This window comes from Rhodanobacter soli, assembly GCF_040548735.1.
In the GTDB taxonomy this organism is placed as follows: domain Bacteria; phylum Pseudomonadota; class Gammaproteobacteria; order Xanthomonadales; family Rhodanobacteraceae; genus Rhodanobacter; species Rhodanobacter soli_A.
This window is the reverse complement of record NZ_JBEPSD010000002.1, coordinates 330,759-386,834: the sequence shown is the minus strand read 5'-3', so window position 1 is coordinate 386,834 and position 56,076 is coordinate 330,759. Positions and strand designations below refer to the sequence as shown.

Below are 56,076 nucleotides of genomic sequence, written 5' to 3'. Positions count from 1 at the left end.
GACAACCAGTCGGTGATCGCCACCGGTCACATGGACGGCGCCCGCTTCGTCGCCACCGAAGTGCTGGCCAAGCATGACGAGACCTACATGCCGAAGGAGCTGAAGGACGCCATGGCGAAGGCGCACGAAGGCAAGCAGGTTGAAGAAGCCGCTGCGGCGCAGGACAAGATGCCATGACCCCCGAACTCGGCCAGCTCGCGTTGATCCTTGCCATGCTGCTGGCGCTGGCGCAGAGCGTCTTGCCGCTGGTCGGCGCGTGGCGCGGCAATCGCGCGCTGATGGCGGTGGCGCGCCCGGCTGCGGCGGGTCAGGCGGTGTTCGTCGCCATGGCGTTCGGCATCCTGGCCTGGGCGTTCCTGCGTTTCGACTTCTCGGTGCAGTACGTGGCCGACAACTCGAACCTGGCGCTGCCGTGGTACTACCGCATCGCCGCGGTATGGGGCGCGCACGAGGGTTCGCTGCTGCTGTGGATCCTGATCCTCAACGTGTGGACGGTGGCGCTGGCCGCGTTCAGCCAGAAGCTGCCCGAGGTGTTCGCCTCGCGCGTGATCGCGGTGATGGGCCTGATCGCGGTGGGCTTCCTCGCCTTCATCATCTTCACCTCCAATCCGTTCGGGCGGCTGCTGCCGATGCCCGGCGACGGCGCGGATCTCAACCCGGTACTGCAGGACCCGGGCATGACCTTCCACCCGCCGATGCTGTACATGGGTTACGTCGGCTTCTCGGTGGCGTTCGCGTTCTCGATCGCCGCCCTGCTCGGCGGCGAGCTGGAGCAGGCGTGGGTACGCTGGGCGCGACCGTGGACGAACGTCGCCTGGGCCTTCCTCACCTGCGGCATCGTCGCCGGTAGCTGGTGGGCGTATGCCGAACTGGGCTGGGGTGGCTGGTGGTTCTGGGATCCGGTGGAGAACGCCAGTTTCATGCCGTGGCTGGTCGGCGTGGCGCTGATCCACGCGCAAGCGGTCACCGAGAAGCGCGGCTCGCTGCGCGCGTGGACGATCCTGCTGTCGATCTTCGCGTTCTCGCTGTCCCTGCTTGGCACCTTCCTGGTGCGTTCGGGTGTGCTCACCTCGGTACATGCGTTCGCCTCCGATCCGCGCCGCGGCGTATTCATTCTGGCCTTCCTCACCATCGTAGTCGGCGGCTCGCTGCTGCTGTACGCGCTGCGCGCACCGAAGGTGCTCGGCGGCAAGTCGTTCAAGGTCGTATCGCGCGAGACCGCGCTGCTGATCAGCAACCTGATGTTCGCGGTGGCCGCGGCGATGGTGCTGCTGGGCACGCTGTTCCCGCTGATCGGCGACGCGCTGAACCTGGGCCGGATCTCGGTCGGCCCGCCCTACTTCGGCTTCCTGTTCCCGCTGCTGATGCTGCCGGTGGTGCTGTTGCTGCCGTTCGGCCCGTTCCTGCGCTGGGGCAAGGGCGACGCGCCCGTGCTGAAGCAGTTACTGCTGCGTGCCGGCATCGCCGCGGCAGCCTGCGCGATCGTGGCGGCGTTCTTCGTCGACGGCCAGCCCAAGGCGATTGCCGGCGTAGCGGCGCTGGTCTGGCTCACCGTTGGCGTACTGCTGTACGCGCTCAAGCGCTGGCGTGAGATGCCGCGCGGCCGCCGTTACCCGGCCGAGATGGCCGGCATGCTGCTGGCGCACCTGGGCGTGGGCGTGTTCGTGGCCGGCGTGCTGTTGTCCGAGTCGCTCAGCGTGACCCGCGACGTGCGCATGGCGCCGGGCGAGACCCAGCACATCGGCAACTACGACTTCCGCTTCGACGGCGTGCACCACACGACGGGGCCGAACTGGACCGCCGACCAGGGCGTGGTCACGGTCACCCGCAACGGTAGCGAGACCACCGTGATGCACCCGCAGAAGCGCACCTACCCGCGCGGCCAGGTGCAGACGGAATCCGCGGTGGACGCCGGCGTCACCCGCGATCTCTACGTGGCGCTGGGCGAGCCGATGGACGCGAACAACATCGAGGGCGCCTGGGCGCTGCGGCTGTACTACAAGCCGTTCATCCGCTGGATCTGGGCCGGCGGCCTGCTGATGATGCTGGGCGGCCTGGTCTGCGCCACCGACAAGCGCTTCCGCATCAAGCGCAGCGCCAAGGCCGAAGCCGGCGCCGAAGCTGCCGACGGCCTGCAGATACAGGAAACGCGCGCATGAGTCGCCTGCTTCCGTTCATCGGTTTCATGCTGCTGGTGGGATTGTTCGGCTTCGGCATCTGGTGGAACACCCAGCATGACCCGAACGCGATCCCGTCGCCGCTGCTGGACAAGCCGGCGCCCACGTTCAACCTGCCCCAGCTGTACGAGCCGACCCGGATGGTCAGCAAGGCCGACCTGCTGGGCAAGCCTTACCTGCTCAACGTGTTTGCCAGCTGGTGCATCGAGTGCGGCGTGGAACACCCGGTGCTGACCGCCGAAGGCCCGACCCTGGGCGTGCAGCTGGTCGGCTACAACTACAAGGACGCGCCGGACGACGCCAAGGGCTGGCTGGCGAAACACGGCAACCCGTACGACCTGCTGATCGCCGACGAACCGGGCCACACCGCGATCGACTTCGGCGTGTACGGCGCGCCGGAAAGCTTCCTGATCGATGCGAAGGGCGTGATCCGCTACAAGCACATCGGCCCGCTGACACCCGAGGTGGTGGCGAAGGAACTCAAGCCGGCGATCGCGGCGATGCTGAAGGAGGCGCCGTGATGCGGCTGCTCCTGCAGATGCTGTTCGTGGCGTTGCTCACGTTTGCCGGCGTCGCGCACGCGCAGGCGATCGAGCCGATGCCGTTCAAGGACCACGCCCAGGAACTGCGCTTCCAGCACCTGACCCACCAGTTGCGCTGCCCGATGTGCCAGAACGAGACGCTGGCCGATTCCAACGCGCCGATTGCGCGCGACCTGCGCAACCAGATCTTCCAGATGATGCAGCAAGGCAGGAGCGACGAGGAGATCAAGCAGTACCTGGTCGCGCGCTATTCCAGGTTCGTGCTGTACGACCCGCCGCTGACGCCGGGTACCTGGCTGCTGTGGTTCGGCCCGCTGCTGATCCTGCTCGGCGGCGCCGGCGTGGTGCTGGTGGCGATCCGCAAACGCAGCCGCACCGGCAGTACCGCCACTGAAGCACCGACCGACAACGGGGACGACTGGTGAAGACCGCTTTTTTCATTGCCGCCGCCGCGATGGTCGCTGTGGCGCTGGCCGTGTTGTTGCTGCCGCTGGTGCGCCAGGGCCGCCAGTCTGGCCGGCCACGCGGCGTATTCGCCGTGACCCTGTTGATCGCGCTCGTGCTGCCGCTGGGCACCGGCGCGCTGTACCTGCTGGTGGGCACGCCGGCCGCGTTGAACGGGGTGACCGCCGCGGCCGCCGCGCCGATCAGCATGCAGCAGGCACTCGCCGAGTTGCGCACGCATCTGCAACAGCAACCGGACGATCTGCAGGGCTGGATGCTGCTGGCCCAGACTAGCAGCATGCTGCGCCAGCCAGCCGAGGCGCGCGATGCGTTCGATCAAGTGTTGAAGCTGGCCCCGAACAACGCCGAGGCGATGGTCGGCTGGGCCGAGAACGACTCGATGACGCGCAGCGACCATCGCATCGAAGGCCGCGCGCTGGAGCTGCTCAAGCGCGCCGTGCAGCTGCATCCGGACAGCCAGCGCGGCCTGTGGCTGCTCGGCATCGGCAACTTCCAGCGCGGCGAATACCGCGAGGCCGCCGCCACCTGGCGCCTGCTGCAGCCGCAGCTGGAGCCGGGCTCGAACGTGGCCAAGGCCGTCGCCGAACAGATCGCCGTGGCCGACGCCCGTGCCGGCGGCGCACCCGCCGCTGCGTCCAGCAGCGCCGCCACTGCCGCCCCGCAAGGCGCCACCCTGCAGGTGCAGGTAGCGCTGGCGCCGGCACTCAAGAACAAGCTCGCCCCCGGCGATACCTTGTTCGTCTACGCCCGTGCGGAGAACGGGCCGCCGATGCCGCTGGCCGTGGCCAAGCTCGATCCCGCCCAGTTGCCCACCACCGTCACGCTGAACGACGCGATGGCGATGACGCCGGCGTTCAAGTTGTCCTCGGTCGAGCGCGTCTTCGTCGGCGCGCGGATCAGCCACAGCGGCCAGCCGGTCGCCCAGCCCGGCGACCTGGAAGGCGATGCCGGCGTGGTCGCGGTGGACCGCAAGACGCCGGTGAAGATCAGCATCGACAAGGTGCATTGACCATGGGCGACGCGCGCCGCTATTTCGCCCTGCCCTCGCCGTTCCCGATGAAGCGCGGCGGCGAATTGCGCGGCGCGCACGTCGCCTATGAAACCTGGGGTACGTTGAACGCCGCCCGCGACAACGCCGTGCTGGTGCTCACCGGCCTGTCGCCCAGTGCGCACATGGCCTCCTGCGCGGAAGATCCCTCGCCCGGCTGGTGGGAAGGCATGGCCGGTCCCGGCAAGGCGATCGACACCACGCGCTGGTTCGTGATCTGTGTGAACTCACTGGGCAGCGACAAGGGCTCGACCTGTCCCGCCTCGATCGACCCGGCCAGCGGCGAGCCGTACCGGCTGGCGTTTCCCGAACTCGCGCTGGAAGACGTCGCCAACGCCGCGCACGGCGTCGCCAGCAGCCTCGGCATCAGCCAGCTGGCCTGCCTGATCGGCTGCTCGATGGGTGGCATGAGCGCGCTGGCCTACATGCTGCTGCACCCGGGCAGCGTACGCGCGCACATCAGCGTGGACACCGCGCCGCAAGCGCAGCCGTTCGCGATCGCGATCCGCTCGCTGCAGCGCGAGGCGATCCGGCTCGACCCGCACTGGAACGAAGGCCGCTACGACATCGACGCCGAAGAAGGCGGCAGCTACCCCGACATCGGCATGAGCATCGCGCGCAAGCTCGGCGTGATTACCTATCGCTCGGCGATGGAATGGAACGGCCGCTTCGCGCGGATCCGGCTCGATCCCGAGCAGCGCGAGGACGAGCCGTTCGGCCGCGAGTTCCAGGTCGAGTCCTACCTTGAAGGCCACGCCCAGCGTTTCGTGCGCCACTTCGACCCGAACAGCTACCTTTACCTGTCGCGCGCCAGCGACTGGTTCGACATCGCCGAATACGGCCATGGCAGCGTGCTGGAGGGGCTCAAGCGCATCCGCATCGAGCAGGCCATGGTGATCGGCGTGAGCACCGACATCCTGTTCCCGCTGCAGCAGCAGGAACAGATCGCCGAAGGCCTGCAAGCGGCCGGCGCCAAGGTGGAATTCGTGGCGCTGAATTCGCCGCAGGGCCACGACGCGTTCCTGGTCGACATCGACAACTACAGCCGCGCGATCGGCGGCTTCCTGAACAGGCTGGCGGCCGCATGAAGGCGGCGCTGCTAAGATAAGCCGCATCACGCATCACACCGAGATCATCATGCTTACCCTGGATTTCCCCGGCAGCCGCACCCTGATCGACGCGATCGACGCCGCCGTGGCCAAGCCGACCACCCACGAACTCACCGACAGCCTGCGCAACAGCCTGTGCAAGCTGATCCGCGAGAATGCGGTCACCCTGCCCGACTGCGTGTTCGAAGCGAACGCCGAACACTACGCCCGCCGCGAGCTGTACCGCAGCGAGGAGCACGGCTACTGCGTGGTGGCGATGACCTGGGGGCCGGGCCAAGGCACGCCGATCCACGACCACGACGGCATGTGGTGCGTCGAGGGCGTGTGGAACGGGGCGCTGGAGATCGTGCAGTACGAATTGCTGGAACACGACGCGCAGCGCTACTGCTTCCAGCCGGTGGGCTCGATCCAGGCCGGCGCCGGCTCGGCCGGCAGCCTGATCCCGCCGCACGAATACCACAGCATCCGCAACCCCAGCGACAGCGCGGTCACCGTCAGCCTGCACATCTATTCCGGCCCGATGACCCGCTGCTCGGTGTTCCAGCCGCTGCCGGAAGACCGCTGGTACGGCCGCGACGTGCGCCAGCTGGGTCTCGACCGCGTGCACTGAACCCGGCATAATCCCCTGCTCACACATGCCGGTGTGGCGGAATGGTAGACGCGGCGGACTCAAAATCCGCTTGTGGTGACACAGTGGAGGTTCGAGTCCTCTCACCGGTACCAATTGAGGGTTTCAGGCAACACCACCGAGACCCGTGAAACACCCGAAGCCCGCATAACAGCGGGCTTTTTCATGCCTGACGTGTCCCAACTAGTTCCATCCGGTAGCAGGGAATCCGTTGGTATCTGTTGGTATTTCCGTTGGTACCTGTGGCAGCATGGCGCCGCAGACAGGCCGCAGGCGCCCACCACGCCCACCACGCGCGCCTGGAGCAGCCGACAGATACCAACCAGAAGTACCAGCAGGAGCAGCACCGATGCTGACCGATACCGCCATCCGCAAGACCAAGCCCGCAACCCGCCCGCTGAAGCTCACTGACGGCGGCGGCATGTATCTGCTACTGAAGCCGGACGGCGCACGGTACTGGCGGATGAATTACAGGCACGGCGGAAAGCAGAAGACGTTGGCGCTTGGCGTGTATCCGACCGTGACCCTTGCCGATGCCCGCCAGCGCCGTGAGGATGCCCGCAGGCTACTGGCGAACGGCACCGATCCCGGCGAAGCACGCGCAGCCGCCAAGGTTGCGCAAGCCGTAGCTGCGGCGTTGACCTTGGACACCTTCGAGGCGGTCGCCCTCGCATGGCTGAAGAAGCGCGAAGCCAGCGGAGACACCGCTGCCACCACCATTGCCAAAGACCGCTGGCGGCTGGAAACGTACCTGTTCCCCACCATCGGCAGTCGCCCCATTTCCGAGGTCACCCCAAAGGAACTGCGGGAGGTTCTGCGCCCCATCGAAGACAGCGGCAAGGCAGAGACAGCCAGCCGGACAAAGATCACGGCCGGGCAAGTGTTCCGCTGGGCAGTGCTGGAGGGCAAGGCGGAGATTGATCCAACGGCGCCCCTTCGCGGTCTGTTCACCACGCCCACCCCGACTCATCGCGCGGCCTTGACTGATCCCGTACGGATCGGCGGGCTACTGCGGGCCATTGACGGATATACGGGACGGCTCACGACACTGACCGCGTTGAAGCTGGCTCCGCTGGTGTTTGTGCGGCCGGGTGAACTGCGCAAGGCCGAATGGTCGGAGTTCGATCTAGACGGCGCTATCTGGCGCATCCCTGCGCCCCGTATGAAGATGAAGGCTGCGCACCTTGTCCCGCTATCGACGCAGGCAGTCGAAGTGTTGCGCGATCTTCACCCGCTGACCGGTGACGGTACGCTGGTCTTCCCTGCCATCGGCAAGACCGGCCGACCGATGAGCGAGAACACCGTCAATCAAGCCCTGCGGCGCATGGGTTACGACAAGGCCGACATGACCGGCCACGGCTTCCGCAGCATGGCGGCAACGCGGCTCAACGAGATGGGCTGGAACGCTGACGCCATTGAACGACAGCTAGCGCACGCGGAATCGAACAAGGTGCGCGCAGCTTACACATACGCGGCGCAGTATCTGGATGAGCGCACCCGCATGATGCAGGCATGGGCTGATTATCTGGACGGTCTGCGTAGCGGCGCGAAGGTCGTGGCGTTCAAGCGGAAAGCGTGAGGGCCGTAGCCCTCCGCGTGTTTGCTGTCTGTCTGTTCTGATCTGTCGTTTTCGACAGTACGGGGCGGCGCGCACGTTCCACACCTGCCCGCGCTACCATCACCCGACAGAGGACATCACAAGGAGCAGTCGTGGGCTTATTCGGGGCAGTGAGCAGCACATGGAGCAAGGCGCAGGCAGCCTCCATCATTCAAGGGTTACTTGAGCAGCAGGTAACACACGGGATTGTCGAGCTTAGCCCGCTCGCTGTATCCAACCGTCTGGTGGCGAATGCCTGGGCGATCAATCCGGGCATGTTTGAAGGAAAAACAGGCCCCAAGCCGCACAAGGCCGCTGTTGCGGCTTTCGCCTTGGCCTTCGGCATCCTAGCGGAACGCCGCGAAGGCACCGAGCACATGCAAATCGCATACACCCTTGCGTTAGGCATAGTCATGGACGAGCTACGCAAGCATGCAGAGGCTTATCCATTCCACCACGTAGATTTCAAGCTCCTTGAAAAGGCTGCCGTAGTGTTGTCGGAAGAAGTGGAAATAAGAGAAGCCGCGCGCGGCCCTGAAGGTCTGTACGCCTGAATCATTGACAGACGGCGCACCAATCCGCGAAGCTACGCGCAGCTGTCGCACATTCGACAGCCGGGCGTGAGAACCCGAACAAGCAAGAGGCGCACAGCGCCGAATGGCGCTTTTTTCATGCCTGTTTTATGGCGGGCGTGTTGGGCAGCCTTCGGGCTGGCCGGTCTCCTTTTGCGCCGGTTTCTCACCCCGACACGTCCGCCGCCCACTAGACAGCGCGGCGGCCCCATCGAACCAAACAGGGCCACCCAACATGAGCAGCAACCTCACCGCTTCCGCTTCGCGCGCCGTCCCTGCCTTCGGCTTTGCCGATGGTGGCAGCGATACCACCCACCTGTTTCTAGTGAACCCCGCAGCCGCCCCGACCGCAGCTAACGACTTCGCCGCCAACACGCGTGCAGCGCTGAATAAGCTGCTAGATGACGCGATCTCTACAGACGGAATGGACAGCAACACGGCCCAGCTAGTCCAATACCTCATGGGCGCCATAGACGCAGCCACGGGCCACGCGGTCAGCGTCTAGGCACCCCGCAGGCGGGGAGGCCACCGTCTCCCCGCTGCCCCTTCGAGCCGCTACCATCCCCCGCAGGAACCCAAGGAAGCCCTAGCGATGACCACAGGCGACGACAAGGCCCGCGAGGAGTACGGGCGGCTGATGCGGGAGGTGCAGCTAGCGAACGTGCGGGAGACCCATCGGCTACTGACGAGCGCATGGCAACAGAAAGCGCCGGGCATAGCCGCAATGGCGCTGACCTTCCTGGCTGGCACCAGCGCGGTCCTGCTGCTGGTCGTTGCGGCTCGGCAACTGGCGCACTGACCGCCTCAGCACAAAGCGAACACCAGCGGCCCCATGCGGGCCGTTGTCGTTTCTGAAGGTGCCCGAGACGTTCCCCGAGGGCGACGACAGGCCCGTGAAGTGGCTGAAAGCGGCCGAGTAAAAGTAGGAACATAGGAGCAAGCAAGCTCACACCACCTCGCGCGCCAAGGCGGTCAACGCAGGCGCCCCATTGAAGCGCAGCGCAATGCTACGAGCGCGAGATAATGGCGTTGTTGACGGCCGCCAAAATGCGCGCGACGACAGCCCCATCCTGTGAACTGATCGCCCGAACCTCGCCGGATGAGCTGTGGAGGACGAGGTGGTGCATCGGCTTCTGTGATTTGGCGACCAAGATGCCGAGCACCAGCGCGAGTGCGCCCAAGCCGATGCCTACCGCCCAGCCGTTCAACAACGATACAAGCAGAACGAGGGCACCGAGAATCGCCCAGCCCACTCCAGTCGATTTGGCCGGCTCCACTACCGCTTTAACCGAAGTGACGCCGGCAATTGCGTAAGTTTGACCGTTCGAAACGAGCCGAGCATTCGTAACAAGCGTGTTGCCCTCAGAAAAGAACGTGCGCTCCGCGAGCGGCGCCAGTGGTGGCGGCATGACGTCTGACATATAACCCCCTGTGACAGTCCATTGTTTTGCTGGTCAAGCATACGACAACACGCAGCAAACGTCCGGTGCTGATGAGGCATAGACGCGCGCCTACAGACGGCGAAGCGGCTACGGACTCCACCACAGCCCCCTGAGCCTCCGAGGGGGTAAAAGTTGCAGCCTAGGAGGAAGGCCACGACTGTGCCGGCGCAGGTGCCGCGATGGGTAAAACCCGGAACCTAGGGGGAAGGAGGGGCACTCACTGATCCCGAACGAGACGGTAAAACCGGAAGCCTAGGAGAAGAAAGCCCACAGGCCGCGCAGCGGTAAAACCTGCAACCTAGAAGGAAGGGAAGAACCTTCACAGTACTTGCTGATCCCGAGCGAGACAGTAAAACGCACAACATGGGAGGAAGGCACAACGCCTAGCCTTCGCCGATGCAGCTGGGTAAAACAGGGAGCCTAGGGGGAAGACGCCACCCCATAGGCCCACAGGTGCCGTGGTGGGTAAAACCACGAACCTAGGGGGAGACGATTCCAGACAGAGAACCTAAAGACTCCTTAGGACTCCTCATGTCCTCTTTCGATCCCTTGTAAGCCTGCCGACACCCCACCGAACCCCGAGGAAGCCCCAGCGGCTCCCGCGGCGCTTTGCCGTGTCCGTCATCCGGGCATATCCACCACCACCGACCACAGAGACGGCGCAACCGTCGATAGCCTAGAGAGAGACAACCACATGATCGACTTCGATCCCGTACAGCTCGCCGCAGCCATTGCGCTGAGCGAGCCACTGAACATCCGCACCATCGCCTTTGACGTGCCAACCTTCGACCGCCTGAAGGACTTCCAACGGAAGCTGGAAACGCGACTCCGCAGGGACACCGGCAATGCCGAGGTGTTGAAGTACCTGATACACACGCACCCGGAAGTGAAGGCGCTAGGCAGTGACCGTTGACCAAGCACTCCAGCGGCTTCAGGCCGCCGAGGTGCAACAGCTGCCGCTTGCTTCGCTGAAAACAGACGATGCCCTTCAGCCCCGGATGGAACGTCTAGTGCCCTTTCGGGACCGTGCGCGCATCGAAGGCACCAGCACGAGGCACGCGGGCACCATGCGGCTTGTCCTTCAGGCAGCGCATACACAGCAGCTCGAACCCGTGCTAGTGGCCGACGTGGATGGCGGGCTGTTCGTGGTCGATGGGCACCACCGCCTGCGCGCTTACCAGCTGGCCGAGCGAGAGACCATTCCGGCCCGCGTGCTGCCCATGAAGCACCTGATGGCCGTGCTGGTTTCCAAGCTGGTCAACTGCGCAGACCGGGCAATGGAGATGCACCCGGAGCAGCAGCGGGATGCAGCATGGCAGTACCTGGCCGCAGTGACGAAGCGAGGAACCGCAGAGCTTCCCGCTGGTGAATCCTTGCGGTCGATAGCGGCCCGTTTTGGGATCGGGAAGGACACGGTTAGCGCCATGCTCCGCAAGTTGCCTGAAGTGAACCCGAAGGACTGGAGCAGCGCCGCCCATGATCCGGGTACTGGCTTTCCCCACTGGCGCTATGTGCGCGATGCCGGCGCAGGCTGGCAAGACATGGAACAGAAAATGACACCTGAGCAGCTGATACAACACGCAGCCGAGAAGGCAGCAAAGAAGATCGGCGCAGTGCTGGACAAGCTCACACCCGCAGCCGCAGCGCGGGCGCTGGAGATGCTGGCGAATGAGGCCAAGCTTGCCGCAACCAATGCGGACACGTTGGCCTTCCTCGCCGACATTGCCGAGCCGGATACCGGCGACTTCTGACCGTCCGTGCTGTCCTTGTCAGACAGCTGAAGAATGGCGCCAGATGGTCACCCATTGTCTGTTACCAAGCAATCTATCTAGACAGTGGCTGTCCTTGTCAGACACCCCGCAAACCCAGAGTAACCCCACCGGGCCACCATCGGCCCCTGTAGCGCCGCGCCTAGCGGCGTGGTTGTAGCCCGTAGCGGTCAATCTGCCGCAGCACGCCGGACACCCCACCACCACCACCACCCACAGATAGCCCACCCACTGCCCGCACTGCGGCCGGTGACGGACGGCTATGCCCTGAGAGACCGAGACTAATGAAGAAACAGAAGCAACAGACAGCACCCGAATACACCACCGACGCAGATGGTCAGCAACTCGCGCATGTTGCGCTGGCGAACACCGACCAGCGGGCCACCCTGTACGCCGATGATTACCGACGACTGATGGACGCGGGATTTTCCCAGCACTGGTCATTGAACGATAACGGCAACGGCAGCGCTTATGTGAAAGCGAACGGCCGGCGAGCAGATGGCCGGCAGACAAAACTGCGAATCGCGCGCCTGATCGCCGGAGCGGGCAAAGGCGAGCACGTACGATTTGCCGACAGCAATTCCCTGAACCTACGCACGGATAACCTACGGATTCAGCGTGCCCCCGCGCGGTACGGTTGCGGTGACCTTCTGCCTAACGCGGCTGCCGTGGATGCGGCACGCGAGCAACAGGAAGAGCAGGCACCAACTGCAACCACCCGCGCCTCTGTGCTGCCTTGGATTCGCCAGCGTATCCGCCGCCCCCATAACGGCGCCGCACGCCCGAGCGAGGCTCAGAAGGCACCCACGGTAGCTACAGAACCCCGACAGTCCTTCACGCCCCGCGTGGTGGACGTGGCAGTGCTGGGCCAGCGTGTGCGGCAACAGTTGGCCGCAAAGGGCGTGGAGGTGACCTCATGATTACCTTCAGTGCAGTACGGCCCGAAGCGATCCCCGAGCTGGCTGCGAGGTTGTCGCGGGAAGACCTCGTGGAGCTGGAGCGCCGCGGCTGGCAGTCAGCATCCGATGCGATCCGCGAGGCTGTAGCGGCTTCCGATGAAGCGTTCATGGCGGCATGGGATGGCGAGGTTCAAGCCGTGTTTGGCGTGGCTGAGTGGCGCGGAGAGAAGCCCGAAGGGATGCAGCGCGTGGGCATGCCCTGGCTGCTATGCGCAGCACCACCCCCGCGTATCCAGATGACGTTCATGCGGATGGCTGAAGAGGTAGTGGCCCGATGGTCGCGCACTTTTCCCGCCTTGGTTGCGTGCGTCGATGCCGAGCACGCACGGGCGCACCGCTGGCTAGTCAGCCTTGGGCTGAAACCTGTACTAGAGCAACAGCACAACGGCTTCCCGGTCGTCGGCTTCATGCGCTTCAACACCGGAGACCGCAACGATGTGTGAACCGGCGTCCATAACGATGGGAGTCATGGCAGTGCTTGCCGCGGGCGCATCCGTCTACCAAGCCAACCAGCAGAAGCACGCGCTGGAAGATCAAATGAAGGTTGCCCAGCAGCAGACCGACCAAGCGGCGATGGCACAGACCGATGATCGGATCAAAGCGGCCCGTGAGCAGCGAGCAGCAGCCCGCGCGGCCTCTGCGGAATCCGGCGCATCCGGCAATTCCACAGATGCGATCTTGAACGACATCATGATGCAGTCCGGTCGTGACGTTTCCCGCATCGAGAAGAACCGGGAGAACGGGCAGCTTGAAACGCAGCAGCAGGCGCGCAGCCGTACCGCTGAAATCAACGGGCAGCTTGTGACTGGTCTAGCGGGAGCGGCATCGCAGGGAGCGAGCGCGGGGAGTGCCATGTACACGTCGTACAAAAACTACATCCCGAAGATTCCCGACTCGGGCCAGCATGCGCCATCGCGGGTCACGCTGGATCGCCAGCAGTTCACCATCGGGAAGTAATGGGCACCGAGCAGCCAGCGGGAGTAGCGGAAATTTTCAGCACAAATTTCCGTCACCCCATCTAACAGTTCGGTCGAACGCGCTTCCCCCCGTGCCCCCGCGTCGAGGATCACGCGCCTGGGCGGCGTGACGTGAAGCAATACACGAAGCGCCGCCCTTCGATACCCATCGGCCCCAACGCGGGCACCACCGGCACCACTACACACCACAGGCACCGCAGCCAGTCCATCGGCTGCCTTGCCGTGCGTGAAGGAATGACAGCATGAACGTTGCAACACACAGCACCGCCGCACCCGGCTTGCTCCGCCTGCCTGCCGTGCTGGCGCTTGTCGGAGTCGGCAAGACCACGCTGTACCGGTGGGCGAGCAAGGGTATGTTCCCGCAGCCCCGCGCACTGACACCCACCCGTAGCACCGTGGCATGGTCAGCCGCCGAGGTACACGCATGGATCGCCAGCAAGCTGGCAGCGAATGATGGTACTTATGTTGGTACTTCACTAAACGATGCCGCGCAGGCCGCATAATTGCTAACCCATCGAGTCCTCTCACCGTACCAACGCAATGAAAACCCCGCCTTGCGCGGGGTTTTTCATGTCCCTCTACAATTCGCGCACCACGCGGAAGCCCACGCGGCCGCTGCGCAGGCTGCCGTCGGCGCCCTGGCGGTAGGCCGAGTCCACCTGGTCCGGCGAACTGCCCCACGAGCCGCCGCGCACCACGTGGGAACGGCAGCCAGGGTTGATCCAGGCGCTTCCGTCGTTTGGCGCGCGGACGTAGTTGTCGTGCCAGCAATCCTGCGCCCACTCGGACACGTTGCCGTTGATGTCGTACAGGCCGAACGGGTTGGCGGCGAAGCTCATCACCGGCGCCGGCCCCCAGTAGCCGTCGCGATAGTTGCGGAAGGCATGGCTCCAGCGCCGGCCGCTGTGCGAGCGGTCGCCGGAACCGGTCAGGTTCTCCACCGAACGGGTCGGCATGCCGTCGCCCCACCAGTACCGGGTGCTGGTCCCACCGCGCAGCGCATACTCAAATTCGGCCTCGCTGGGCAGCCGGTAGGTCTTGCCGGTGCGCTGGCCGAGCCAGTCGGCATACGCCTTGGCATCGTTCCAGGAAACGTTCACCACCGGCAGCTTGTCGTCAGCCTTGCGGCCGGCGTAGTCGTCCTGCCAGGTCGCGTCCGAATCGTCGCGCAGCGCGCCGCTGCGCTCGTCGTACACGCTGGCGCCGCCCAGCTTGATCGAGTCGGGCACGTAGCCGCTGGCGCGCACGAATTCGCGAAACTCGCCCACGGTCACCGCGGTACGCGCCATCGCAAAACCCTTGCTGATGGTGACCGTATGTTGCGGCGTCTCGGCATCGGCGTGGTCTTCCCCGTCGGCCGGTGCACCCATCTGGAAACTGCCGGTGGGAATCACCACCATCGCCGGGGCCTTGCCCGGCAGGTCGACGTAGCGATCGGTGAATACCTGGCCGGGCTTGTAGCTGGCGTACAGCCGCGCATTGGTCAGCTGTTCGTCGAACGCCGCCAGCGCCGCCAGACTCGGGTCGATCGCCCGCACCTGCGCCGCCAGCTTCGCTGCCAGCCCGACGTTGCCGGCATCCAGTGCCGAGTGCGCCTGTGCGAGCACACCGTTCGCACGCTGTTCGCGCATGTCGTCGACGCGCTTGTGCACATCGATCATCTGCTGCGAACCGGGGCGGATCGTCTGCGCCTCGGCCAGCTCCCGGTCCGCGCCGGAAAAATCGTTCTGCGCCACCGCCGCCAGCGCGCGGTCGAGCACCGCCCGCTGCACCTGGAAGATGCCCTGCTCGGCCACCGCATTCTGCGGGTCCAGCGTCTGCACCTCGCGGTACAGGTCCAGCGCACTGCCGCCCGCGGGCCGGTCGGCCCTGCCCTGCTGCAGCAGGCCGGCGGCCTTCGCCAGCATCGGCCGCACCTTCTCCAGGACCTTCAGGCTCGCTTCCAGCTGCGTCACTTCCGCTTCGGCATTCGGCAGCGCGCGCAGCGCGCCGAGCAGGTCCTGCGCCGCATCGACGTCGCCCACCGCGATGTCCTGATCGATCTCCGCCACCAGCCGCGCGCGCACGTCGAACAGGCCCTGCACCGCGCGACGGCTGTCCGGCTTGTCCTTCAGCGCCTGCTGGAACAACGCGGCGGCGCTGTTCCCGTCACCGACCAGTTGGCCGGCATGCAGCGCCTTGGTCGCGCGATCCAGCAAGGCCTTCACCTCGGGCGGGTCCGCACTCAGCTGCTCGGGCAGATTCGCATTCTTGCTGTTGCGCGCGACGATCACCGCCGTCGGTGCCAGCGTCAGCGGTGGTCCGGCGTTGAGCTCGCCGATCGCCGACATCCGCTCCGGCTGCAAGCCGCTGCCCGACGTGGCGGCGCCCAGCGACATCGAACGGCGCGGTGCCTGGGTCGGGTCGACATGGAACAACCGCGGAAAGAAGTGATACGTCAGCGCGAACCCCAGCACGATCACCCCGAGCGCTCCACCGAGAGTGCGCTGACGGCGCAGGGTTGCGTTGTTCGGCATAGATGGGCGTCCTTGGTGCGGCCTGTTATCGTGCGCTGCTCACCATAGGCACAAACCGCCGACAGGGCAATCCGCGCCCGCGCCTTCCAAGGAGTACCGATGTCACTGCCCGAAACCGCTGCCGCCGACTGGATCGACCGCCCCGATGCGCTGCAAGCGTGGCTGGCCGCGATACCCGCCGACGCCGCCATCGGCCTGGATACCGAGTTCATGCGCCGCAACACGTTCTACCCGCAACTGGCGCTGCTGCAACTGGGCTGGAATGGGCGCTACGCCCTGATTGATCCGCTCGCGTTCGACATCGGCGCGGCGCTGCAGCCGCTGCTCGGCGCCGGCCCGGCGGTCACCATCATGCACAGCGCCGGCGAGGACCTGGAAACCCTCGCGCCGCTGCTGCCGGACGGCCCGCACATCCTGTTCGACACCCAGATCGCCGCCGCCTTCGCCGGCATGGGCCTGGGCCTGAGCTACCGCGCGCTGGTCGCCGAGCTGACCGGGGTGGACCTGGACAAGGGCGAGACCCGTTCGGACTGGCTGCAACGCCCGCTCACCGACTCGCAGCGCAGCTACGCCGCACTGGATGTCGTGTACCTGAAAACCATCCACGAGCAGTTGGCCGAACGCCTGCAGCAGCGCGATCGCCGTGCCTGGCACGCCGAGGATTGCGCGCGCCTGAAGCAGCGCGCCAGCCACCGCGACGGCGACCCGCAGCCGCAACGTGCCCTGCGTGGCGCCGCCGACTGGCCGGCCGCGCAACAGGCCCTGCTGCGCCGCCTGTTGCTGTGGCGCGACCGCAGCGCGCGCCGCCTCGACGTGCCACGCCCCTGGCTGCTCGACGACGCCCTGGCGCTGAGCCTGGCGCAACAGCCGCCGGCCAGCCTTGGCGATCTCGAACAGCGCAGCCGTGGCCAGCGTGCGCTGCGCGCCGCCCAGCGCAGCGAGCTGTTCGAACTGCTGGCCCCCGCGGTCAGCGCCGAGGAAATCGCCGCCACCTCGCGCATCCCCAACCACCCGCAGGGCGAGGCGAAGAAAGCCCTCGGCGACATGAAACAGCTGATCGACACCCTCGCCGGCGAGCTCGACCTGCCGCCCGGCCTGCTGTGCCCGCGCAAGGTGCTGGAGGAATACGTGGTCACCGCCGAATGGCCCGACTTCCTCGAAGGCTGGCGCCGCGACGTGCTGCACGACCGCCTCAGCACACTGCTGCCCGGCTGAGCCTGGCACATCAGGTCTTGGCGAACCCCCAAGCACGCTGCTACCATTTGCGGCTTCCGTGGGGCGGTAGCTCAGCTGGGAGAGCGCCACGTTCGCATCGTGGAGGTCGTGGGTTCGATCCCCATCCGCTCCACCACGGATTTTACGATTGACGGGAAGCCGGCCTTGCGCCGGCTTTTTCGTGTGCGCAGGAAGCCTCGATCATCTCAGTGCGTGCTGCCGGCCCCTGCCCCGCACAGCTTCTCCATCAGCTCGACCTGCACGTTGCGGACGGGCTCACCGTCGGCGATGGATGAATGCAGGTATTCACCGTCAGGTTGCAGCAGCGAGGCGCTGGTGTTGTCGGTGAGGTAGAGCTCCAGCGCATGGCGCACGCGGTGCTGCAGTTTCTTGCCTTCGATCGGGAAGGCGGTTTCAACGCGGCGATCCAGGTTGCGTTCCATCAGGTCGGCGCTGGACAGGTACAGCTGCGGCTCGCCATCGTTGGCGAACCAGTAGGCACGGCTGTGTTCGAGGAAGCGGCCGATGACCGAACGCACGCGGATGTTTTCGGAAACGCCGGCCACGCCGGGGCGCAGGCAGCAGATGCCGCGCACGATCAGGTCCACCTGCACGCCGGCGATGCTGGCCTTGTACAGCGCGCGGATGATCTTCGGCTCGGTCAGCGCGTTGACCTTGAAGATGATCTGCGCCGGCTTGCCGGCGGCGGCGTGCGAGGCTTCCTGTGCGATCAGTTCCAGCAAGGTCTTCTTCAGCGTGAACGGTGCGTGCAGCAATTTCTTCATGTGCAGCACCTTGCCCATGCCGGTGAGCTGGCTGAACAATTTGTGCACGTCCTCGCACAGCGCCTCGTCGGAGGTGAGCAGGCTGTAGTCGGTGTACAGGCGGGCGTTGCCGGTGTGGTAGTTGCCGGTGCCGAGGTGGGCATAACGCACCAGCTCGCTGCCCTCGCGGCGCTGGATCAGCATCAGCTTGGCGTGCGTCTTGATGCCTACCACACCGTAGATCACCATCGCGCCGGCCTGCTGCAGGCGCGAGGCAAGCGTGAGGTTGGATTCCTCGTCGAAGCGCGCGCGCAGCTCGACCACCGCGGTCACTTCCTTGCCGGCGCGGGCGGCATCGACCAGCGCATCGACGATTTCCGAGTTCGCATTGGTGCGGTACAGCGTCTGCTTGATCGCCAGCACCTGCGGGTCCTTTGCCGCCTGGCGCAGCAGGTCGACCACCGGCGCGAACGACTCATACGGGTGCAGCAGCAGCACGTCCTGCTTGCCGATCACCTCGAACAGGTCTTCGGCGTGCTGCAGCGCTTTCGGCAGCACTGGCGTGAACGGCAGGTATTGCAGTTGCGGATAGCTCACGTTGTTGGCGATGCGGAACAACCGCGCCAGGTTCACCGGGCCGTTCACCTCATACAGTTCCGATTCGGTGAGACCGAACTGCCTGAGCAGGTGATCGGTCAGGTCCTTCGGGCAGTTGTCGGCCACTTCCAGCCGCACCGCGTCGCCGAAGCGGCGCGAATACAGCTCGCCGCGCAACGCCAGTGCCAGGTCCTCGACGTCCTCCGGATCGAGCGTGAGGTCGGCGTTGCGGGTCAGCCTGAACTGGTAGCAGCCAAGCACCTGCATGCCGGGGAACAGCTCCTCCGCATGGGCATGGATGATCGAGGACAGCAGCACGTAGTTGTCGCCGCCTTCGCAGATTTCCAGCGGCATGCGGATCAGCCGCGGCAGCACGCGCGGCGCCGGCACGATCGCCAGGCCGGAGTCGCGGCCGAACGCGTCCACGCCATCCAGCCGCACGATGAAGTTGAGGCTCTTGTTGACCAGCAGCGGAAACGGATGGGTCGGGTCGAGCCCGATCGGGGTGACCAGCGGCGCCACCTCCTCGCGGAAGTAACGGCGCACCCACATCTTCTGCTTGTGCGTCCACTGCGTGCGCCGCACGATGCGGATGCCGTGTGTGACCAGTTCCGGCAGGATGCGCTCGTTGAGGATCGCGTACTGCCGTGCGATCTGCCGGTGCGCGATCTCGCTGATCTCGGCCAACGCACGCCTGGGCGGGATGCCGTCCGGGCCGATCATCTCGTGGTCCAGCGCGATCTGCCCCTTCAGCCCGGCCACCCGGATCTCGAAGAACTCGTCCATGTTCGCGGAGAAGATCAGCAGGAACTTCAACCGCTCCAGCAGCGGCGTACGCTCGTCCAGCGCCTGGTCCAGCACGCGGATGTTGAACTGCAGCTGCGACAGCTCGCGGTGGATGTACAGCCGGCTGTCGGTGAGGTCCGGTCCCGGCGTCGACGGCGCGGCATCGTTGGCGGCTGGCGCGGCAGCGTCGGTCGGCAAGGTTTCGCGAATCAGGCGGCTGCTCATCGGTACACCGGGTCCGGCAAGGGTGGATACAGCATTCCCGCATGGTAGCCCGCCACGGACAAGACGGGGCGGGCATGGCGCCAGCAGGTCAGGCAATGCTCAGCCTGCGGCATTTTCCTGACCGCAGGATGACACTTGCACTGCCGCCGAACGATCGGCACATGCAGGCCGACGGTCGTTTGCCCTATGGTTGGCGCTCCCCATCGGTCCTGCCGCCGAGCCCGCCCTGTCGATCGAACGCCCCATGCAGACCCGCGTCGAAAGCGCCCCGCTCTCCCCTGCCGCCATTCCGTCGTCGATCGGAACACCCGCCACGGAGCGCACCCAGTTCGCGGTGCTCGGCGGGATCAGCTTCGCGCACATGCTCAACGACATGATCCAGTCGCTGATCCTGGCGATCTATCCGATCCTGAAGCACGACTTCCATCTCAGCTTTGCGCAGGTCGGCCTGATCACGCTGACCTACCAGCTCACCGCCTCGCTGCTGCAGCCGCTGGTCGGCACGGTCACCGACCGTCGGCCGATGCCGTATTCGCTGCCGGTCGGCATGGGTTTCACCTTGTGCGGCCTGCTGCTGCTCGCCGTCGCTCCGAATTTCCCGGTATTGCTGCTGGCCGCCGCACTGGTCGGCACCGGCTCGTCGGTGTTCCACCCGGAATCCTCGCGGGTGGCGCGGATGGCCTCGGGCGGACGGCACGGCCTGGCGCAGTCGCTGTTCCAGGTCGGCGGCAACACCGGTTCGTCGCTGGGGCCGCTGCTGGCCGCGTGGATCATCGTGCCGCACGGGCGCGGCAGCGTGGCGTGGTTTTCGCTTGCCGCGTTGCTGGCGATCGTGGTGTTGCTGCAAGTGGGCCGCTGGTACAGCCATCACCACATCACCCGCGGCAAGTCGGCGGCGCGGCACCTCGCGGTGGTGGCGCTGTCGCGCAAGCAGATCATCGGCGCGCTGGCGATCCTCGGCCTGCTGATCTTCTCCAAGTATTTCTACCTGGCCAGCCTCAGCAGCTATTACACCTTCTACCTGATCCACAAATTCGGCGTGTCGGTGCAGAGCGCGCAGGTGCACCTGTTCGTGTTCCTGTTCGCGGTGGCCGCCGGCTCGCTGATCGGCGGCCCGGTCGGCGACCGGATCGGGCGCAAGTGGGTGATCTGGGTGTCGATCCTCGGCGTGGCGCCATTCACCCTGCTGCTGCCGCACGCGAACCTGATGTGGACCGGCGTGCTGACGGTGATCATCGGCCTGGTGCTGGCCTCGGCGTTCTCGGCGATCCTGGTCTACGCGCAAGACCTGTTGCCCGGACGCGTGGGGATGATCTCGGGGCTGTTCTTCGGCCTGGCCTTCGGCATGGGCGGCATCGGCGCGGCCGTGCTCGGCGGACTGGCCGACGTGCACGGCATCGAATACGTCTACCGGCTGTGCGCGTACCTGCCGTTAATGGGGTTGATCACGGTGTTCCTGCCGAACCTGGAACGCCCGATTCGCGCATGACGCTGCCGTAGGGCGGGCACTGCCCGCCGGCTTTTCTCGTACGCAACGAGAGCGGCGGGCAGTGCCCGCCCTACGCGCCTTGCGTGCCGACGATGACCGGCTCCGGCTCCAGCCGCACGCCGAATTTCGCCTCGACATCGGCAATCACCCGTTGCGCCAGCGCCCACAGTTGCGGCCCGGTGGCCTGACCGTGGTTGACCAGCACCAGCGCATGGCGGTTCGACATGCCGGCGTCGCCTTCGCGCACACCCTTGAGGCCGGCGGCTTCGATCATCCACGCGGCGGACACCTTGCAGCGGCCGTCGGGCTGCGGCCAGACGGCGAGGCCGGGATGCTCGCGCTTCAGCGCATCGGCCAGCGCGGCCTCGACGATCGGGTTCTTGAAGAAGCTGCCGGCGTTGCCGATCACCGCGGGATCGGGCAGCTTGCGCGTGCGCAGGTGCACCACCGCCTCGGCGACGTGGAACGGCGCGGGCTTGTCCACGCCCATCCGCGCCAGCTCCTCGGCAATGCCGGCGTAGTCGGTGCGCAGCGGACGGCTGCGCGGCAGCACGAAGCGCACGGCAGTGACGATGTAGCGGCCCGGCTCGTGCTTGAACAGCGAATCGCGGTAGCCAAAGGCGCAGGTGGCATGGTCCAGCGTCACCACGCGACGTTCGCGCGTATCCCACGCCTCGACACTCTCGACGAACTCGGCGACCTCGCAGCCGTAAGCGCCGATGTTCTGGATCGGTGCGGCGCCGACGGTGCCGGGAATCAGGATCAGGTTTTCCAGGCCGGCGTAGCCTTGGCCCAGGGTCCAGCGCACGAAGTCATCCCAGCGTTCGCCGGCGGCCACCGCGATGCGCGCGCTGGCGCCGTCGCTCTCCACCTGCACGCCGCGGGTGGCCATCGCCAGCACGGTGCCGTCGAAGTCGCCGGTGAACAGCAGGTTGCTGCCCTCGCCCAGCACCAGCAGGCGGTCGCCGCGCAGCGCCGGGAAGTCGAGCAGCTCGGGCAGCTTGCTGGCGTCGCGGATCTCGGCCAGCAGCTTCGCCCGCGCATCGACACGCAACGTGTTGCGCGTCGCCAGCGCGGCGTTTTCGGTGAGCGTGTAACCGCCCATGTCCACGCGCTCGGCAGGCAGGCAAGTACGTTCAGACGGCATCGGCGGCCTCGCGCTGGCGGCGGATTTCATTCACGCACTCGGCGACCAACGGCGGCCCGCGATAGATCAGGCCCGAGTAGAGCTGCACCAGCGAAGCGCCCATCTCCAACTTCTCGGCGGCGTCGCTGCCGTCGAGGATGCCGCCCACGCCGATCAGCGGAACGCGGCCCTGCAGGCGCCGACGCATGCCCGCCAGCACCGCGGTGGAACGGTCGAACAGCGGCTTGCCGGACAACCCGCCGACTTCGTTGCCGTGCGGGTCGTCGGCCACCGCCGCATGGTCGATCGTGGTGTTGCTGCAAACCACCCCGTCGATGCCGGTGTGCAGCAGCACCTCGGCGATCGCGTCCAGTTCCGCCTCGCCCAGGTCCGGCGCGATCTTGAGCAGCATCGGCTTGCGCCGTCCGTGCTGCGAGCCGAGCCGCTCCTGCGCCTCGCGCAGCACCGAGATGAAGCGGCGCAGCGTGGCTTCCTCCTGCAGGTCGCGCAGGCCCTGGGTGTTCGGCGAGGAGATGTTCACCGTGACGTAGCTGGCATGCTCGTACACGCGAGTGAGGCAGAGCAGGTAGTCGCTGACTGCCTTCTCGTTCGGCGTGTCCTTGTTCTTGCCGATGTTGATGCCGAGCACGCCGTGATAGCTGGACTGCTGCACGTTGCGCACCAGCGCATCGACGCCGGCGTTGTTGAAGCCCATGCGGTTGATGATCGCCTCGTGCCGCGGCAGCCGGAACAGGCGCGGCCGGTCATTGCCCGATTGCGGCTTCGGCGTCACCGTGCCCACTTCGATGAAGCCGAAACCCAGCGCATCGAGCGCGTCCAGGTGTTCGGCATTCTTGTCCAGTCCGGCGGCGAGTCCGACCGGGTTCGGGAAGGTGATGCCAAACACCTTCGTCGGCAGGTCCGCCGGCGGCTTGGCGATCCAGTGCGCGAAGTTGCTGCGCTGGGCCACGCCCAACGCATACAGGGTGGCGCGATGCGCGGTCTCGGCATCGAGCTTGAACAGCAGCGGGCGCAGGATGTCGTACATGGATCAGGCCAGTTGGCCCGCGAAGATGCGGGTATCGTAATCGAAGCTTACCGTGCCGTTTTCGGCACAGCTGTCGAACAGTTCGCGCAGTGCGCGCAGCATCGGTTCGTGCCGGGGATGGCCTGCCTTCGGCGCATACGACGACGACATCAGGCGTCCGCGCAGGGCTTCGAAATCCAGTTGCTGCGCGTGTTCGAAACGGGCCGCACCGCGGAAGCCGGCGCCGAACCAGGCGCGCATGCGCGCGTCGTCGGCATAGCGCTCGGCCACGCTGGCGTAGTCGGTGCCGTAAGCCAGCAGCAGCGCCTCGTAGCCTTCCAGAAAACGGGTGCCGTTGAGTCGACGCGAGTTCCACCAGATCGCCGCCAGGCCGCGCGGACGCAGGATGCGCGCAAACTCGCGTCGTGCCGCGTCCTCGTCGAACCAGTGGAATGCCTGCGCCACGGTGACCAGGTCCACGCTGGCGTCGGGCAAGCCGGTGGCGTCGGCGCCGCCGTCGACCGCATCGAAGCCCGCATACGCCCGCAGCCAGTGTTCGGCCGCGGTGCGCATCGGCGCATTCGGTTCCACCGCGGTCACCCGGTAACCGGCGTCGAGGAACAGCTTCGAGGAGATGCCGGTGCCGGCACCGATGTCCGCCACACGCCAGCTGCTGTCCACGCCCTGCTCGCGCTGCAGCCAGTCCAGCAGTGCCACCGGATAGTCCGGCCGGTAGCGCACGTAGTCATCCACGCGATCGCCGAAGCGCGCGGTGGATGGCAGGGAAGCGTTCTCGTCAGCCATGGAGCATCTGTCCGCCGTCGACGACCAGGGTATGACCGGTGATCCAGCCCGCCCACGGCGAGGCCAGGAACAGCGCGGCGTGGGCGATCTCTTCCGGCTTGCCGAAGCGGCCGAACGGAATCTTCGCCAGGGTGGCGCGGTAGAGCTCCGGCTGTTCCAGCTTGCGGCGCTCCCACAGGCCGTCGGCAAACGCGATCGAGCCCGGCGCGATCGCATTGACGCGGATGCGGTGTTCCGCCAGCGCCAGTGCCTGCGAGGTGGTGTACTGGCTCAGCGCCGCCTTCACCGCTGCATACGCCGCACCGTTCGCGCGCGGGCGGAAGGCGGCGATCGAGCTGGTGTGCAGGATGCATCCGTGCGGCGCGGCCTTGAGGTGCGGCAGGGCCGCGCGCGACGCGCGCACCGCCGCCATCAGGTCCACGTTGAAACCGGCGATCCATGCCTCGTCGCCGTCGTCGAAACCGTAGCCGCTGGCGTTGTTGACCAGCACGTCGATGCCGCCGAGCGCGCTGGCTGCCTCCGCCACATAGGCCTCGATGGCGCGGGCATCGGCCAGGTCGCAGCTCTGCGCGTGCGCCAGCACGCCGTGGGCGGCGAGCGCCTGGCGGGTTTCCTCCAGCGCCGCCACGCCGCGGGCGCAGATCGACACGGCCGCGCCGGCTTCGGCAAAACCCAGCGCGATGCTGCGGCCGATGCCGCGGCTGCCGCCGGCGACGACGACGCGATACCCGTGGAAATCGAAAGGCATGCGCGGCATCAATGCCAGTTCGAGAAGGCGAAGCCGAAGATCAGCGCAGCGATGAGCACGAACACCGCCAGCACGCACAGCAGCAGTTGCACGTAACCGAGCACCAGACCGGCCACGGCCATGCCGTCGCCCTCGATGCGGGCATCGGACGGACTGCGGCGAATCTCGCTGCGCGCCAGATGGCCGCAGATGATCGCCACGATCGCGCCCACGAACGGCAGCACGCACCAGGCCAGGATGCCGAATACCAGGCTCACCACGGCCAGCGAACTGGTGCCGGTGCCCGGGCGGTAGGACGGTTGATAGCTCATCGGATCGCTCACTCATGTCGAGGTGGTGGATCAGCGCCGTCATGCATCGCCGTCGGCTGCGGGTGGCGAACCGCCCGCAGCCGGTTCATCAGAAGTCGAACTTGATGCCTTGCGCCAGCGGCAACGCGTCCGAGTAGTTGATGGTATTGGTCTGGCGGCGCATGTACACCTTCCAGGCATCCGAACCGGACTCGCGGCCACCGCCGGTTTCCTTCTCGCCGCCGAACGCGCCGCCGATCTCCGCACCGGATGTGCCGATGTTGATGTTGGCGATGCCGCAGTCGGAACCCGCCGCCGACAGGAACTGCTCGGCCGCCTTCAGGTTGGTGGTGAAGATCGACGAGGACAGGCCCTGCGGCACGTCGTTCTGCAGCGCAATCGCCTCGTCCAGCGTCTTGAACGGCATCACGTAGAGGATCGGCGCGAACGTCTCGGTCTGCACCACCTCGTCGGCGTTCTTCAGCCCGGTGACGATGGTCGGCAGCACGAAGTTGCCCTTGCGATCGGTCAGCGCCTTGCCGCCGGTGGCGACGGTGCCGCCAGCCGCCTTGGCCTTCTCGATCGCGGCGAGATAACCCTGCACCGCTTCCTGGCTGTTCAGCGGGCCCATCAGCGTGGTGGCCAGGGTGGGATCGCCGATCTTGCCCTCGACCTGCTTGTACGCCTTGACCAGGGTGTCGACCACGCTGTCATGAATCGACTCGTGCACGAACACGCGGCGGGTGGTGGTGCAGCGCTGGCCGGCGGTGCCGACCGCGCCGAACACGATGCCCGGGATCGCCAGCTTCAGGTCGGCCGTCTCGTCCACGATGATCGCGTTGTTGCCGCCCAGTTCCAGCAACGAGCGGCCCATGCGCTGGGCCACCCGCTCGCCGACCATGCGGCCGACCTTGGTCGAGCCGGTGAAGCTGATCAGCGGGATGCGCTTGTCGTCGACGAACGCCTGCGCCAGGTCGCTGCCGGCGTCGTTGAACAGGAAGAACAGGTCGGGGAAGCCGCCGGCCTTCAGCGCATCGTTGCAGATGCGGATCGTGGCGATCGCCGACAGCGGGGTCTTCGGCGACGGCTTCCAGATGCAGATGTCGCCGGCAATGGTGGCCAGCATGGCGTTCCACGCCCACACCGCGACCGGGAAATTGAACGCGCTGATGATGCCGACCAGGCCCAGCGGATGGTACTGGTCGTACATGCGGTGGCCCGGGCGCTCCGAATGCATGGTGTAGCCGTACAGCATGCGGCTCTGGCCCACCGCGAAGTCGGCGATGTCGATCATCTCCTGCACTTCACCGTCGCCCTCGGGCTTGATCTTGCCCATCTCCAGCGCGACCAGCGAACCCAGCGCGTCCTTGTGCTTGCGCAGCGCCTCGCCGCACAACCGCACGGCTTCGCCGCGACGCGGCGCCGGGGTGGTGCGCCACACCTTGAACGCTTCCTGCGCGCGCTGGACGATCACCTCGTAATCGGCGGCGCTGGACGCATGCACGGTGCCAAGCACCTCGCCGGTGGCCGGGTTCACCGGCTGCAGCGCGCCGGCGTCGGTGGTCTTCGACCACTCGCCTTGGCCGAGGTAGCTGCCGGACTGCTCGCCATCGAGGCCGAGCGCGCTGAGGATTGCATGGGACATGGATGTCTCCTGGACTTGCGGCGCCTGCGGGGCACCGTGAAGGGAAAGTGGCAATTGCCCATTCTAGCAGGGGTGGGTAAGTGACTCCCTCCCCTGCGTTGCAGGGGAGGGCTGGGGTGGGGTCGCTCTTGATCTTGGATTTCCGGCACTCCAACGCCCCTCGCCAGCCTCCACTGCAAGCAAGGGAAGGGCAACACAATCGCACCGCCGCGTGATCCATGCGAAAATCCCGCCGCTGCCCTCGTAGCTCAGTTGGATAGAGCGGCCCCCTCCTAAGGGGCAGGTCGGACGTTCGAATCGTCTCGAGGGCACCAGTTCCGTCATGCGAGGGCCGGCCATGCCGGCCTTCGTGTTCAGGAACTGCACGACAGCATCGAGCAACCGGCCTTGTGCCGCGCCCAGTCCGGGCGCTTCTGCGCGAACGCCTCGCGGCCGGGCTGGTCGTCGTAGGGATGGCGCATCACCTCAAGCAGTTCGGCGATACCGCTGGGGTCACCCTGCTCCGCGCGGTCGATCGCCTGCTGCGCCAGGTAGTTGCGCAGCACGTAGCGCGGGTTCGCCAGGCGCATCTGCTCGCGGCGCTGGGCCGGCGACAACGGATCATCGGCCAGCCGCGCCACGTAGCGGGCCAGCCAGTCGCCGAGCGCCGGCTCGGCCTCGCGCCGCTTCGCCTCGTCGTAAAACGCCTCGCCGAACGGCGCCAGCGTGGGCGCCTGCACGTCCACCGCGGCCAGTGCGCGGAACCACAGCGTCATGTCGATCTCGGCCTGCTGCATCAACGATTGCAGCGACTGCATCAGCGCCACGTCGTCGTCGCGGCATTCGGCCAGGCCCAGCTTGGCGGCGATGTTGGCGCGGTCGGCGGTGGCATACACGGCGGCGTAATGCTGCAGTCCTGCCTCCAGCGGCCCGATGCCATCGAACAGCGGCGCCAGCGCACCGGCCAGGCAGCTCAGGTTCCACCACGCCACGTTCGGCTGCTGGCCGTAGCGGTAGCGACGGCGCTGCGCGTCGGTGGTGTTCGGCGTCCAGTCCGGATCGTAGTTGTCGACCCAGCCATACGGGCCGTAGTCGATGGTGAGGCCGAGGATCGACATGTTGTCGGTGTTCATCACCCCGTGCACGAAGCCCACGCGCATCCAGTGCGCCATCATCGTGGCGGTGCGCTCGCACACTTGGGTGAACCACGCCGCATAGAGCGCCTCGCCCTCACCGTCGAGTTCAGGGAAGTCGCGGCGGATGGTGAACTCGACCAGCCGGCGCAGCAGCGCGATGTCGCCGCGCGAGGTGGGCAGCTCGAAATTGCCGAAGCGGATGAACGATGGCGCCACGCGACACACGATCGCGCCCGGTTCCGGCGCGGCGTGGCCGTCGTAGAACATGTCGCGCACCACGGCCTCGCCGGTGCCGACCAGGCACAGGGCACGTGTGGTCGGTACGCCCAGGTGGTGCATCGCCTCGCTGCACAGGAATTCGCGCACTGAGGAACGCAGCACCGCGCGGCCGTCCGCGCCGCGCGAATACGGCGTCAGTCCGGCACCCTTCAGTTGCAGCTCCCAGCGTTCGCCGGCGGCATTGATCACTTCGCCCAGCGAAATCGCGCGGCCATCGCCGAGCTGCCCGGCCCAGTTGCCGAACTGGTGCCCGCCGTAGTTCGCCGCATACGGCTGCATGCCGTCGAGCAGGGCGTTGCCGCCGAACAGCTGGGCAAACTCGGGCGTGGCGACATCCGTCGCGCTGAAACCGAGCGTCGCCGCCATCTCGGCCGAATGCGCCAGCAGCCGCGGCGCCGCCACCGGCGTGGGATCGACCCGCGAGTACAGCGCGCCGTCGACCTGGCGCAGCCGCGCGCCCTGCTCCGGATCGCCGGGCAGCTCGCGCACGAACGCATTGTCGAAACGAAGATCGAACATCAGGCTGCCTCGAAGGACTGCAGCCTATATCCGGGCGCCAACGGCGCGATGCAAGGCCGGGCCATGCAGTGCGGCGCGCTTTCTCCGAACGGCGCTAGCGCGCCACGGCCTGCCCACGGTGCGGCGGACGATGGATCGCCTTCAGCCGCTGGTAGACGGTCAGCACGGCGGTGCCGTAATCCCTGGCCAGGGTCGGCGTGTGGCTGTGGTAGTAGCCCACGCCGAGCACCCGGTCGCGGGTCTGATGCATGCCGTCGCGCAGGATTTTCGCCGCCACGGTGATGTTGGTGCGCGGATTCAGCAGCGTCAGCGGATCGCGCACCGCGTCCCGGTGCATCGGGTAGTAGACCTGCATGATGCCGACATCCTGCACGGCCGAACCGAACTGGCTCGCCGCCGCCATCGCCAGCTGCACGTCATGCCGCTCGCCGCGCACCAAGTGGTCGTCGACGCGGAACAGCCACGGCGTGGGCGCAATCTTGCCATCCGGGTACAACGCCTTCGATTCCACCAGGGCGACGCTGTACAGCAGCAGCGGATCGACGCCGGAGGCCTTGCCGATCTGCGACCACAGGCTCTGCCGCGAAGTGATGTCGAGGTCGGACTCCTCGATCGGCATCATCAGGTCCATCGTGCTGACGTCGGACAACAGCTTGCGACCGGTTTCGGCCGGCTCGGCGTGGGCTGCCGGCGCAACCGTTGATGCGCTTGCCGGAGCCGACACCGGCGCAGGCCCGGCCGGCAAGGACAGTGCACGCATGACAGATGCGGGCCTTGCCGATGTGGCAACCACCGCCCTGGCTGGCGTTGATCCCACGCCGGGGTGCGGCATGCCGATGCGCAGCAATACCAGGGCAGCGCCTGCGATGGCGCCCATGGCGACGCCTGCCGCAAGCCTGCGCCGAGGCGCCCTCGCCCATCCCGGCCACGACGGCATGCGTGCCCGCGCCCACGGCATGATCCGGGCGTCGACGAGCCGGCGCAAACCGGCGACTGCGCTCACGTGCCATCCATCCAGCAGCCAACGTTCCGCTGCCGGCCGCAGCACGCTGGGGGGCAGTCGGCTGGGCACGGCCCGTGAACGGATCCAGTGCGCAGGTGCCGGCATCGGAACGGCCGGGGCGACCGACCGGCGGCGGGCCGACGCGCCTCCGGATTTCCAGCACGCCGGCGCCATCAGATAGACGCGGCCCGGTTCCCGAGGAGTGCCACGCGCTGTCACGGGGTCGGTGACCGGATGCTTGCCCGAGCCGGCTCCCGTGCCCGCTTCGGCAGGGGCCGGTTCCCGCGCCGGCCCATCGCACGCGACCATGCCACCCTCGACTTCGGAGTACCCGCGGCTGTCGCCGTGCAAGGCATCTGCGGTCGTTGGTGTCAAACCATCCACGAGCGAATCCTGTTCAAGGCACGGCCGCCGCCGATCCGGGGGGCCTGGTCGGGGCGGCGAACTCCCCGTGTCGAGGGTCGCCATTAAATCAGGTTTGCGAAGGCGGTTCCCGTATCGGCACCTGAACGTCCCCGCGCCCCCCGACGCAAACCCGCCAGGCATCGGCACGGCATGCACAAGCCAGTGCGCCAGCCAGCCGCTATAGTCGGCTGCCGCACCCTCGGCGAAAACCGCATGAACCCGACGTCTGCCGATCACCTCAACGCCGACGCGCTAGCCGAGGACGCGCCCTACCTCGCCGCCACCACGCGCTGGCTGGAGCGCGCGGTGATCGGGCTGAACCTGTGCCCGTTCGCCCGCGCGCCGCACGTGCAGGGCAAGTTGCGGCTGCGGGTGAGCCATGCGCGCGACACCGACGCGCTGCTCGACGACCTCTGCGGCGAACTGCAGTCGCTCAATGCGCTGACGCCCGACCAATGCGAGACCGGCCTGCTGATTCATCCGTTCGTGCTCGGCGACTTCCTCGACTACAACGACTTCCTCGACGTGGCCGACGCCGCCGTGCAGACGCTGGGGCTGGAAGGCGAATGGCAGGTGGCCAGTTTCCATCCCCGCTACCAGTTCGCCGACAGCGCGCCGGACGACGTCGAGAACTTCAGCAACCGTTCGCCGTATCCCACGCTGCACCTGCTGCGCGAATCCAGCATCGAGCGCGCGATGGAGACGATGAGCGACACCGACAGCATCTATCGGCGCAACATCGAGACCCTGCAACGGCTGGGCCCCGCCGGCTGGCAGGCGTTGTGGCGCGACGGCACGGATTGAATACATCAAGCCGACCCGGAGTTCACATTCGCGCGGGACGAAGCTGTCATGCTGGGGAGTGAATATCTCCCCCGACCCCTACGCCGAAAGCGTCGACCCCAGCGTGCAATGCACGACCTGCGAAGCCGTGTGCTGCCGCCTCACCGTGGTCCTGATGCCTGAAGACCATGTGCCCGCATGGCTGGTCGCCCGCGACGAATACGGCATGGAAACCCTGGCCAAGGGCGAGGACGGCTGGTGCGCCGCGGTCAACCCGAACACCTCCGGCTGCACCATCTACGAGGACCGCCCCACCATCTGCCGCAAGTTCGCGATGGGCAGCCCGAGCTGCCGCGACGAGCGGCACAAATGGTTCGGCGCCACGATTCCCACGGCGGTGCACGTGCTCTAGTTGCGCTCGTGACCGAGGCTTCGTAGGGCGGACAGCGTCCGCCGCTCGCGTCACGCCAAAGTGGAAAAGCTGGCGGGCAGTGCCCGCCCTACGGCGCGAAAATCGATGCGATCTCGTCAGCGTCGAGTGCGCGCCATTCGCCCAGCGGCAATGCACCCAGCGCGAGGGCACCGATCGAAACCCGCTGCAGCGTCTCGACATGATTGCCCGTGGCGGCGAACATGCGGCGCACCTGGTGGTAGCGGCCTTCGGTGACGCTGAGCCGGGCGTGTCGCGGGCCCAGCACCTCAAGCGCGGCCGGCGCCAGCGGCTCGGTTTCGGACTCCAGCAGAAGACTGCCGCTGGCGAACAGCTCGCCTTCGTCGCCGCGCAGATCCTGCGCCAGGGTCGCCTCGTAGACCTTGGTCACCTGCGCCTTCGGCGAGATGATCCGGTGCAGCAGCGCGCCGTCGTCGGTGAACAGCAGCAGGCCGGAGGTGTCGCGGTCGAGCCGGCCCACGCTGGACAGGGCCGGCGAGCGCACGTTGTAGCGCGGCGGCAACAGGTCGTACACCACGCGGCCCGGGTCCTTGCGCGAGCAGGTGACGCCGAGTGGCTTGTTCATCATCAGGGTCAGGCCGGGCGGCGGATCGAGCGGCTCGTCGTCGACGCGGATGGTCTCGTACGGCACCACGTCGTCGGCATACAACTCCTCGCCGTCCGCATCGGTGATGCGCCCGGAGCGGAACAGCTGGGTCACGTCCTTGCGGCTGCCGTAACCCAGGTTCGCGATAAGCTTGATCAGTTTCATCCGCGCACCCCAACCGCCTCGATCACCTTGAATCCTTCCCGCACGACCAGCGCGCGCACCTCATGAAAACGCGAGGCCAGCACGGCCTCGTAGGGCAGATGCCGGTTCGCCACGATGAGCAGCCGGCCATCCGGCAGCAGCGCCTCGGCCGCGCTGACGATGAACGCGCGGCCCAGTTCCGGCAGGTCGGCGCGCCCCTGGTGGAACGGCGGGTTGCTGACGATGGCGTCGTAGCGCTGCGCCAGGCCGCGGGTGACGTCGTGCCAGTAGAGCGTCGTGGCCAGCTCGCGCCCGCATTCGCGCTTCGCCCGGGCCAGGTTGGTCCGCGCCGGCTCCAGTGCGCGCGCTTCGGCTTCGTACAGGTCGAGCGCGTCGACCCGTGGGCAACGCGCGATGACCTGCGTGGACAGATAACCGTAACCGGCGCCGAGATCGGCCACGCGACCGTGCAGGTTCGCCGGCAGATGTTCCGCCAGCAGTGCCGAGGCGCGGTCGATGCGGTCCCAGGCGAACAGGCCGGGGCGGCTGACGTAGCCGTCGACGATCGTGCGCGGCGCATCCAGCCCCAGCCATTCGGCCAGCAGGTCCTGGTCGACGTCGGCCGGCTGCGGCGTGCTCCAGAACGCGCGGCACTTGTGCTTGGACAGGTGCTGCACGGCGCCGGCCAGTTTCGTCAGGTCCGCCTCGCCCGACTTCGCGCCTTCGGCATTCGGCATCGCGGCCAGCACCGTGCCGCCTGGCGCCAGGTGCCGCAACGCGCGGGCGAACAGGGCGCGTGCCTCGTCGCGCTGGCGTGGCGGCAGCAATAACACCAGCGGAAATTTTTCATCGGCCGCCGGTTCGCCCACGCGCAGGCCGTTGCGACCCAGTTCGTCGGCGAACGGAAGGAAACCCTGTTCGCACAACCAGCCGGGCTGCGCCATCTCGCGCAGACGCATCCCGGCGCGGGCGCGCAGGAACAGTGCGCGGCCGTCCGCCGGCAGGCGCAACTCACCCACGTCGAAGGGCACGAACAAGGCCGCCAGCGCCGCATCCGGCGCGGCCGCGAAAAATCCGCCAGCAGTCACGTCATCCCTTCCACCTTGAAACAGTGGCGGCATTGTACGTGGCGGCCGGCGGAATCCGTGCCGCGCGGGCTCAGCCGCTGTGCTGGCTCACCGCGTCCATGGCGCGAGCGGAATACACCAGCGCCGCACCGGCATTCATCGCCACGGCCACGCCGAGCGCCTCGGCGATCTCCTCGCGGGTCGCGCCATGCTTCAGCGCCTCGCCCACGTGCACCGTGATGCAGCCGTCGCAGCGGGTTCCGCATGCGGGCGGTTTTCCGGCGGCAGGAAAGCGGCGGAGCCTCCGCGACCTGCCGCCGGAACGTCGCCTGGTTATGCCGTGGCCGATGTCCGTCCCAGCCTGGCCACCCAGCGATACAGCGCCACATTGACCGCGACGAAGGCGATGCCGCCGATCCAGATCGCCGCCGTGCCGAAGCCATCGCCGACGAGCGCCAACGGCGCGCCCTTGCCGGAGAACACCACGATCGCCGCGATGATCACGCCGATGATGCTTTCGCCCACGATCATGCCGGAGGCCAGCAGCACGCCGAGCTGCTTGGTCGACTCGGGTTTGGGGCCGCGCTCGGCGCGCTTGTCGAAATACCAGCCGACGATGGCGCCGACCACGATCATCAGCGTGGTCGACGTGGGCAGGTAGATGCCCAGACCCACCGCCAGCGGCGGCAGCGCGGCCGATTTGGTGGTGCGGCCAAGGACGGCATCCAGCACGATCAGCGCCACGCCGATCGCACCGCCCAGAATGATCAGGCTCCAGTCGATATTGCCCTGGATCACGCCCTGCGCCAGCGCCGAGATCAGCCCCGCCTGCGGCGCGGCCAATGCACGCGCCGGATCGACCCCGGGCATGCCGGCGAAGCCGTACGCCTCGTTCAGCAGGTCCAGCACCGGCGGGATCACCGCCGCGCCCACCAGTACGCCGACCACCAGCGCCACCTGCTGCTTCCACGGCGTGGCGTCGACCAGCTGGCCGGTTTTCAGGTCCTGCAGGTTGTTGTTGGCGATGGTCGCCACGGCGAACACCACCGAGGTGGCGAACAACGCGAACGCCACCAGTCCCTTGCCGGCATCGCCGGCCAGTTCCGACTTCACGCCTGCCACCAGCAGCAGCAACGCGGCGATGATCACCACCAGGATGCCCACGCCCGACAGCGGACTGTTGGACGAACCGATCAGGCCCGCCATGTAGCCGCACACCGCCGAAACCAGGAAACCCATGATCACCACGAAGACCAGGCCACCGATCACCAGCAGCCACAGGTGCGAGCCCAACCCGGTGACGATGCTGAAGTCGCCCAGCAGCCAGCCGATCGGCAGCAGGCAGAGCAGGCTGATCAGGCCGACGATGCCGATCGGCATGTCGTGCTCGGTGCGCGGCAGCGTGTCGCCCTGGCCGGCCTTGCGCGCCCGCGACGACGCCATCGCCGAGGAAAGTCCGCTGATCACCGGCTTGACCAGTTTGGCCAGCGTCCAGATCGCCGCCACGCCGATCGTGCCGGCGCCGATGAAGCGCACCTTGGTGCCCCATGCCGCCTGCGCCATGTCCGCGGCGGCGCCGGTGGCTGCCGCCAGCATCGTGTAGTGCGGCACCGCCCAGCCCCAGGCGATCAAGGCGCCGAGCAGCATCGCCAGGCCGACCCACAGGCCGACCAGATGGCCCACCGCCAGCAGTGCGAACGACAGGCTGAAGTCATAGCCGCTGGCCCCGCCGCGGTCGCCCACGTGGAAATACTGCGCCACGCTGCCGACGAATACCTTGGTGGCGACCACCACCGCGAACACCGCCGAGACGATGGTGCCGGCGGCGACGGCGAACAGACCCGACTTGCTGCTCTCGGCCGACGCCGCGACCGCGTCATCGCCACCGCCCACCTTCAGCACCTCGGCACAGGCCACGCCTTCCGGGTACGGCAGGTCGGAATCGGTCACCAGCGCGCGGCGCAACGGTATCGTGTACATCACGCCGAGGATGCCGCCGGTGGCGCAGATGCCGAACGTCACCCAGAACGGAAAGCCGGTCCACCAGCCGATCATCACCAGGCCGGGCAACACGAAGATGATCGCCGACAGCGTGCCGGCCGACGAGGCGACCGTCTGCACGATGTTGTTCTCCTGCATCGTGGAGTCCTTGAACCCGCGCAGGATCGCCATCGAGATCACCGCCGCGGGGATCGAAGTGGCGAAGGTCAGGCCGGCCTTGAGGCCGAAGAACACGTTCGCCGCGGTGAACACCAGGGTGATCACGATGCCGATGATCAGGCCGCGTACGGTCAACTCGGTGCGCGGCGTGGCGCTGGACAAAGGTTTTGCACTCACGAATGGCTCTCCCCCGGATGGATGCTGCGGTGGAAGATAGCGTGGAATGGCCGTGGATGGTTATCCCTTCGGCCGAACGGCGCCGTCACGTCACAGCGCCAGCCGGCTCTCGAAATGCCGGCGTTCGCCGGACAGCGGGTCGACGAAAGCCAGGCTGCGCGCCAGCAGCTTCAAGGGGTGTCGGTAGTCGTCGACGGATTTTTCGGCCAGCGCCGGATACAGCGTGTCGCCCACGATAGGCGCGCCCAGCGCGGCCATGTGCAGGCGCAACTGATGCTTGCGGCCGCTGACCGGGAACAGCGCGTAACGCCACACGTCTTCGCCGCGCTCGATCGGCTCGATCCGCGTCTCGCTGTTCGGCTCGCCGTCGACTTCGCGCATGCGGAAGAACGGTTCGCCCGCCACGATGCGCGAACGTCTCGACAGAGGGAACACCAGCGAGGGCAGCGGCGGCGCCAACGCGTCGTAGCGCTTGTCGATCCGCCGTTCGCGGAACAGCGCTTGATACGCCGCGCGACTGGCCGGGTTCGCCGAGAACAGCACCAGCCCGGCCGTGGCGCGGTCGATCCGGTGCAACGGCACCAGATCGGGATTGTCCAGCCGATGCATCAGCCGGCGCAGCAGGGTCTGCTCGACGAAGCCGCCGGCCGGGGTCACCGGCAGGAAGTGCGGCTTGTCCGCCACCACCAGGTGCGCGTCCGCATGCAGCACGGTTTCGACGAACGGAATCGGCCGCTCGGCCGCCACCTCGCGGTAATAGTGGATGCGCATGCCCGGGCGATACGGCGTCTGCGGCGTGATCGCGATGCCTTGCCCGTCCAGCACGCGCCCGCGCGCGATGCGGTCCAGCCACTGCACGCGATCGATCGCGCCGAACTGCGCGCACAACCCGTCGAGCACGGTGGCCCAGGCACCCGGCGGCAGGTGCACGGTGCTGGCACGGGGATCGCGGTTGAACGCTGGAGTGGCTGGGTCCATGACAGGCAGTGTACGGCGTCCGGCGAGGCGCCCTCCTTCGGCCGGGGCCGCCGCGCCCACGTGCGCGTAGAATGGTCGGCTGTTGTCTCAAGGCATTCCCATGGCACTCAACTCCACCATCTACAAGGTCGAACTGCAGATCAGCGACATGGACCGGCATTACTACGCCACCCACGCGCTGACCCTGGCGCGACATCCGTCCGAGACCGAGGAACGGCTGATGGTGCGACTGCTCGCGTTCGCGCTGTATGCCGACGAGCGGCTGGAATTCGGCAAGGGCATCAGCGACGAGGACGAGCCGGCGCTGTGGCGCAAGGCGTACACCGACGAGATCGAGCTGTGGATCGAAGTCGGCCAGCCCGACGAGACGCGCATCCGCAAGGCTTGCGGCCGCTCGCGCCAGGTGGTGGTGATCAGCTACGGCGGCAACGCCGCGGAGATCTGGTGGAACAAGGTCGGTTCGGCACTCAGCCGCAACAGGAACCTCACCGTGCTCGACATCCCTGTCCGCACCGTGGCCGAACTGGCCGCGCTGTTGCAGCGTGGCATGCGCCTGCAGGCGCTGATCCAGGACGGCCAGCTGCAGCTGATGAACGACGCCGACGCGGTCGCCGTCGATCCGCTGCGGCGCATGGCACCCACCGAAACCGTGGGCTGAACGCTCATGTCGGCGAACGCCGTGGATGGATCGCTGCGCCGCGTTGTCGGCATCGTGGCCCTGCTCAACCTGGGTTACTTCGGCGCCGAGTTCGCGGTGGCGCTGGCGATCGGCTCGGTTTCGCTGTTTGCCGACAGCGTCGATTTCCTGGAAGACGCCTCGGTGAACCTGCTCATCCTGATCGCGCTCGGCTGGAGCCTGAAAGCCCGGGCGCGCGTGGGCATGGGGCTGGCCGCCATTCTGCTGGTGCCCGCACTCGCCACGCTATGGGCGTTGTGGAGCAAGTTCCAACTGCCTGCCCCGCCGGCGCCGCTGCCGCTGACGGCCACCGGCCTGGGCGCGATGCTCGTCAACTTCAGCTGCGCGATGCTGCTCGTGCGGTTCCGTCACCACAGCGGCAGCCTGACCCGCGCCGCCTTCCTGTCGGCGCGCAACGACGTACTCGCCAACATCGCCATCATCATCGCCGGCGCCGCCACCGCGATCACGCATGCCGCGTGGCCCGACATGGTCGTGGGCGCAGGCATCATGCTGATGAACGCCGATGCGGCGCGCGAGGTCTGGCAGGCCGCACGCAGCGAACATCGCGAGGCGGCCGGCCCGCGCGCGTGAACCTTGGCCGGCGCATGACGTCGCGACGCTGCACCCCGTTTGCCCGATAATCGCCGATTCGGCCACATCACCCCACGGAGTCATCTCATGCGCTGGTTGCTGCCCTTGTTCGCCGTCTTCGCCCTCGCCGCCTGCAGCACGCCTCCACCGGCGCACGCCAGCGGACAGGTGGACAAGCTCACCGTGATCGACCAGAAGGTCGGCACCGGTGCCGAAGCGAAGGCCGGCATGGATGTGCTGGTGCACTACACCGGCTGGCTCTACGACGAAAACGCGAAGGACAAGCACGGCGCCAAGTTCGACAGCTCGCGCGATCACGGCGCGCCGTTCAACTTCACGCTCGGTGCCGGCAGCGTGATCGACGGCTGGGACCAGGGCGTGGCCGGCATGCGCGTGGGCGGCAAGCGCACCCTGCTGATTCCCGCCGCCCTCGGCTACGGCGCCCGCGGCGCCGGCGGCGACATCCCGCCGAACGCCTCGCTGGTGTTCGACGTGGAACTGATCGACGTCAGCGCGCCCTGAGGTCTTGCAGGGTGGGCAGTGCCTGCCCTGCGCTTCCTCGTCAGGCTTCAATCTTCCTGCGCCGCCGCCTCGCGCCCCTGCTGGCGGATGATCGCTTCTTCCCGCGCGTCGATGATCGACTGCATCACGCTGTCGACGTCGGCGATGCTTTCGTCGAACTCGAAATGGCCGGTGAGCTCGCTGTCCGGGTGCAGTTCGCCCAGTTCGTACAGCGCCCACATCTCCTCGCCGTAGTGGGTGTCCAGCAGCTCCGGCGCGAAGCGCGACAAGCCGATCGTGATGTTGCCCACGTCGCGGCGCAGCATGGTACGCGCCGCATTGTTGCCGGCGGCGCTGACCACCTGCGGCAGGTCGATGATCACCGGGCCGTCCGGCCCCACCAGCACGTTGTATTCGGACAGGTCGCCGTGGATCAGGCCCACGCACAGCATGCGCGCGACCTGCTGCATCAGGAAGCGGTGGTAGTCGCGCGCCGTGTCCGCCGACAGTTCCACCTCGCCCAGTCGCGGCGCCGAATGGCCGTCCGCATCGGTGACCAGCTCCATCACCAGCACGCCGTTGAAGTAACCGTGGGGTTTCGGCACGCGCACGCCGGCGGCGGTGAGCTGGTACAACGCGTCGACCTCGGCGTTCTTCCAGGCGGCCTCGGCCTCCTTGCGGCCGAACTTGGTGGCCTTGCCCATCGCGCGCGCCTGCCGGCTGCCGCGCACCTTGCGGCCTTCCTGGTACTGCACGCGCGCCTGGAAGCTGCGCTGCGCCATGTCCTTGTAGACCTTGGCGCAGCGGACGTCCTCACCCGAACGCACGATGTAGACGGATGCTTCCTTGCCGCTCTTCAGCGGTCGCAGCACCTGATCGATCACGCCTTCGTCGATCAGGTCCTGCAGGCCCTTGGGGGTTTTCATGCGTGGGAGAGCTTCAGGGTTTCGTGGGATGACGCCCATTATGGCCGATCGGCGACCTTGCCCGGGCTTTCGCGGCGGTGGCGTTCAGTTCGCTGCCGACAGCCGATCGCGCACCGCTGCCGCGATCTCGAACGAAGACCGCCGCGCGGCGTGCTCGAACACGTTGGCGGTGATCAGCAACTCGTCCGGCCGGTGCCGGGCGATGAACGCCTCGATACCGTCCTTCACCGTATCGGCAGCGCCGACCACGGCGCAGGCCAGCGCACGCTCCACCATCAGCTTCTCCGGTGGCGTCCAGTACGACTCGATGTCGTCGATCGGCGGCGGGATCAGGCCGGGCCGGCCGCGGCGCAGATTGATGAAACTCTGCTGCTGGGTGGTGAACAGGCGCCGCGCCTCGGCATCGCTGTCGGCCGCGACCACGTTCAGGCCGAGCATCGCGTACGGCTGCTGCAGCCGCGCCGACGGGCGGAAATCGCGCCGGTACAGCGCCAGCGCCTCGTCCATCGCATCCGGCGCGAAGTGCGAGGCGAACGCAAACGGCAGGCCGAGCTGCGCCGACAGCTTCGCGCTGAACAGGCTGGAGCCGAGCAGCCACACCGGCACCTCGATGCCGGCGCCGGGTACGGCGCGCACTGGCTGGCCGGGCTTGGCCGGCTCGAAGTAGCCGAGCAGCTCCAGTACGTCATGCGGGAACGCGTCGGCGCTGTCGAAGTAGCGACGCAACGCCTTCGCAGTCGGCTGGTCGGTGCCGGGCGCGCGGCCCAGGCCCAGATCGATCCGCCCCGGATGCAACGAGGCCAGCGTGCCGAACGCCTCGGCCACCTGCAACGGCGCGTGGTTCGGCAGCATGATGCCGCCGGCGCCGACGCGGATGGTCGAGGTGCCGCCGGCCACATGACCGATCAGCACCGCGGTCGCCGCGCTGGCGATGCCCGGCATGTTGTGATGTTCGGCCAGCCAGTAGCGCCGATAGCCGAGCCGCTCGGCCAGTTGGGCCAGGTCCAGCGTGTTGCGGAACGCCTGGCTCGCGTCGCTGCCTTCGGTGACCGGCGCCAGGTCGAGGACGGAAAACGGGATCATGTCGAGCTCTCGCCAAAATGGATGGCCACGATGTGGGGGCTGCCGCGCGGATTGCCACCGGTACCTGCGCCTACAATGACCCACCTCCTTCCCACGGCACCCCGATGACCGACCCCGTCCGCCTCGCCAAACGTGTCGTCGCGCTGGCCCAGTGCTCGCGGCGCGAGGCCGAGCAGTACATCGAGGGCGGCTGGGTGCGGGTCGACGGCGTCGTGGTGGAGGAACCGCAGTTCATGGTCGACGCGCAGCGCGTCGAACTCGATCCGCAGGCCAAACTGGCGCCCGCCGAAGCGGCCACCCTGGTGTTGCACAAGCCGGCCGGCTACGACGCCGGCAACGGCCCGAATCCGGCCAGCGCACTGGTCACCCCGCAGACACGCTGGCCCGACGACGGTTCCGGCGTACGCCCGTTGAAGCGGCATATGCAGCGGCTCACCACGCCGTTGGCGCTGCCGACCCAGGCCAGCGGCCTGCTGATCTTCACCCAGGACTGGCGCGTCACCCGCAAGCTCACCGAGGACATCGACCGGATCGAACAGGAGTTCGTGGTCGAGGTCAGCGGTGCATTGATCCCGAACGGATTGGCCCTGCTCAACCACGGCCTGCGCTTCAACAACTACGCGATGCCGCCGATCAAGGTCAGCTGGCAGAGCGAGCAGCGCCTGCGTTTCGCGTTCAAGGTGTTGCAGCCGAGCCAGATCGAGCCGATGTGCAACGCGGTCGGCCTGAAGGTGCTGGCGATGAAATGCCTGCGCGTGGGTCGCATCCCGCTGGCGAAGCTGCCGCCGGGGCAATGGCGCTATCTCGCCCCGCACGAACGCATCTGACCCAGGCTGCCGGCCGCCTTACCCCCTGGCCGGCGGAACGGCTTAGACTTGCCTGTGCGTCACAGTCACCCACCACACCGCGGAGAACAGCATGAGCAAGGGTATGGACTCGAAGAAGAGCGAGAAGAAGAAGCCGGCCAAGACCATGAAGGAAAAGAAGGCCGCCAAGCAGGAAAAGAAAAAGAACAAGTAAGCCCAGGCCCTTACGCACCGCGACACGGAGGCAGCCCCGGATCACGGCCGGTTGCCCGGCGATGCTGCCGGCCGTACCGGCAGACCGGAACCGGCTGCCTCCCCCTTCGCTAAACTTTCCCCGCCCGCTGCCGATATTTCGAGACGGGTCGCCCGGGAGCCGGCGCGCCGGGACGAGGGGCACGGAATATGGGGAACATGTGGCGGCGCATTTTTCGCAGCCGGAAACCAACGGTGTCAGCGAATCGCGCGCAGCCAGCCGCCCTGACGTCCGTGCGCGCCCCTCCGATGGCGCCCGCCGCTCCATCGGCACTACCGCTGGCGGAAATCGAGGGTCGGTTCCATCGCTTCGTACTCGGTGTTCCCGACAGCGAAGCCGATGGACTCAGCGCTTTCGAGCTCGCCACGCTCAAACGGCTGGAACTGCTCAGCACTCGCTTCGACATGCGCAGCCTGCCCCGCCTGCCGACGGTGTTGCCGCAATTGCTGCGCGCCCTGAAGAACGACAACGCCGGCGGCGGCGAGCTGGCCAGGCTGATCGGCCGCGACCCCCTGATGGTCGGCGAGATCATGCGGGTCACCGGCAGCGTGCATTACCGCGCGGCGCAGCCGATTACCAGCCTGCAGCAGGCGGTGGTGGTGCTGGGCCAGGACGGTTTGCGCCGGGTCCTTACCCAGCACGTGATGAAACCCATCCTGCAATCCAATACCGGTGCGCCGGGCCACGCTGCCGGCGAACGCCTGTGGCATCACGCCGAGCGTTGCGCCCATGCCTGCGCCTGGCTCGGCAGGAACAACGGCTGCGACGCGTTCGAGGCCTATCTGGCCGGTATCGTCTCCCACACCGGCGACGGCGCCGTGATACGCCTGCTGGATCTACTGAAGCCCGCCGGCGACACCGTGCCGCCATCGCCAGGCTTTCTCGCCAACTGCGCCAGGCTCGCCGCACGGCTTTCGCTGCAGGTTGCGCAACACTGGGAGCTGCCGCCGCGCGTGATCGATGCGATGACGGAATGCCAGGCGCCGGCAGCACCGGCGGCCTCGGCATTGGGCAAAGCGCTTTCCGTAGCCGATCGGTTGGCGATGGCCCAGCTGTTGATCGAACACGAACGGCTCACCGACAACCCGGACCTCAGCCAAAGCTGGCCCGGTGTCTTCGCGCCGCCCCTGATCGCGCGTTGCCAGCAGGATCTCCGGCGCAGCTTTCCCGTATCGAAAAGCACCTGAGCGGCCCGCAGATCCCGCCCGGCTATTCGCCGCGACGCAGCAGGGTCAACCCGATCAGCCGCGACACCACCAGCGCGACGTACATCACTCCCACGAACATCTCCAGGCTGGCCACCGCACGGGCATGCACGGTGATCGGAATGACGTCGCCGATGCCGGTACTGGACAGCAGCGCGAAGCTGAGGAACAGCAGCTCGGTCCAGCTGCGCGCCTCATGCGGGTCGACCGCAGCGGAGAAGCAGCCTGGCTGCAGGGTCTGGCACAACACGAATACATAGGTAAACGCCCACACCAGCAGGGTGAACGTGGCGCCAGCGGCAAACAGTTCGTCGGTGGTGGCGCGGCGGTCCGCCAGCATGTAGCTGATCAGGCACCCGGCCGCGTAGAAATAGAACATCGCCTCCAGCGCTGCCCACCACGGCCGCAGTTCCGGCATGTCCATGGTCAGGTCGAGCACGTTGAACAGCACCGCCGGCAGCGCGATGCAGGCGCTGATCCAGGCACGCCCGCGCGTGCGCCGCACCATCGAGATCGCCAGGCCCAGCACCAGCACGCCGAACGCGCCAAACAGCGCCCGCGCCGGGCGCGTGTGTTCGATGAACGGATACAGCAGCAGGCCGATCAACTGCACCAGCAGCAGGATCGCCGAAGGGTGCCGGATGATCCGTACCAGCCAGCGCAGGTGGGCAAAACGGATCATCTTGCCCGTGGCCGTGGTTTCATCGCTCCCGCCCATGTGTCCATCCTCCCGTCGATCGTTGCAGTGCAGGAATCCGCCAGGCATCCCTTCGCCGTTTTCATCATGGCAGATCGAGGTGCATGGGCTGAACGACCAGGCCGGTACCGCTGACCTTCAGCGGCCCGCTGGGCACAAAACCAAAGTGCAGGTACACCGGTACCGCCATCGCCGAGGCATTCAGGGTGAAGCGGCGCGTGCCGGCGCGGCGCACGGCATCAAGCATGGCGCGCTGCCACAGCCGGTGTGCGATACCGTGACCGTGCATGCGGGTCGTGACGAAGAACTGGAACAGGTGGGAATCCTCGCGCATGGCGGCCACCCCGACCAGGCGCCCGTCGTCGCACCACGCCAGGTGGAAGCGCTGGCCGGCCAGGATCTTCTTGCGGATCACCCGTGCGCTCATGCCCAGCAACAGCGGCGGCGCCGCACTGGCCGGTTGATCCGGCAAGATCCAGCGCCGCGTCACCCGTCGCGCCAACACGCCGATCACGATCGCGTCCTGCGGGCCGGCGAGCCGATAGTGGATGCGCATCGCCTGGGCTCACTCCTGCGCGTGAAACACCAGGCTGCAGAAGGTCATCGCGCCTTCGGCTTGCCGCAACCCGGAAACGTCGACGGCCGTCATCTGGAAACCGGCGTCGAGCAGCCACCGGGGGCGGAACTGACCTCACGGGTCACGGCGATCCTCATGACTCCTCCTCGGCGGACGCAACTCAGGGATGACGGGTACGCCACGCGGCCAGTGCGGCCTCGTAACGCTCGAGTGCTTCCTCGTAGACGTCATACACGCAACGCACGCAACCTTCGCCGCAGCAGTCGGCGGCGTCCGGCTCGGTCGGTCGTACCGGCGGCGGGTCGTCCGGATCAGGCGCGGACAAGGCAGCGGGGTCAACGGGATTCACGGCACTCCTCGGCATCGTGAGCCAGATGTGGATCTGGCTGCATGGATAACCCGATGGTGCCGCCAACCGCCGTCGCAGCTCAAGCGGGCCGCGCGACGCATGCGCGCAGCCCGCCGGGATGCGGGCGGTTATTTCGCCGGCTTGCGGAAGCGGTAGATGAACTGGTCGGTGTGGCCGCGTATCGACTTGTCGAACACCTTGATGTCGTGCGGGTCGGCCGGGTTGCGCAGCGCGTCGCTCTCGCCGTCGAACACGAAACCGGCCGCTTCCACTTCCTTCTTCACCACCGCCGGATCGATGCGGTGCAGGGTGTCGGTATCGGCAAGGCCGGAGCCGGCCGGAGCCGCATGGTCGATCACCACGAACAGGCCGCCCGGCTTGAGCGCGTCGTAGACCCGCTTGTCGAAGCCGGCCATGTCCACCGGCCCCATGAACGGGTCATGGTAGTCGTGGTAGTTCTGTGCGGTGAATACCAGGTCGACCGGCTCCGGCGCGCTCAACAGCGCCGCCGGCTGCTGCAACAGGGTGACATTGGCGTAATGCGGCGTGGCGGCCAGCTTCTGCCATTCCGCAAGGCTCTTGCTGGAGTACTTCGCCATCTCGCCCGGCCAGACCGTGTAGACGTGTCCCTGCGGACCGACGATGGCGCTGAACACGCGCGTCCAGTAGCCGCTTCCCGGCACCAGCTCCAGCACCTTCTGGCCTGGCTTCACTTCGGCGAACATCATCACCGCGCCGATCTTGCGGTGGGCATCATCGGAACGATCGGCATGGCGGGCCGGATCATTGATCGCTTTCTGCACCGCGGCGGAAACCGCCTCTTCGTGCGGGTTCGCGGCCTGGGCCAGGGCCACGGCAGGAAAGGCGACGGCAAGTAACACAGCAAGGACAGTGGGACGCATGGTCGTACTCCTCAGTGAGCAAGGGTTCCCGGATTGTGCTCCCGAATCGCGGCGATGGCCCTGTGCCGCTTGGCACGGGGCACCACCGCGGTTCATGCTGCATGCTCGGCCGCGGCCATGCCACCCCGGCTGGCCCATCCGCGCACGTTCCGGCGTGCTGCCACGCGACAGCCTGCGCGTGCCCGTAAAAACAGGCAGACGACCTCCCGAACACCGTATCAGGAGAACCCGATGCCAAGCCGCCCCCTCTTCCCCGTGCTCGGCCTTGCACTTGGACTGTTCCTGCCCGGCCTGCCGGGCCATGCGCAGTCGGCCGCCCAATGGCAGGCGGAACAGGTCGCCGCTTCGCAGAAGTCCGAGCAGATCATGCGCGAAGCCAACAAGCACAGGAGCCTGCTGGCCCAGTACCAGGTGATGCGCTATCCCTACGCCACCAACCCGGACCCCGCCTTCCACATCATCTTTGGCCAGTACCTGAGCTGGTACCAGAGCTTCATCGGCGACTATCCGGACGCCGCAGCCAGCTTCTCGATCAAGCAGCCCGCGCAGCCGGACGACCGCCCCTCGCCGCTGGACAACTCCGACTACCGTGCCAGGCCGGCGCTGGAGGCGATTCCCGAACTGGCCAGGAACTACCGCGCGGTGTTCTTCAACGAGGCGCACAACGTACCGCTCACCCGCACGCTGACCGTGCAGCTGCTGGGCAAGCTGCGCGCGGAGGGTTTCGACTATTTCGCCGCCGAGACGCTTTACCAGACCGATACTGGGCTGCAGGCGCGTGGCTATCCGGTCGCCGACAGCGGCTTCTATACCCAGGAACCGATCTGCGCCGAGATGGTGCGCACCGCCCTGAAGCTGGGCTTCAAGGTGGTCGCCTACGAAGCGCTCTCCGATGCCGGCGGCGATGCCCGCGAGGCCGAGCAGGCCCGCAACCTCTATCGCCAGGTATTCAAGAACGATCCGAAGGCGCGGCTGGTGGTCGACGCCGGTTACGCGCACATCCAGGAATCGGGCGCCTATCTGGGTGGTTCCACGATGGCCCAGCACCTGCACAAGCTCAGCGGCATCGACCCGCTCACAGTGGAGCAGACCATGCTGTATCCCCATCCGTCGGCCAGCGACGACCACCCCGACTACGCCGCGGTGATGCAGCAATTGCAGCCCAAGGCACCGATCGTGTTCGTGGGCAGGAAGGGCCGGCCGTGGTCGCTGCGCCCGGGCTATGACGTCAGCGTGTTCTTCCCGCCACAGGCGCTCAACCGCGGCCGACCCACGTGGCTCGATCTCGGCGGCAGCCGCAAGCCGTACCTCGTTAGTGGCGAACGATGCAACCATACCTATCCGTGCATGGTCGAGGCGCGTTATGCCGGCGAGGGCAGCGACGCGATTCCCGCCGATCGCCTGGTACTCGACCCGGTCCCGTTGAACGCGGTCACCAGCGACCGCATCAGCAACGGCCTGGTCGAACCCCGCAGCGTGCTCTACCTGCGCCCCGGCAAGTACAGGCTGACCTACACGGATGCGGATGCGCGCCTGCTCTTCGCCCGGGACGTCACCATCCGGGGCAGGAATGCGGCCCGGCTATCCGACCTTGCCGATCCGCCTCAGCCGGCGCCGCCGGCGGAATCCGCCACCACCATCCAGGGGGAATGACCCAAATGATCCGATACGCGATACGGCCTCTGCTGACCCTGCCCTGCCTGCTGGCGACCTTCGCCGTCGCCGCCGCCAACGCACCCGGCCACGCCGATGACGGCCCCCTGTTTGGCTTCAGCGCCACCGCAGCGACCACCGAACAAGACCTCGAACGGCGCTTCGACGCCCAGCTAGATCCCGCTGAGCTGCGCAGCTGGCTCAAGCAGATGTCGTCGCAGCCCAACCAGGTCGGTTCGCCGCACGACAGGGCGAATGCCGAGTTCATGCTGGCGAAGTTCCGCGAATGGGGCTGGGATGCGCACATCGAGACCTTCGACGTGCTCTACCCCACGCCGAAGAAGGTGGCGCTGGAACTGCTGGGGCCGAAGCCCTATACCGCCATGCTGAAGGAGCCGGCCATCGCCGGCGATGCCACCTCCAGCCTCGCCGGCGCCCTGCCGCCCTACAACGTCTACGGCGCCGATGGCGACATCAGCGCACCGCTGGTCTACGCCAACTACGGCATGCCGGACGACTACAAGGAGCTGGCGCGGCGCGGCATCGACGTGCGCGGCAAGATCGTGCTCACCCGCTACGGCGGCGGCTGGCGCGGGCTGAAACCGAAGCTCGCGCAGCAGCATGGCGCGGTCGGCTGCCTGATCTACTCCGATCCGCATGACGACGGCTACGCCAAGGGCGACGTCTATCCGCAAGGCGGTTGGCGTCCGGCGCAAGGCGTGCAGCGCGGTTCTGTGGCCGACATGCAGGTCTATCCCGGCGATCCGCTGACCCCCGGCACGGGTTCCATCGCGGGCGCCAAGCGCCTGCCGCTGAAGGACACGACGACGCTGCTGAAGATCCCGGTGCTGCCGATCTCCTATGCCGACGCCACACCGTTGCTGCAGGCACTGACCGGCCCGGTGGCGCCGGCCGGCTGGCGCGGCGCACTGCCGTTGACCTACCACGTCGGCCCGAGCACGGCGAACGTGCACATGACCGTGCAATCGAACTGGGGCCAGCAACCGGTCTACGACGTGATCGCCACGATCAAGGGCTCGACCGAACCGGACCAGTGGATCGTGCGCGGCAACCACCATGACGGCTGGGTGTTCGGTGCCTGGGACCCGCTGGCCGGCAACATCGCGCTGATGGCCGAGGCCAAGGCCATCGGCGGCCTGCTCAAGCAGGGCTGGCGGCCGCAGCGCACCCTGGTCTACGCCAGTTGGGACGGGGAGGAACCGGGGCTGCTCGGCTCCACCGAATGGGCCGAGACGCACGCCGCCGAGCTGCAGCAGAAGGCCGTGCTGTACGTCAATTCCGACACCAACGGCCGCGGCTTCCTCGGCGCCGGTGGCAGCCACTCGCTGCAGCACCTGGTCAACCAGGTGGCCGCCGGCGTGACCGATCCGGAAACCCACGTCAGCGTGCGCGAACGCCTGCGCGCGCACATGCTGGTGGACGGCAGCAACAAGGACGCCAAGCCGGAAGCCAAGACCATCGCCAAGCTGGCGGCGGCCGGCGGCGACCTGCCGATCGGGGCGCTGGGCTCGGGCTCGGATTACAGCGCGTTCCTGGAACACCTCGGCATCGCCTCGCTGGATCTCGGCTTCGGCGGCGAGGACGACAATGGCGGCATCTACCACTCGCGCTACGACTCGTTCGACCATTACGTCCGCTTCGGCGACCCGAGCTTCGAATACGGCGTGGCGCTGGCCAAGGTCGCCGGCCACGTCGTGCTGCGCACGGCCAACGCCGACGTGCTGCCGCTGCGCTTCGGCGACTTCAGCCGCACGCTCGACCGCTACGTCGGCGAACTGCACAAGCTGGTGGACAGCACCCGCAAGGCCACCGAACAGCAGCACAAGTTGCTTGACGGCCACGCGTTCGCACTCGACGCCGACCCGATCCGGCCGGTCGCTCCGCCCGCGCGCGACTCCGACATGCCGGCGATCGACCTCGCCCCGCTCGACCGGGCGGCGAAACAGCTCGCGCAAAGTGCCAAGGCCTACCAGGCCGCCTACGACAAGCGTGCCGCCGCCGGCTTCGACCTGGCCGCGGCACAGCGGCAGCAACTGGACCGCTTGATCGGCAGCATGGAGCAGCGTCTCACCGACCCATCCGGCCTGCCTGGGCGTGCCTGGTTCAAGCACATGATCTACGCCCCCGGCATGCTCACCGGCTACGAGGTGAAGACCGTGCCCGGCGTGCGCGAGGCGCTGGAGTCACGTCGATGGGGTGAAGCCGATCATTACGCCGTGGACACCGCGAAGGTGCTTGACGGCTATCGTGCGCAGCTCGACCAACTGACCGCGTTACTGAAACGGTAATCGCAAGCCGTTGCGTCACGCTCGATCAGGGGGCGGCCCGTGCTCCGTGCCCCCTGACCGATTGATTGCCCCCGACCCTGCTGATCGCTATAAATGGCACCGGGGATGCGGCTGCACGCAAGGTGCAGCCGCGAAATCACGACAGGGGAATTCAGATGATGGACGTGCGACGCTGGATCGTTGCGGCCTTGCTCCTGCCGCTTGCCGCTGTGTTGTACGCCCAGCCGGTTTCGTTCGCCGAGCTGGCGCGGCATGCCCAGTACGAGGACGTCAAGATTTCCCCGGACGGGCAGTATCTCGCCGCCACCGCCGTGGTGAAGGGGCAGACCGTGCTGGCCCTGATCCACCTGTCCGACATGAAGGGCACGCTGGTTCGTCCGCGCGAGGAAAACGATGTCACCGATTTCTGGTGGGCGTCGTCCACGCGGGTGCTGTACTCGGTAGGCATCCGCATCGGCGGTTACGATGCACCGCTGGCGACCGGCGAACTGTTCGCGGTCAGTGCCGATGGCAACGGCGCCGATACGCTGTACGGCTTCCGCCGAGCCGGCATGAGTACCGGCTCGCACATCCAGCATGCCACGGCTGAGTACGGCACTGCCCAGTTCATCGCCACGATTCCAAACGATCCCAACCATGTGCTGGTGGCGATCAGCTCGTGGTCGGGAGACGGTAATGAGCTGAGCCTGCCGACCGCCTACCGCATGGATGTGCGCAACGGCAACAAGAACCGGCTCATCGTCGCGCCGTTGCGCGGCGCGCAATTCGTTGCCGACCACCAGGGCAGGATCCGTTTTGCCGTGGGCTGGGACAACGACGGCAATACCAAGGTCTACCTGCACCCGCTCGATGGTGACGGCTGGCAGTTGCTGCCGGAGGAAAGCAAAAACCGTTCGATCCCGATCGGGTTCGACCGCGACGACACGGCGGTCTACTTCACCTGCCCCGCGCCTGGTGCTTTCGGCATCTGCCGATGGGATCCGGCGAATCGGTCCCAGACAGTCGTGTGGAGCGACCCCACCGTCGAACCGGACAGCCTGCTACAAGGCCTGGCAGACGACAGCATCCTCGGCGTGGGTTTCATGGACGGCCGTACCGGCACCGCGCTGTTCGACAGCCAGTCGACCGACGCACAGGTCCTGCTGACCCTGATGAAGCAATTCCCCGGCGAGAGCGTGCGCTTTGTCTCGGGTACGCGCGACGGCAGCCAGAGCGTGGTGCTGGTGGAAGCCGACGTCAACCCGGGAACGTTCCTGCTGTACGACGCGAAAACGCGCAAGCTCACGCCTCTGCTCGCACGCATGTCGTGGATCAACCCGGAACACATGGCGTTCAAGCAGCCATTCGATTTCGACGCACGCGATGGCATGAAGTTGCACGGTTACCTGAGCTTCCCGCCCGGCCAGGAGAACGCGAAACACCTGCCGATGGTGGTGCTGGTTCACGGCGGGCCATTTGGCATACGCGACCGCTGGGAATACGACACCCTCGTGCAACCCCTGGCAGTCCGCGGCTATGTCGTGTTGCAGGTGAACTATCGCGGCTCCGGTGGCTACGGTTACGACTACGAGCATGCCGGCTGGCGCCAGTGGGGCGGCAGGATGCAGGACGATGTCACCGATGCCACCCGTTGGGCGGTTGCGCACGGTATCGCCGATCCGCAGCGCCTCTGCATCTACGGCGCCAGCTACGGCGGCTACGCGGCGCTCGAGGGAGCGGTGAAAGAGCCCGACCTGTACAAGTGCGCGATCGGTTACGTGGGCGTCTACGACCTGCCGTTGATGTACCACCGCGGCGACATCCCGCAGTCCAGCTACGGTGAGGAATATCTCAAGCGGCAACTGGGCGATGACATGACCGTGCTGGCCCGGCACTCGCCGATCAACCAGCTGGACGCTCTCAAGGCTCACGTGATGCTGGTCGTCGGCGGCAAGGACGAACGTGTGCCGCCGATCCAGGGACTCGGTCTGCACCAGGCGTTGGCGAACCGGCACATTGCGCACGAATGGCTGTTCAAGGCAAATGAAATGCACGGGTTCTACGACGAGGCGCACATCGCCGAGCTGTATACCCAATTGGTGCAATTCCTCGGCGCGAACATCGGACCCGGCGTGACGCAATAGCTCAAGCGCGCATCGAATGACGACTGATCGACCATGATCCTGTCTGCAAAGCGGCAAGGACATGGTGAAGATCCATGCTGCATGCTCCTGGCGCGCCCACCCAACTGATGGGCTACGCGTTTCCGCCCATGTTCTGGCAGAGTGCAGCGATCTGTCGTCTGCCGTCCCAGGGGAATCCATCATGCGTGTATCCGTTCGGCTCTCGCTTGCCACCCTGCTGGTGCTCGGCACGGTCAGTGCCATGGCATCGATCGCTGCGGACGATGCGGCGATCACCGCGTCGTCGTTTGCCCGCGACACGGCCCAGCCGGTCGACCAGGCGTATACGGCGCAGATCCTGAAATTCACCACCGACCCCTCGTTCAATTCGCCGCTGACCGACTACCTGCCCGCCTCCGCCAGCGTGCCCACGCCGGACAAGGTGCTCGACCACATCGCCGGCGCACCGAACTACCTGCCCCATGTAGCCGACGTCCATCGCTACTTCCGCGCGCTGGCCGCGGCCAGCCCGCGGGTGAAGGTGTTCTCGATCGGCAAGAGCGAGGAAGGCCGCGAGATGATCGCGGTGGCGATTGCCGACGAAAGCCTGCTGGCCGACCTCGACGCGAACAAGGCGCGCCTCGCCAAGCTGGCCGACCCGCGCCGCATCGGCATGGACGACGCCACTGCCGACCAGCTGATCGCGCAGTCCACGCCGGTCTACTACATCACCGGCGCCATCCACTCCACCGAGACCGGCTCGCCCACCGCGCTGATGGAACTGGCCTATCGCCTTGCGGTGGACGAGGCGCCGTACATCCGGCAGATCCGCTCGCACGTGATCACCCTGATCACCCCAGTGGTCGAGGTCGACGGCCGCGACCGCATGGCCGACCTGTACAACTGGCACCTGGCGCATCCAGGCCAGAATTATCCGCGGCTGCTGTACTGGGGCCATTACGTGGCGCACGACAACAACCGCGACGCGATGGGCATGTCGCTGAACCTCACCCGCCACGTGGCCGACACCTTCGTCGGCTGGCACGCGCAGGTGCTGCACGACCTGCACGAATCGGTGCCGTTCCTGTACGACAACACCGTGGGCGACGGCCCGTACAACGCGTGGATCGATCCGATCCTCACCGGCGAGTGGCAACAGCTGGGCTGGGACAACGTGCAGCAGCTGACCCGGCTCGGCATGCCCGGCGTGTTCACCCACGGTGACTTCGACACCTGGAGCCCGGGCTACCTGATGTTCATCGCCGCCATGCACAACGGCATCAGCCGCCTGTACGAAACCTTCGGCAACGCCGGCGCCGACACCGTGCAGCGCATCCTCGACCCCGAGGAATACCAGCGCACCTGGTACCGCCCGAACCCGCCGCTGCCGACCGTGCTGTGGTCGCAGCGCAACAACAACAACTACCAGCAGACCGGCCTGCTCACCGCGCTGGCCTACTTCTCCGGCAACGGCCAGCAGTTCCTGAAGAACTTCTACCTGAAGAGCAAACGCTCGATCGAGAAGCCGCAGCAAGCGGGTCCCGCCGCCTACGTGTTTCCGGCCGACGACAAGCGCCCCGGTTCGCGCGCCCAGCTGTTGCGGGTTCTGCAACTGCAGCACGCGGAGATCAGCCGCACCGGCGCGCCGGTCACGGTGACACTGCCCAAGCAGGATGACGGCAAGAAGAAGGCCAAGACGCAGACCTTCCCCGCCGGCAGCTATGTCGTGCGCATGGACCAGCCGTACTCGCGCATCGTCGATACCTTGCTCGATCGCCAGTACTGGTCGCCGAAGGACCCGCAGCAGCACCCCTACGACGACACCGGCTGGTCGATGGGCGACCTGTTCGACGTCCAGGTGGTGCGGGTGACCGACACCGCGATCCTCAAGGCGCCGATGAGCCTGCTCGACGGGCCGATCGCCGTGCCGCAGGGCCTGGCCGCGGTCGACATGCCGCCTACGAAACTGCCGCGCATCGCGCTGATGCACACCTGGCTGAGCACCCAGACCGAAGGCTGGTGGCGCATGGCGCTGGACAAGCTGCAGGTGCCGTACGACTACATCAGCACCCAGGACGTGGCGAAGGCCGGCGACCTGCGCGCGAAGTACGACGTGATCCTGTTCGGCCCGGTTGGCGATGCCAGCGCACAGCAGATCATCGACGGCCTGCCCATGTGGGGCAATCCGCTGCCGTGGAAGACCACCGCATTGACGCCGAACCTGGGCCATATCGACGCCACCGACGACATCCGCCCCGGACTGGGCGAGACCGGCGTAGCCAACCTCAAGCGGTTCGTGCAGGCGGGCGGCTTGCTGATCACCGCCGAGGACACGGCGAAGTTCGCCATCGATGTCGGTCTGGCGCCGGGCGTGTTCATCACGAAAACCGACAAGCTGAAAGTGGTCGGCAGCGTGCTGCAGGCGAAGTTCGTCGATCGCAGCGGCCCGATCGCCGCCGGCTACAGCCGCGACGAACTGGCGCTGTACAGCGCGGCCGGCCAGTCGTTCAAGGTGTCCAACCTGGTCACCGGCGACAAGGGCCTGCCGACCGCGAAGGATTTCCAGCGCCCGACCGGACGCGGCGGCCCGCACGACCCGGACACGCCTGAAGGCCGCGCCTCGATCGCCGCCGCTCCCCTGCCCGACGTCAAGCCATGGCAGCCGCTGCCGCTGAACGCCGAGCAGATGCGCAACAACCCGTGGGTCATTCCCGCCGACCAGCGTCCGCGGGTGATCCTGCGCTACACCGACGCGAAGAACCTGCTGATCTCCGGCCTGCTCGACGGCGGCGACGAGATGGCCGAACGCGCCGCCGTGGTTGACGCCCGCTACGGCAAGGGCCACGTGCTGCTGTTCGCCAGCAACCCGATCTGGCGCGGCGAAACCATCGGCGGCTACCCGCTGGTGCTCAACGCCATCGTGAATTTCGACAAGCTGGATACGCCGCCGGCGAAACCCTGAACCCCGCTGATTTGCACAACGGGATTCGATGTGTCGCCACTCGACTGCAACGGCACCGCTCCGAGGCGTGTTGTGGCCGAAATTGACGTGGCAATCTATTCGGCATCCAGGATGCAAGTGCCGGCCGATGCCACTCGTGTATCACCAGGTATTAGACATGCACCAGCACCGGAAACCAGCACGAGCGATATGCGGAAACCGATCTATACCATGGCGTGTGCCGCGGGCAGCGCCTGTCACCCAGCCGATCGTCCCCCGCCCCCGATCGGGGCACAGATAACGGGCACTCTCGCTACCATCCATGTCGATACGCAGGTAGAGTTGCCCCACGCCCGGGGAGAGTGCACGGATGAAACAGTGGCTGGTGGGATTGTTCTGTGTCCTGATGGCATGCGTGGCAGCGGCCAACGATCTTTCTGCAGTGCGCCAGCGGGCCGAAGCGAGCATGCTGATTACCGGAACTGTTGTGGTCAAGCCGGACGGCAGTGTCGGCAGCTATGCCATCGATCGCGCCGACAAGCTCCCTCCGGTCGTCATCCAGGTCATCCGGCAAAACGTACCCGACTGGAAGTTTCAGTTCGAGGACAAGCAAGCTGCAGCAGTGAAGGCAAGCATGAGCCTGCGCATCATCGCCCGGCGAATCGACGACCAGCATGACTCCGTCAGCATATCCGCCGCACAGTTTGCCGAGGAGCACCAGGCCCCCGGCGAAACCATCAGCTACAAAACGAGAGCGCAGCCGGTCTACCCGCAAGAGTCATTGGATGCAGGGGCCACTGGCACGGTGTATCTGTTGCTGCGCGTCGGCAGGGACGGACTTGTCAAGGACGCCGCAGCCCAGCAGGTCAACCTGACGGTCTATGCCAGTGACAGAAAAATGAAATCCCTCCGGAACGATCTGGCCAAGGCAGCACTGAAGGCGGCCAGGCGATGGACGTTCAATATCCCAACGACCGGCAAACATGTCGCGGACAACTACTGGCTGGCATCGATACCCGTCAACTTCAGCATCAACAACATGGGTATCGAGAGGCGATATGGCAACTGGCAAGGCTACATTCCAGGCCCACACGAGTTAATCCCGTGGCTGTCTGACAAAAAGCTGTTTTCACAGGCTGCGGATGCGATTCCTGACGACAGCATTTACCAGATCAACCAGGACCTGCAACTGGCCACCCCGCTCAGCGGAACCTGATTTTTCGCACGGGAAGCCGAAATCTCCCGATGAGGTCATTCCGGCGAAAGACGTAATCACTCGACCACCACGAACACCCTCGGCTCTGACAACCTGCCGCACTCCATTGGCGCAGTCGTCGTCATTTTGAGATGCCAGCCTTCTGTCTGGCCGGCGCCATCATCGTCTCTCGCTTGGCCTTGAACGGGTTGTCGGCGTACCACTGCGGCCACACTCCCGCATGGCTGAGGTGCTGGCCCAGCTCATACAGCGCCTGGGTATCCTCAAGGATGCCCTGCAAGTTCCAGTGCGGATCGAACACGTCGTTCGTCGTGTGGTAGCGGTGCGCCGTATAGTCGTCGGCCGCCTTCTGGCCGGCGGCCCTGCCGCCATCGAGCAGGTCGAGGCCCGAACTGGCCAGCATCGCCGGCACGCCGGCCCGCGCGAAGTTGAAATGATCGGAGCGGAAGTAGAAGCCATTCTCCGGCGTGGCCTCCGGCGAGATCACCCGGCCCTGCTTGCGCAATACGCCGGCGAGCATGTCCTCCAGCTCGGACTGGCCCTTGCCGATCACCGTCATGTCGCGTGCAGGGCCGATGATCGGCAAGGCGTCGACGGCGATGTCGGCCACCGTGCGGTCCAGCGGAAACACCGGCTTCGCCGCGTAGTACTGCGAACCGAGCAGGCCTGATTCCTCCAGCGTCGGCATGAAGAACAGCACGCTGCGCTCGGGCGGCCGCGCCTGGTGCGCGAACGCGTCGGCGATTTCCAGCAGCATGCTCAGGCCGGTGCCGTTGTCGATCGCGCCGGCATAGACCTGGTGGCCCTTGCGGGTCGGGTCGGTGCCCAGGTGGTCCCAGTGCGCGGTATAGACCACCACCTCATCGGGCTTGTAGCTGCCCTCGACCATCGCCACCACGTTCTTCGATTCGATGTGGCCGATCTTGTTGTGCAGGGCGATCGAGGCCGTCGCGTGCAACGGCACCGGCTCGAAGCCCGGCTTTGCCGCGGCCCGTTCGAGCTCGGCGAAATCGAGGCCGGCGGCGGCGAACAGCCGGGTGGCCGCGTCACGCGTCAGCCAGCCGGCCACCGGCAACCGTGGCGATGGATCGACACTGCCCGG

53 protein-coding genes, 3 tRNA genes and 1 pseudogene (2 of these 57 running past the window's edge) are annotated in these 56,076 nt (G+C 66.8%); 34 read left to right on the top strand and 23 right to left on the bottom strand.

From position 1 onward, the window contains the following. The 12 genes from ccmE to ABIE04_RS12655 form a co-directional block, all read left to right on the top strand. Positions 1-177: the end of a cytochrome c maturation protein CcmE gene (ccmE, locus tag ABIE04_RS12710; RefSeq protein WP_343852109.1), read on the top strand. 294 nt of this gene lie to the left of the window's left edge; the window shows 177 of its 471 coding nt (coding positions 295-471); its start codon lies beyond the left edge, outside the window; its stop codon occupies positions 175-177. Next, positions 174-2,159, top strand: coding sequence for a heme lyase CcmF/NrfE family subunit (locus ABIE04_RS12705; RefSeq protein WP_354550693.1), 1,986 nt, complete (start codon positions 174-176; stop codon positions 2,157-2,159). Before ccmE ends, ABIE04_RS12705 begins: the two co-directional genes overlap by 4 nt. Then, on the top strand, positions 2,156-2,698 hold the full coding sequence (locus ABIE04_RS12700) for a DsbE family thiol:disulfide interchange protein (RefSeq protein WP_354550691.1): 543 nt from the start codon (positions 2,156-2,158) through the stop codon (positions 2,696-2,698). Before ABIE04_RS12705 ends, ABIE04_RS12700 begins: the two co-directional genes overlap by 4 nt. Further along, positions 2,698-3,144, top strand: coding sequence for a cytochrome c-type biogenesis protein (locus tag ABIE04_RS12695; RefSeq protein ID WP_354551459.1), 447 nt, complete (start codon positions 2,698-2,700; stop codon positions 3,142-3,144). Before ABIE04_RS12700 ends, ABIE04_RS12695 begins: the two co-directional genes overlap by 1 nt. Next, on the top strand, positions 3,141-4,193 hold the full coding sequence (locus ABIE04_RS12690; RefSeq protein ID WP_354550689.1) for a tetratricopeptide repeat protein: 1,053 nt from the start codon (positions 3,141-3,143) through the stop codon (positions 4,191-4,193). Before ABIE04_RS12695 ends, ABIE04_RS12690 begins: the two co-directional genes overlap by 4 nt. A gap of 2 nt (positions 4,194-4,195) precedes the next feature. Beyond that, on the top strand, positions 4,196-5,320 hold the full coding sequence (gene metX, locus ABIE04_RS12685; RefSeq protein WP_354550687.1) for a homoserine O-acetyltransferase MetX: 1,125 nt from the start codon (positions 4,196-4,198) through the stop codon (positions 5,318-5,320). A gap of 49 nt (positions 5,321-5,369) precedes the next feature. Beyond that, positions 5,370-5,951 carry a cysteine dioxygenase family protein gene (locus ABIE04_RS12680; RefSeq protein WP_214557105.1) on the top strand — a complete coding sequence of 194 codons (582 nt, stop codon included), beginning with the start codon at positions 5,370-5,372 and terminating at the stop codon, positions 5,949-5,951. A gap of 27 nt (positions 5,952-5,978) precedes the next feature. Next, positions 5,979-6,064 (top strand) — tRNA-Leu (locus ABIE04_RS12675). Positions 6,065-6,318: 254 nt separating this feature from the next. Next, entirely contained in the window at positions 6,319-7,548 is a 1,230-nt protein-coding gene (locus tag ABIE04_RS12670; protein WP_354550684.1) for a tyrosine-type recombinase/integrase, read from the top strand. Positions 7,549-7,679: 131 nt separating this feature from the next. After that, on the top strand, positions 7,680-8,120 hold the full coding sequence (locus ABIE04_RS12665) for a hypothetical protein (protein WP_354550682.1): 441 nt from the start codon (positions 7,680-7,682) through the stop codon (positions 8,118-8,120). A gap of 253 nt (positions 8,121-8,373) precedes the next feature. After that, positions 8,374-8,643, top strand: coding sequence for a hypothetical protein (locus tag ABIE04_RS12660; protein ID WP_354550680.1), 270 nt, complete (start codon positions 8,374-8,376; stop codon positions 8,641-8,643). 87 nt (positions 8,644-8,730) lie between these two features. After that, complete coding sequence (locus tag ABIE04_RS12655; RefSeq protein WP_354550678.1) at positions 8,731-8,937, top strand: hypothetical protein; 207 nt, start codon at positions 8,731-8,733, stop codon at positions 8,935-8,937. Between the two features lie 208 nt (positions 8,938-9,145). Here ABIE04_RS12655 and ABIE04_RS12650 read toward each other — a convergent pair whose 3' ends face one another. Next, entirely contained in the window at positions 9,146-9,559 is a 414-nt protein-coding gene (locus tag ABIE04_RS12650) for a DUF6232 family protein (RefSeq protein ID WP_354550676.1), read from the bottom strand. A gap of 715 nt (positions 9,560-10,274) precedes the next feature. On the opposite strand from ABIE04_RS12650, the gene ABIE04_RS12645 reads away from it, so the two are divergent. From ABIE04_RS12645 to ABIE04_RS12620, 6 genes are all read left to right on the top strand, one after another. After that, positions 10,275-10,493, top strand: coding sequence for a hypothetical protein (locus tag ABIE04_RS12645; RefSeq protein WP_354550673.1), 219 nt, complete (start codon positions 10,275-10,277; stop codon positions 10,491-10,493). Then, positions 10,483-11,331 carry a ParB N-terminal domain-containing protein gene (locus ABIE04_RS12640; protein ID WP_354550671.1) on the top strand — a complete coding sequence of 283 codons (849 nt, stop codon included), beginning with the start codon at positions 10,483-10,485 and terminating at the stop codon, positions 11,329-11,331. Before ABIE04_RS12645 ends, ABIE04_RS12640 begins: the two co-directional genes overlap by 11 nt. Positions 11,332-11,633: 302 nt before the next feature. Further along, positions 11,634-12,269 (top strand): hypothetical protein, encoded by a 636-nt coding sequence (locus ABIE04_RS12635; protein ID WP_354550669.1) that lies wholly within the window; start codon positions 11,634-11,636, stop codon positions 12,267-12,269. Beyond that, a complete protein-coding gene (locus ABIE04_RS12630; protein WP_354550667.1) occupies positions 12,266-12,751 on the top strand; it encodes a hypothetical protein in 486 nt (161 codons plus the stop codon). Before ABIE04_RS12635 ends, ABIE04_RS12630 begins: the two co-directional genes overlap by 4 nt. Positions 12,752-12,776: 25 nt before the next feature. Next, the gene (locus ABIE04_RS12625) at positions 12,777-13,265 is read left to right on the top strand and encodes a virion core protein, T7 gp14 family (RefSeq protein ID WP_354550665.1); all 489 of its coding nucleotides are present in this window, start codon (positions 12,777-12,779) and stop codon (positions 13,263-13,265) included. A 262-nt stretch (positions 13,266-13,527) separates the two neighbouring features. Further along, positions 13,528-13,788, top strand: a complete 261-nt coding sequence (locus ABIE04_RS12620; protein ID WP_354550663.1) for a helix-turn-helix transcriptional regulator — start codon at positions 13,528-13,530, stop codon at positions 13,786-13,788. Between the two features lie 75 nt (positions 13,789-13,863). On the opposite strand, the gene ABIE04_RS12615 is transcribed toward ABIE04_RS12620, so the two are convergent. Continuing rightward, the gene (locus ABIE04_RS12615; RefSeq protein WP_354550661.1) at positions 13,864-15,801 is read right to left on the bottom strand and encodes a formylglycine-generating enzyme family protein; all 1,938 of its coding nucleotides are present in this window, start codon (positions 15,799-15,801) and stop codon (positions 13,864-13,866) included. A gap of 99 nt (positions 15,802-15,900) precedes the next feature. Here ABIE04_RS12615 and rnd point away from each other — a divergent pair, with 99 nt between their 5' ends. Continuing rightward, a complete protein-coding gene (rnd, locus tag ABIE04_RS12610; protein WP_354550658.1) occupies positions 15,901-17,016 on the top strand; it encodes a ribonuclease D in 1,116 nt (371 codons plus the stop codon). A gap of 60 nt (positions 17,017-17,076) precedes the next feature. After that, positions 17,077-17,152: transfer RNA gene (locus ABIE04_RS12605), tRNA-Ala, on the top strand. Between the two features lie 70 nt (positions 17,153-17,222). Here ABIE04_RS12605 and ppk1 read toward each other — a convergent pair. Then, positions 17,223-19,388 (bottom strand): polyphosphate kinase 1, encoded by a 2,166-nt coding sequence (gene ppk1, locus ABIE04_RS12600; protein WP_354550656.1) that lies wholly within the window; start codon positions 19,386-19,388, stop codon positions 17,223-17,225. A gap of 244 nt (positions 19,389-19,632) precedes the next feature. On the opposite strand from ppk1, the gene ABIE04_RS12595 reads away from it, so the two are divergent. Beyond that, complete coding sequence (locus ABIE04_RS12595; RefSeq protein ID WP_354550653.1) at positions 19,633-20,877, top strand: MFS transporter; 1,245 nt, start codon at positions 19,633-19,635, stop codon at positions 20,875-20,877. Positions 20,878-20,947: 70 nt separating this feature from the next. On the opposite strand, the gene murB is transcribed toward ABIE04_RS12595, so the two are convergent. From murB to amaB, 6 genes are all read right to left on the bottom strand, one after another. Then, entirely contained in the window at positions 20,948-21,982 is a 1,035-nt protein-coding gene (gene murB / locus ABIE04_RS12590; RefSeq protein WP_354551457.1) for a UDP-N-acetylmuramate dehydrogenase, read from the bottom strand. A gap of 31 nt (positions 21,983-22,013) precedes the next feature. Then, positions 22,014-23,051, bottom strand: coding sequence for a quinone-dependent dihydroorotate dehydrogenase (locus ABIE04_RS12585; protein ID WP_354550651.1), 1,038 nt, complete (start codon positions 23,049-23,051; stop codon positions 22,014-22,016). Between the two features lie 3 nt (positions 23,052-23,054). Then, the gene (locus tag ABIE04_RS12580) at positions 23,055-23,834 is read right to left on the bottom strand and encodes a class I SAM-dependent methyltransferase (protein WP_354550649.1); all 780 of its coding nucleotides are present in this window, start codon (positions 23,832-23,834) and stop codon (positions 23,055-23,057) included. Beyond that, positions 23,827-24,582 carry an SDR family NAD(P)-dependent oxidoreductase gene (locus tag ABIE04_RS12575; protein ID WP_354550647.1) on the bottom strand — a complete coding sequence of 252 codons (756 nt, stop codon included), beginning with the start codon at positions 24,580-24,582 and terminating at the stop codon, positions 23,827-23,829. The genes ABIE04_RS12580 and ABIE04_RS12575 overlap by 8 nt, the downstream gene beginning before the upstream one ends. Before the next feature lie 8 nt (positions 24,583-24,590). Then, positions 24,591-24,893 carry a DUF4190 domain-containing protein gene (locus ABIE04_RS12570; RefSeq protein WP_354550645.1) on the bottom strand — a complete coding sequence of 101 codons (303 nt, stop codon included), beginning with the start codon at positions 24,891-24,893 and terminating at the stop codon, positions 24,591-24,593. Positions 24,894-24,981: 88 nt separating this feature from the next. Next, positions 24,982-26,517 carry an L-piperidine-6-carboxylate dehydrogenase gene (amaB, locus tag ABIE04_RS12565; RefSeq protein ID WP_354550642.1) on the bottom strand — a complete coding sequence of 512 codons (1,536 nt, stop codon included), beginning with the start codon at positions 26,515-26,517 and terminating at the stop codon, positions 24,982-24,984. Between the two features lie 237 nt (positions 26,518-26,754). Between amaB and ABIE04_RS12560 the strand changes: the two genes are divergently transcribed. Next, positions 26,755-26,831, top strand: a tRNA-Arg gene (locus ABIE04_RS12560). Between the two features lie 39 nt (positions 26,832-26,870). Here the strand turns inward: ABIE04_RS12560 and ABIE04_RS12555 are convergent. Beyond that, on the bottom strand, positions 26,871-28,430 hold the full coding sequence (locus ABIE04_RS12555) for a protein adenylyltransferase SelO (RefSeq protein WP_354550640.1): 1,560 nt from the start codon (positions 28,428-28,430) through the stop codon (positions 26,871-26,873). Between the two features lie 94 nt (positions 28,431-28,524). Further along, positions 28,525-29,190, bottom strand: a complete 666-nt coding sequence (locus ABIE04_RS12550; protein WP_354550638.1) for a transglycosylase SLT domain-containing protein — start codon at positions 29,188-29,190, stop codon at positions 28,525-28,527. Positions 29,191-30,051: 861 nt separating this feature from the next. Here ABIE04_RS12550 and ABIE04_RS12545 point away from each other — a divergent pair. Next, complete coding sequence (locus tag ABIE04_RS12545; protein ID WP_354550636.1) at positions 30,052-30,642, top strand: DUF1415 domain-containing protein; 591 nt, start codon at positions 30,052-30,054, stop codon at positions 30,640-30,642. Positions 30,643-30,700: 58 nt separating this feature from the next. Continuing rightward, positions 30,701-31,033, top strand: coding sequence for a YkgJ family cysteine cluster protein (locus ABIE04_RS12540; RefSeq protein WP_354550634.1), 333 nt, complete (start codon positions 30,701-30,703; stop codon positions 31,031-31,033). 88 nt (positions 31,034-31,121) lie between these two features. Here ABIE04_RS12540 and ABIE04_RS12535 read toward each other — a convergent pair whose 3' ends face one another. The 5 genes and pseudogenes from ABIE04_RS12535 to ABIE04_RS12515 all read right to left on the bottom strand — a co-directional run bounded on the left by ABIE04_RS12535 (position 31,122) and on the right by ABIE04_RS12515 (position 36,184). Then, positions 31,122-31,823, bottom strand: coding sequence for a pseudouridine synthase (locus ABIE04_RS12535; RefSeq protein WP_354550632.1), 702 nt, complete (start codon positions 31,821-31,823; stop codon positions 31,122-31,124). Then, a complete protein-coding gene (locus ABIE04_RS12530; protein WP_354550630.1) occupies positions 31,820-32,890 on the bottom strand; it encodes a class I SAM-dependent methyltransferase in 1,071 nt (356 codons plus the stop codon). Before ABIE04_RS12530 ends, ABIE04_RS12535 begins: the two co-directional genes overlap by 4 nt. A 70-nt stretch (positions 32,891-32,960) precedes the next feature. Then, a pseudogene (locus tag ABIE04_RS12525) lies at positions 32,961-33,137 on the bottom strand (carboxymuconolactone decarboxylase family protein); the annotation flags it as partial. A gap of 65 nt (positions 33,138-33,202) precedes the next feature. Then, positions 33,203-35,206, bottom strand: a complete 2,004-nt coding sequence (locus ABIE04_RS12520; protein WP_354550627.1) for an OPT family oligopeptide transporter — start codon at positions 35,204-35,206, stop codon at positions 33,203-33,205. A gap of 90 nt (positions 35,207-35,296) precedes the next feature. Then, entirely contained in the window at positions 35,297-36,184 is an 888-nt protein-coding gene (locus ABIE04_RS12515) for an RluA family pseudouridine synthase (protein WP_354550625.1), read from the bottom strand. Positions 36,185-36,284: 100 nt separating this feature from the next. Between ABIE04_RS12515 and ABIE04_RS12510 the strand changes: the two genes are divergently transcribed. From ABIE04_RS12510 to ABIE04_RS12500, 3 genes are all read left to right on the top strand, one after another. Further along, positions 36,285-36,842, top strand: coding sequence for a YaeQ family protein (locus ABIE04_RS12510; protein WP_354550623.1), 558 nt, complete (start codon positions 36,285-36,287; stop codon positions 36,840-36,842). A gap of 6 nt (positions 36,843-36,848) precedes the next feature. After that, complete coding sequence (locus tag ABIE04_RS12505; RefSeq protein ID WP_354550620.1) at positions 36,849-37,454, top strand: cation transporter; 606 nt, start codon at positions 36,849-36,851, stop codon at positions 37,452-37,454. A gap of 87 nt (positions 37,455-37,541) precedes the next feature. Beyond that, positions 37,542-37,976, top strand: coding sequence for an FKBP-type peptidyl-prolyl cis-trans isomerase (locus ABIE04_RS12500; RefSeq protein ID WP_354550618.1), 435 nt, complete (start codon positions 37,542-37,544; stop codon positions 37,974-37,976). A gap of 47 nt (positions 37,977-38,023) precedes the next feature. Here the strand turns inward: ABIE04_RS12500 and ABIE04_RS12495 are convergent, their stop codons facing one another. Together ABIE04_RS12495 and ABIE04_RS12490 are read right to left on the bottom strand one after the other, a co-directional pair. Next, a complete protein-coding gene (locus ABIE04_RS12495) occupies positions 38,024-38,881 on the bottom strand; it encodes a PA4780 family RIO1-like protein kinase (protein WP_354550616.1) in 858 nt (285 codons plus the stop codon). An 84-nt stretch (positions 38,882-38,965) separates the two neighbouring features. Then, a complete protein-coding gene (locus ABIE04_RS12490) occupies positions 38,966-39,964 on the bottom strand; it encodes an LLM class flavin-dependent oxidoreductase (protein WP_354550613.1) in 999 nt (332 codons plus the stop codon). A gap of 104 nt (positions 39,965-40,068) precedes the next feature. Between ABIE04_RS12490 and ABIE04_RS12485 the strand changes: the two genes are divergently transcribed. Both ABIE04_RS12485 and ABIE04_RS12480 read left to right on the top strand, forming a co-directional pair. Further along, a complete protein-coding gene (locus tag ABIE04_RS12485; RefSeq protein ID WP_354550611.1) occupies positions 40,069-40,791 on the top strand; it encodes an rRNA pseudouridine synthase in 723 nt (240 codons plus the stop codon). A 426-nt stretch (positions 40,792-41,217) separates the two neighbouring features. Then, positions 41,218-42,210, top strand: coding sequence for an HDOD domain-containing protein (locus ABIE04_RS12480; protein ID WP_354550609.1), 993 nt, complete (start codon positions 41,218-41,220; stop codon positions 42,208-42,210). A 22-nt stretch (positions 42,211-42,232) separates the two neighbouring features. On the opposite strand, the gene ABIE04_RS12475 is transcribed toward ABIE04_RS12480, so the two are convergent. From ABIE04_RS12475 to ABIE04_RS12460, 4 genes are all read right to left on the bottom strand, one after another. Continuing rightward, on the bottom strand, positions 42,233-42,946 hold the full coding sequence (locus ABIE04_RS12475; protein WP_354550607.1) for an ion channel: 714 nt from the start codon (positions 42,944-42,946) through the stop codon (positions 42,233-42,235). 64 nt (positions 42,947-43,010) lie between these two features. Further along, positions 43,011-43,481 carry a GNAT family N-acetyltransferase gene (locus ABIE04_RS12470; protein WP_354550604.1) on the bottom strand — a complete coding sequence of 157 codons (471 nt, stop codon included), beginning with the start codon at positions 43,479-43,481 and terminating at the stop codon, positions 43,011-43,013. Between the two features lie 181 nt (positions 43,482-43,662). After that, a complete protein-coding gene (locus ABIE04_RS12465) occupies positions 43,663-43,851 on the bottom strand; it encodes an oxidoreductase-like domain-containing protein (RefSeq protein WP_354550602.1) in 189 nt (62 codons plus the stop codon). Between the two features lie 128 nt (positions 43,852-43,979). Beyond that, a complete protein-coding gene (locus ABIE04_RS12460) occupies positions 43,980-44,753 on the bottom strand; it encodes a class I SAM-dependent methyltransferase (protein WP_354550600.1) in 774 nt (257 codons plus the stop codon). A gap of 231 nt (positions 44,754-44,984) precedes the next feature. Here ABIE04_RS12460 and ABIE04_RS12455 point away from each other — a divergent pair, with 231 nt between their 5' ends. From ABIE04_RS12455 to ABIE04_RS12435, 5 genes are all read left to right on the top strand, one after another. Beyond that, on the top strand, positions 44,985-46,406 hold the full coding sequence (locus ABIE04_RS12455; RefSeq protein ID WP_354550597.1) for a hypothetical protein: 1,422 nt from the start codon (positions 44,985-44,987) through the stop codon (positions 46,404-46,406). A gap of 5 nt (positions 46,407-46,411) precedes the next feature. After that, complete coding sequence (locus tag ABIE04_RS12450) at positions 46,412-48,715, top strand: transferrin receptor-like dimerization domain-containing protein (RefSeq protein ID WP_354550595.1); 2,304 nt, start codon at positions 46,412-46,414, stop codon at positions 48,713-48,715. A gap of 155 nt (positions 48,716-48,870) precedes the next feature. Next, entirely contained in the window at positions 48,871-50,838 is a 1,968-nt protein-coding gene (locus tag ABIE04_RS12445) for an alpha/beta hydrolase family protein (protein ID WP_354550593.1), read from the top strand. 181 nt (positions 50,839-51,019) lie between these two features. Continuing rightward, on the top strand, positions 51,020-53,779 hold the full coding sequence (locus tag ABIE04_RS12440; protein ID WP_354550591.1) for a M14 family zinc carboxypeptidase: 2,760 nt from the start codon (positions 51,020-51,022) through the stop codon (positions 53,777-53,779). 349 nt (positions 53,780-54,128) lie between these two features. Beyond that, positions 54,129-54,974: an energy transducer TonB gene (locus ABIE04_RS12435; RefSeq protein WP_354550589.1), complete on the top strand. Its 846-nt coding sequence runs from the start codon at positions 54,129-54,131 to the stop codon at positions 54,972-54,974. A gap of 121 nt (positions 54,975-55,095) precedes the next feature. Here ABIE04_RS12435 and ABIE04_RS12430 read toward each other — a convergent pair whose 3' ends face one another. Then, positions 55,096-56,076: the 3' portion of a M28 family metallopeptidase gene (locus ABIE04_RS12430; RefSeq protein WP_354550587.1), read on the bottom strand. It continues 684 nt past the right edge of the window; only the last 981 of its 1,665 coding nucleotides appear in the window; the start codon falls outside the window, past its right edge — the gene reads right to left on this strand; it ends in the stop codon at positions 55,096-55,098.

Coding starts and splice junctions, on each gene's coding strand:
- ABIE04_RS12660 (WP_354550680.1), top strand. CDS start 8,374: ATGAGCAGCAACCTCACCGCTTCCGCTTCGCGCGCCGTCCCTGCCTTC.
- ABIE04_RS12695 (WP_354551459.1), top strand. CDS start 2,698: ATGCGGCTGCTCCTGCAGATGCTGTTCGTGGCGTTGCTCACGTTTGCC.
- ABIE04_RS12700 (WP_354550691.1), top strand. CDS start 2,156: ATGAGTCGCCTGCTTCCGTTCATCGGTTTCATGCTGCTGGTGGGATTG.
- ABIE04_RS12620 (WP_354550663.1), top strand. CDS start 13,528: ATGAACGTTGCAACACACAGCACCGCCGCACCCGGCTTGCTCCGCCTG.
- ABIE04_RS12515 (WP_354550625.1), bottom strand. CDS start 36,184: ATGGACCCAGCCACTCCAGCGTTCAACCGCGATCCCCGTGCCAGCACC.
- ABIE04_RS12470 (WP_354550604.1), bottom strand. CDS start 43,481: ATGCGCATCCACTATCGGCTCGCCGGCCCGCAGGACGCGATCGTGATC.
- ABIE04_RS12550 (WP_354550638.1), bottom strand. CDS start 29,190: ATGCGTGCACTGTCCTTGCCGGCCGGGCCTGCGCCGGTGTCGGCTCCG.
- ABIE04_RS12705 (WP_354550693.1), top strand. CDS start 174: ATGACCCCCGAACTCGGCCAGCTCGCGTTGATCCTTGCCATGCTGCTG.
- ABIE04_RS12630 (WP_354550667.1), top strand. CDS start 12,266: ATGATTACCTTCAGTGCAGTACGGCCCGAAGCGATCCCCGAGCTGGCT.
- ABIE04_RS12485 (WP_354550611.1), top strand. CDS start 40,069: ATGACCGACCCCGTCCGCCTCGCCAAACGTGTCGTCGCGCTGGCCCAG.
- ABIE04_RS12535 (WP_354550632.1), bottom strand. CDS start 31,823: ATGAAACTGATCAAGCTTATCGCGAACCTGGGTTACGGCAGCCGCAAG.
- ABIE04_RS12680 (WP_214557105.1), top strand. CDS start 5,370: ATGCTTACCCTGGATTTCCCCGGCAGCCGCACCCTGATCGACGCGATC.
- ABIE04_RS12435 (WP_354550589.1), top strand. CDS start 54,129: ATGAAACAGTGGCTGGTGGGATTGTTCTGTGTCCTGATGGCATGCGTG.
- amaB (WP_354550642.1), bottom strand. CDS start 26,517: ATGTCCCATGCAATCCTCAGCGCGCTCGGCCTCGATGGCGAGCAGTCC.
- ABIE04_RS12440 (WP_354550591.1), top strand. CDS start 51,020: ATGCGTGTATCCGTTCGGCTCTCGCTTGCCACCCTGCTGGTGCTCGGC.
- ABIE04_RS12475 (WP_354550607.1), bottom strand. CDS start 42,946: ATGGGCGGGAGCGATGAAACCACGGCCACGGGCAAGATGATCCGTTTT.
- ppk1 (WP_354550656.1), bottom strand. CDS start 19,388: ATGAGCAGCCGCCTGATTCGCGAAACCTTGCCGACCGACGCTGCCGCG.
- ABIE04_RS12500 (WP_354550618.1), top strand. CDS start 37,542: ATGCGCTGGTTGCTGCCCTTGTTCGCCGTCTTCGCCCTCGCCGCCTGC.
- ABIE04_RS12615 (WP_354550661.1), bottom strand. CDS start 15,801: ATGCCGAACAACGCAACCCTGCGCCGTCAGCGCACTCTCGGTGGAGCG.
- ABIE04_RS12505 (WP_354550620.1), top strand. CDS start 36,849: ATGTCGGCGAACGCCGTGGATGGATCGCTGCGCCGCGTTGTCGGCATC.
- ABIE04_RS12650 (WP_354550676.1), bottom strand. CDS start 9,559: ATGTCAGACGTCATGCCGCCACCACTGGCGCCGCTCGCGGAGCGCACG.
- ABIE04_RS12455 (WP_354550597.1), top strand. CDS start 44,985: ATGCCAAGCCGCCCCCTCTTCCCCGTGCTCGGCCTTGCACTTGGACTG.
- ABIE04_RS12575 (WP_354550647.1), bottom strand. CDS start 24,582: ATGCCTTTCGATTTCCACGGGTATCGCGTCGTCGTCGCCGGCGGCAGC.
- ABIE04_RS12445 (WP_354550593.1), top strand. CDS start 48,871: ATGATGGACGTGCGACGCTGGATCGTTGCGGCCTTGCTCCTGCCGCTT.
- ABIE04_RS12495 (WP_354550616.1), bottom strand. CDS start 38,881: ATGAAAACCCCCAAGGGCCTGCAGGACCTGATCGACGAAGGCGTGATC.
- ABIE04_RS12635 (WP_354550669.1), top strand. CDS start 11,634: ATGAAGAAACAGAAGCAACAGACAGCACCCGAATACACCACCGACGCA.
- ABIE04_RS12555 (WP_354550640.1), bottom strand. CDS start 28,430: ATGTTCGATCTTCGTTTCGACAATGCGTTCGTGCGCGAGCTGCCCGGC.
- metX (WP_354550687.1), top strand. CDS start 4,196: ATGGGCGACGCGCGCCGCTATTTCGCCCTGCCCTCGCCGTTCCCGATG.
- ABIE04_RS12670 (WP_354550684.1), top strand. CDS start 6,319: ATGCTGACCGATACCGCCATCCGCAAGACCAAGCCCGCAACCCGCCCG.
- rnd (WP_354550658.1), top strand. CDS start 15,901: ATGTCACTGCCCGAAACCGCTGCCGCCGACTGGATCGACCGCCCCGAT.
- ABIE04_RS12585 (WP_354550651.1), bottom strand. CDS start 23,051: ATGTACGACATCCTGCGCCCGCTGCTGTTCAAGCTCGATGCCGAGACC.
- ABIE04_RS12655 (WP_354550678.1), top strand. CDS start 8,731: ATGACCACAGGCGACGACAAGGCCCGCGAGGAGTACGGGCGGCTGATG.
- ABIE04_RS12510 (WP_354550623.1), top strand. CDS start 36,285: ATGGCACTCAACTCCACCATCTACAAGGTCGAACTGCAGATCAGCGAC.
- ABIE04_RS12625 (WP_354550665.1), top strand. CDS start 12,777: ATGGCAGTGCTTGCCGCGGGCGCATCCGTCTACCAAGCCAACCAGCAG.
- ABIE04_RS12490 (WP_354550613.1), bottom strand. CDS start 39,964: ATGATCCCGTTTTCCGTCCTCGACCTGGCGCCGGTCACCGAAGGCAGC.
- ABIE04_RS12645 (WP_354550673.1), top strand. CDS start 10,275: ATGATCGACTTCGATCCCGTACAGCTCGCCGCAGCCATTGCGCTGAGC.
- ABIE04_RS12595 (WP_354550653.1), top strand. CDS start 19,633: ATGCAGACCCGCGTCGAAAGCGCCCCGCTCTCCCCTGCCGCCATTCCG.
- ABIE04_RS12450 (WP_354550595.1), top strand. CDS start 46,412: ATGATCCGATACGCGATACGGCCTCTGCTGACCCTGCCCTGCCTGCTG.
- murB (WP_354551457.1), bottom strand. CDS start 21,982: ATGGGCGGTTACACGCTCACCGAAAACGCCGCGCTGGCGACGCGCAAC.
- ABIE04_RS12460 (WP_354550600.1), bottom strand. CDS start 44,753: ATGCGTCCCACTGTCCTTGCTGTGTTACTTGCCGTCGCCTTTCCTGCC.
- ABIE04_RS12580 (WP_354550649.1), bottom strand. CDS start 23,834: ATGGCTGACGAGAACGCTTCCCTGCCATCCACCGCGCGCTTCGGCGAT.
- ABIE04_RS12545 (WP_354550636.1), top strand. CDS start 30,052: ATGAACCCGACGTCTGCCGATCACCTCAACGCCGACGCGCTAGCCGAG.
- ABIE04_RS12570 (WP_354550645.1), bottom strand. CDS start 24,893: ATGAGCTATCAACCGTCCTACCGCCCGGGCACCGGCACCAGTTCGCTG.